Source organism: Qipengyuania oceanensis (assembly GCF_009827535.1).
GTDB lineage: Bacteria > Pseudomonadota > Alphaproteobacteria > Sphingomonadales > Sphingomonadaceae > Qipengyuania_C > Qipengyuania_C oceanensis.
Genome location: NZ_WTYN01000001.1, coordinates 1189826 through 1247496 on the forward strand (window position 1 = coordinate 1189826; position 57671 = coordinate 1247496).

At 64.6% G+C, this 57671-nt stretch carries 52 protein-coding genes (2 of these 52 running past the window's edge); 21 read left to right on the forward strand and 31 right to left on the reverse strand.

What is annotated here, in order from left to right:
• A protein-coding gene (locus GRI48_RS05765; protein WP_160672682.1) for an HNH endonuclease crosses the window boundary here: on the forward strand, positions 1-896 show its 3' portion. It extends 262 nt beyond the left edge of the window; 896 of the gene's 1158 nt are visible here — the last part of the coding sequence; its start codon lies beyond the left edge, outside the window; the stop codon is at positions 894-896.
• Positions 897-898: 2 nt separating this feature from the next.
• The gene (locus GRI48_RS05770; RefSeq protein WP_140928922.1) at positions 899-2107 is read left to right on the forward strand and encodes a DNA cytosine methyltransferase; all 1209 of its coding nucleotides are present in this window, start codon (positions 899-901) and stop codon (positions 2105-2107) included.
• Between the two features lie 175 nt (positions 2108-2282).
• Here GRI48_RS05770 and GRI48_RS05775 read toward each other — a convergent pair whose 3' ends face one another.
• From GRI48_RS05775 to GRI48_RS05840, 14 genes are all read right to left on the reverse strand, one after another.
• Complete coding sequence (locus GRI48_RS05775) at positions 2283-2612, reverse strand: hypothetical protein (RefSeq protein ID WP_160672685.1); 330 nt, start codon at positions 2610-2612, stop codon at positions 2283-2285.
• Complete coding sequence (locus tag GRI48_RS05780) at positions 2603-2977, reverse strand: hypothetical protein (RefSeq protein WP_160672688.1); 375 nt, start codon at positions 2975-2977, stop codon at positions 2603-2605. The genes GRI48_RS05775 and GRI48_RS05780 overlap by 10 nt, the downstream gene beginning before the upstream one ends.
• Entirely contained in the window at positions 2974-3375 is a 402-nt protein-coding gene (locus GRI48_RS05785; protein ID WP_160672691.1) for a hypothetical protein, read from the reverse strand. Before GRI48_RS05785 ends, GRI48_RS05780 begins: the two co-directional genes overlap by 4 nt.
• Complete coding sequence (locus tag GRI48_RS05790) at positions 3350-3796, reverse strand: hypothetical protein (protein WP_160672694.1); 447 nt, start codon at positions 3794-3796, stop codon at positions 3350-3352. The genes GRI48_RS05785 and GRI48_RS05790 overlap by 26 nt, the downstream gene beginning before the upstream one ends.
• On the reverse strand, positions 3783-4286 hold the full coding sequence (locus tag GRI48_RS05795; protein ID WP_160672697.1) for a hypothetical protein: 504 nt from the start codon (positions 4284-4286) through the stop codon (positions 3783-3785). The genes GRI48_RS05790 and GRI48_RS05795 overlap by 14 nt, the downstream gene beginning before the upstream one ends.
• A 537-nt stretch (positions 4287-4823) precedes the next feature.
• Positions 4824-7076, reverse strand: coding sequence for a virulence-associated E family protein (locus GRI48_RS05800; RefSeq protein ID WP_160672700.1), 2253 nt, complete (start codon positions 7074-7076; stop codon positions 4824-4826).
• 207 nt (positions 7077-7283) lie between these two features.
• Positions 7284-7526, reverse strand: coding sequence for a helix-turn-helix transcriptional regulator (locus GRI48_RS05805; RefSeq protein WP_160672703.1), 243 nt, complete (start codon positions 7524-7526; stop codon positions 7284-7286).
• Positions 7527-7654: 128 nt separating this feature from the next.
• On the reverse strand, positions 7655-8215 hold the full coding sequence (locus tag GRI48_RS05810) for a hypothetical protein (protein ID WP_160672706.1): 561 nt from the start codon (positions 8213-8215) through the stop codon (positions 7655-7657).
• Positions 8206-9525 carry a tyrosine-type recombinase/integrase gene (locus tag GRI48_RS05815; RefSeq protein WP_160672709.1) on the reverse strand — a complete coding sequence of 440 codons (1320 nt, stop codon included), beginning with the start codon at positions 9523-9525 and terminating at the stop codon, positions 8206-8208. Before GRI48_RS05815 ends, GRI48_RS05810 begins: the two co-directional genes overlap by 10 nt.
• Before the next feature lie 274 nt (positions 9526-9799).
• Positions 9800-10489, reverse strand: coding sequence for a hypothetical protein (locus tag GRI48_RS05820; protein WP_160672712.1), 690 nt, complete (start codon positions 10487-10489; stop codon positions 9800-9802).
• On the reverse strand, positions 10486-12966 hold the full coding sequence (locus GRI48_RS05825; protein ID WP_160672714.1) for an AMP-binding protein: 2481 nt from the start codon (positions 12964-12966) through the stop codon (positions 10486-10488). The genes GRI48_RS05820 and GRI48_RS05825 overlap by 4 nt, the downstream gene beginning before the upstream one ends.
• Positions 12963-14177: a hypothetical protein gene (locus GRI48_RS05830; RefSeq protein ID WP_160672716.1), complete on the reverse strand. Its 1215-nt coding sequence runs from the start codon at positions 14175-14177 to the stop codon at positions 12963-12965. Before GRI48_RS05830 ends, GRI48_RS05825 begins: the two co-directional genes overlap by 4 nt.
• Complete coding sequence (locus GRI48_RS05835; RefSeq protein ID WP_160672718.1) at positions 14164-15513, reverse strand: glycosyltransferase family 4 protein; 1350 nt, start codon at positions 15511-15513, stop codon at positions 14164-14166. The genes GRI48_RS05830 and GRI48_RS05835 overlap by 14 nt, the downstream gene beginning before the upstream one ends.
• The gene (locus tag GRI48_RS05840) at positions 15510-16838 is read right to left on the reverse strand and encodes a polysaccharide pyruvyl transferase family protein (RefSeq protein ID WP_160672719.1); all 1329 of its coding nucleotides are present in this window, start codon (positions 16836-16838) and stop codon (positions 15510-15512) included. The genes GRI48_RS05835 and GRI48_RS05840 overlap by 4 nt, the downstream gene beginning before the upstream one ends.
• 308 nt (positions 16839-17146) lie before the next feature.
• On the opposite strand from GRI48_RS05840, the gene GRI48_RS05845 reads away from it, so the two are divergent.
• Positions 17147-18019 (forward strand): glycoside hydrolase family 16 protein, encoded by an 873-nt coding sequence (locus tag GRI48_RS05845; RefSeq protein WP_202389189.1) that lies wholly within the window; start codon positions 17147-17149, stop codon positions 18017-18019.
• A gap of 48 nt (positions 18020-18067) precedes the next feature.
• Positions 18068-19303 carry a cell wall hydrolase gene (locus tag GRI48_RS05850; RefSeq protein ID WP_160672721.1) on the forward strand — a complete coding sequence of 412 codons (1236 nt, stop codon included), beginning with the start codon at positions 18068-18070 and terminating at the stop codon, positions 19301-19303.
• Between the two features lie 51 nt (positions 19304-19354).
• Here the strand turns inward: GRI48_RS05850 and GRI48_RS05855 are convergent, their stop codons facing one another.
• Positions 19355-20065 carry a response regulator transcription factor gene (locus GRI48_RS05855; RefSeq protein ID WP_160672723.1) on the reverse strand — a complete coding sequence of 237 codons (711 nt, stop codon included), beginning with the start codon at positions 20063-20065 and terminating at the stop codon, positions 19355-19357.
• Between the two features lie 196 nt (positions 20066-20261).
• A complete protein-coding gene (locus tag GRI48_RS05860; RefSeq protein WP_160672725.1) occupies positions 20262-20990 on the reverse strand; it encodes a polysaccharide biosynthesis/export family protein in 729 nt (242 codons plus the stop codon).
• A gap of 197 nt (positions 20991-21187) precedes the next feature.
• On the opposite strand from GRI48_RS05860, the gene GRI48_RS05865 reads away from it, so the two are divergent.
• On the forward strand, positions 21188-21973 hold the full coding sequence (locus GRI48_RS05865) for a sugar transferase (RefSeq protein ID WP_160672728.1): 786 nt from the start codon (positions 21188-21190) through the stop codon (positions 21971-21973).
• Positions 21974-21995: 22 nt separating this feature from the next.
• Here GRI48_RS05865 and GRI48_RS05870 read toward each other — a convergent pair whose 3' ends face one another.
• A complete protein-coding gene (locus GRI48_RS05870; protein WP_160672731.1) occupies positions 21996-22139 on the reverse strand; it encodes a hypothetical protein in 144 nt (47 codons plus the stop codon).
• 57 nt (positions 22140-22196) lie between these two features.
• On the opposite strand from GRI48_RS05870, the gene GRI48_RS05875 reads away from it, so the two are divergent.
• The 4 genes from GRI48_RS05875 to GRI48_RS05890 all read left to right on the forward strand — a co-directional run bounded on the left by GRI48_RS05875 (position 22197) and on the right by GRI48_RS05890 (position 28433).
• A complete protein-coding gene (locus GRI48_RS05875) occupies positions 22197-23648 on the forward strand; it encodes an outer membrane beta-barrel protein (protein ID WP_160672734.1) in 1452 nt (483 codons plus the stop codon).
• A 54-nt stretch (positions 23649-23702) separates the two neighbouring features.
• Complete coding sequence (locus GRI48_RS05880) at positions 23703-25835, forward strand: GumC family protein (RefSeq protein WP_160672737.1); 2133 nt, start codon at positions 23703-23705, stop codon at positions 25833-25835.
• A gap of 95 nt (positions 25836-25930) precedes the next feature.
• On the forward strand, positions 25931-26974 hold the full coding sequence (locus GRI48_RS05885; protein WP_160675450.1) for a glycosyltransferase: 1044 nt from the start codon (positions 25931-25933) through the stop codon (positions 26972-26974).
• A 10-nt stretch (positions 26975-26984) separates the two neighbouring features.
• Positions 26985-28433: an O-antigen ligase family protein gene (locus GRI48_RS05890; RefSeq protein WP_160672740.1), complete on the forward strand. Its 1449-nt coding sequence runs from the start codon at positions 26985-26987 to the stop codon at positions 28431-28433.
• A 42-nt stretch (positions 28434-28475) separates the two neighbouring features.
• Here GRI48_RS05890 and GRI48_RS05895 read toward each other — a convergent pair whose 3' ends face one another.
• The 4 genes from GRI48_RS05895 to GRI48_RS05910 form a co-directional block, all read right to left on the reverse strand.
• A complete protein-coding gene (locus tag GRI48_RS05895; protein ID WP_160672743.1) occupies positions 28476-29954 on the reverse strand; it encodes a lipopolysaccharide biosynthesis protein in 1479 nt (492 codons plus the stop codon).
• 79 nt (positions 29955-30033) lie between these two features.
• Complete coding sequence (locus tag GRI48_RS05900; protein WP_160672746.1) at positions 30034-30900, reverse strand: glycosyltransferase family 2 protein; 867 nt, start codon at positions 30898-30900, stop codon at positions 30034-30036.
• 179 nt (positions 30901-31079) lie between these two features.
• Positions 31080-31364, reverse strand: coding sequence for a hypothetical protein (locus GRI48_RS05905; RefSeq protein WP_160672749.1), 285 nt, complete (start codon positions 31362-31364; stop codon positions 31080-31082).
• Positions 31365-31561: 197 nt separating this feature from the next.
• Positions 31562-32059 (reverse strand): PilZ domain-containing protein, encoded by a 498-nt coding sequence (locus GRI48_RS05910; protein ID WP_160672752.1) that lies wholly within the window; start codon positions 32057-32059, stop codon positions 31562-31564.
• Between the two features lie 423 nt (positions 32060-32482).
• Between GRI48_RS05910 and GRI48_RS05915 the strand changes: the two genes are divergently transcribed.
• A complete protein-coding gene (locus tag GRI48_RS05915; protein WP_160672755.1) occupies positions 32483-33538 on the forward strand; it encodes a PAS domain-containing protein in 1056 nt (351 codons plus the stop codon).
• Between the two features lie 3 nt (positions 33539-33541).
• Here GRI48_RS05915 and galE read toward each other — a convergent pair whose 3' ends face one another.
• The gene (gene galE, locus GRI48_RS05920) at positions 33542-34597 is read right to left on the reverse strand and encodes a UDP-glucose 4-epimerase GalE (protein ID WP_160672758.1); all 1056 of its coding nucleotides are present in this window, start codon (positions 34595-34597) and stop codon (positions 33542-33544) included.
• A 275-nt stretch (positions 34598-34872) separates the two neighbouring features.
• Here galE and GRI48_RS05925 point away from each other — a divergent pair, with 275 nt between their 5' ends.
• On the forward strand, positions 34873-36255 hold the full coding sequence (locus GRI48_RS05925; RefSeq protein ID WP_160672761.1) for a flavin-containing monooxygenase: 1383 nt from the start codon (positions 34873-34875) through the stop codon (positions 36253-36255).
• A gap of 3 nt (positions 36256-36258) precedes the next feature.
• Complete coding sequence (locus GRI48_RS05930) at positions 36259-37503, forward strand: cytochrome P450 (protein WP_160672764.1); 1245 nt, start codon at positions 36259-36261, stop codon at positions 37501-37503.
• 6 nt (positions 37504-37509) lie between these two features.
• Here the strand turns inward: GRI48_RS05930 and GRI48_RS05935 are convergent, their stop codons facing one another.
• Both GRI48_RS05935 and GRI48_RS05940 read right to left on the reverse strand, forming a co-directional pair.
• Positions 37510-37995, reverse strand: coding sequence for an EF-hand domain-containing protein (locus GRI48_RS05935; protein WP_237451737.1), 486 nt, complete (start codon positions 37993-37995; stop codon positions 37510-37512).
• Positions 37996-38057: 62 nt separating this feature from the next.
• Complete coding sequence (locus GRI48_RS05940) at positions 38058-39881, reverse strand: DUF885 domain-containing protein (RefSeq protein ID WP_160672767.1); 1824 nt, start codon at positions 39879-39881, stop codon at positions 38058-38060.
• Positions 39882-40057: 176 nt separating this feature from the next.
• On the opposite strand from GRI48_RS05940, the gene GRI48_RS05945 reads away from it, so the two are divergent.
• Complete coding sequence (locus GRI48_RS05945) at positions 40058-42085, forward strand: S9 family peptidase (protein ID WP_237451738.1); 2028 nt, start codon at positions 40058-40060, stop codon at positions 42083-42085.
• A 69-nt stretch (positions 42086-42154) separates the two neighbouring features.
• Here GRI48_RS05945 and GRI48_RS05950 read toward each other — a convergent pair whose 3' ends face one another.
• Positions 42155-43036 (reverse strand): MipA/OmpV family protein, encoded by an 882-nt coding sequence (locus GRI48_RS05950; RefSeq protein ID WP_160672773.1) that lies wholly within the window; start codon positions 43034-43036, stop codon positions 42155-42157.
• A gap of 136 nt (positions 43037-43172) precedes the next feature.
• Here GRI48_RS05950 and crtY point away from each other — a divergent pair, with 136 nt between their 5' ends.
• The 6 genes from crtY to GRI48_RS05980 all read left to right on the forward strand — a co-directional run bounded on the left by crtY (position 43173) and on the right by GRI48_RS05980 (position 51047).
• Positions 43173-44351, forward strand: a complete 1179-nt coding sequence (gene crtY / locus GRI48_RS05955) for a lycopene beta-cyclase CrtY (protein ID WP_160672776.1) — start codon at positions 43173-43175, stop codon at positions 44349-44351.
• Positions 44348-45841, forward strand: coding sequence for a phytoene desaturase (locus GRI48_RS05960; protein ID WP_160672779.1), 1494 nt, complete (start codon positions 44348-44350; stop codon positions 45839-45841). The genes crtY and GRI48_RS05960 overlap by 4 nt, the downstream gene beginning before the upstream one ends.
• Positions 45838-46419 carry a TIGR00730 family Rossman fold protein gene (locus GRI48_RS05965; protein WP_160672782.1) on the forward strand — a complete coding sequence of 194 codons (582 nt, stop codon included), beginning with the start codon at positions 45838-45840 and terminating at the stop codon, positions 46417-46419. Before GRI48_RS05960 ends, GRI48_RS05965 begins: the two co-directional genes overlap by 4 nt.
• An 86-nt stretch (positions 46420-46505) precedes the next feature.
• Entirely contained in the window at positions 46506-47519 is a 1014-nt protein-coding gene (locus tag GRI48_RS05970; protein WP_474091849.1) for a phytoene/squalene synthase family protein, read from the forward strand.
• Between the two features lie 10 nt (positions 47520-47529).
• A complete protein-coding gene (locus GRI48_RS05975) occupies positions 47530-49437 on the forward strand; it encodes an acetyl/propionyl/methylcrotonyl-CoA carboxylase subunit alpha (RefSeq protein WP_160672785.1) in 1908 nt (635 codons plus the stop codon).
• Between the two features lie 56 nt (positions 49438-49493).
• Positions 49494-51047: an acyl-CoA carboxylase subunit beta gene (locus tag GRI48_RS05980; protein ID WP_160672788.1), complete on the forward strand. Its 1554-nt coding sequence runs from the start codon at positions 49494-49496 to the stop codon at positions 51045-51047.
• Here the strand turns inward: GRI48_RS05980 and GRI48_RS05985 are convergent.
• On the reverse strand, positions 51044-52324 hold the full coding sequence (locus tag GRI48_RS05985; RefSeq protein WP_237451739.1) for a multidrug effflux MFS transporter: 1281 nt from the start codon (positions 52322-52324) through the stop codon (positions 51044-51046). The two genes, GRI48_RS05980 and GRI48_RS05985, sit on opposite strands and share 4 nt — an antisense overlap.
• An 80-nt stretch (positions 52325-52404) precedes the next feature.
• On the opposite strand from GRI48_RS05985, the gene dinB reads away from it, so the two are divergent.
• Entirely contained in the window at positions 52405-53526 is a 1122-nt protein-coding gene (gene dinB, locus GRI48_RS05990; RefSeq protein WP_160672791.1) for a DNA polymerase IV, read from the forward strand.
• On the opposite strand, the gene GRI48_RS05995 is transcribed toward dinB, so the two are convergent.
• The 5 genes from GRI48_RS05995 to GRI48_RS06015 form a co-directional block, all read right to left on the reverse strand.
• The gene (locus GRI48_RS05995; RefSeq protein ID WP_160672794.1) at positions 53523-54002 is read right to left on the reverse strand and encodes an NUDIX domain-containing protein; all 480 of its coding nucleotides are present in this window, start codon (positions 54000-54002) and stop codon (positions 53523-53525) included. The genes dinB and GRI48_RS05995 overlap by 4 nt on opposite strands.
• Positions 53990-54613, reverse strand: coding sequence for a 6-phosphogluconolactonase (locus tag GRI48_RS06000; RefSeq protein ID WP_160672797.1), 624 nt, complete (start codon positions 54611-54613; stop codon positions 53990-53992). The genes GRI48_RS05995 and GRI48_RS06000 overlap by 13 nt, the downstream gene beginning before the upstream one ends.
• Before the next feature lie 71 nt (positions 54614-54684).
• Complete coding sequence (locus GRI48_RS06005; protein WP_160672800.1) at positions 54685-55146, reverse strand: Dps family protein; 462 nt, start codon at positions 55144-55146, stop codon at positions 54685-54687.
• A gap of 116 nt (positions 55147-55262) precedes the next feature.
• Positions 55263-55802, reverse strand: a complete 540-nt coding sequence (locus GRI48_RS06010; RefSeq protein WP_160672824.1) for a hypothetical protein — start codon at positions 55800-55802, stop codon at positions 55263-55265.
• Between the two features lie 7 nt (positions 55803-55809).
• Positions 55810-57141 carry an alkaline phosphatase PhoX gene (locus GRI48_RS06015; protein ID WP_160675462.1) on the reverse strand — a complete coding sequence of 444 codons (1332 nt, stop codon included), beginning with the start codon at positions 57139-57141 and terminating at the stop codon, positions 55810-55812.
• 101 nt (positions 57142-57242) lie between these two features.
• Between GRI48_RS06015 and GRI48_RS06020 the strand changes: the two genes are divergently transcribed.
• Positions 57243-57671, forward strand: the 5' portion of a protein-coding gene (locus GRI48_RS06020) for an SDR family oxidoreductase (RefSeq protein WP_160672827.1). The gene runs 366 nt beyond the window's last position; the window shows 429 of its 795 coding nt (coding positions 1-429); the start codon lies at positions 57243-57245; its stop codon lies off the right edge, out of view.

Sequence of the window (57671 nt, forward strand, 5' to 3'; positions counted from 1 at the left end):
ACGGTAAAGTCACAAGCGACGAATACTTCCACTTTCTTGCCGAGGCCACGACCGATCCCTCTCCTGCCTTACAGGGATGGGACGCAACGGCCGAGATGCGCTATCCCCTCTTGTTCAGCCTCAAGTACGTTTTGGCCCGAGCCGCCGTAGGCGAACAATCAACTGCCTTCGGGAAGATCATCGACGCGTATGCCGGGTCTGGCTTCGTCGGGGACGAGGACCAAACTGCGTTCCTAGGCATCATCGACAAGACTTACCCCGTCATCACGAACAAGCGACAGGCTATCGAGAGCCTGCGTCGGGTGCTCGCGCAAATATCCTATCTTAGCTCGACGGCGAACACGCTCACCGTCTCCCTCGAGAAAAGCGACGCACACGAGGTTTTCGACCAACTCGATCCGGTCGGAGGGCCGAGGGACCCGGATGGCAACAAAGAGATTGCGCGGCTAGCGGCCCTATTCCCGTCGGCAACCGCCGATCTACACCTCGACTATAGCAACACCGTCGTCAGCGATGCGGTCGAGGCTGGCTTCGCGGAAGGCAACCGGGTCGAGAGGACGCACCTCAAGATCGAACGCAACTCAAAGCTGCGCGATGCCTTCTTCGAAGCCTATCCCTCCGCCGTGTGCGATTTCTGCGAAAAAGACACTTCGGACGAATATCCGTGGGTAGAACGTGTGCTAGATATACATCACGTGTTGCCACTTTGTTCCGGAACGCGTACGACTAAAGAGGGGACCGCTCTAGACGACCTCGTGGCCAACTGCCCGACGTGTCACAGAGCTGTTCACCGATACTACGGGCGATGGCTCAAAGCCCAAGGCAAGAAGGACTTCTCCGATGCGGCAGAAGCCCGGGCGGTCTACGAGGAGGCAAAAGGGAAATATGTGGGGTAGCTATGCTGGCTAGAAAATTCGCTAAGGAGCTCGTCGCTCTGTCATACGCAGAACAGGAGCGCCTCATTGCCAGAGCCCTCAAGGAGGAGGTCGATCTTTACGATCTACTCGAGGCCGAAGGTCTCAGCCTTGACGATCTCACTTATTCGGACAGTCGCACCCGTACCTGGAGTGGCGGTGCTCCTGTCGATCTCCGGTCATTCGAGAAGGTCGGCAAGGGCATCCCCGTCGTCAGCTTCTTCACGGGCTGCGGCGGCATGGATTTGGGCCTCGAAGCGCTGGGCTTCGAGAACGTGGCCGCCTTCGAGCACAACGAGATATTCTGCCGGACGTTGCGCAAGAACCGGCCGCAGTGGAATGTGTTCGGGCCGCCGTTCCACGACGGGGACGTTTCGAAGGTCGAGGACGTAATCGCGACGCTCGAGCCGCTCATTCAGAAGCCGTTCGAAGGATTGTTTGTCGGCGGCCCGCCTTGCCAACCGTTCTCGATTGCTGCCAATCAGAGGTTCGCGAAATGGGGAGATAACTTCAAGCGGGTGGGGTTCGATCACGCGAAGAACGGCAACCTCCTCTTCGACTTCGTGGCGCTCATCAAGGAGTTTAGGCCAGCCGCATTCCTCATAGAGAACGTCCCGGGACTTAGGGATATTGACGGCGGGGAACAATTGTCGGTGGCAATCAAGCAACTCGAGGATGCTGGTTACGAGGTAGCGGAACCGTCTGTCTTCGAGGCTGCGGACTACGGGGTGCCGCAATATCGGCAACGGATGTTCGTTGTCGGGTCTCGTACTGGCGGCAAGTTCGTAATCCCCGAAGCCCAAGAGCACGTCGGATGCGGTAGCGTCCTCGATGTTTTGCCCGGCCACAACGTACCGAACCACGAAACCCGGAAGCACAAGGCGGGCTCTCTCCAGAGGTATATGGTACTCGGTTACGGACAACGGGACCAGCTCGGCCGGGTCGATAGGCTCGATCCGACGCGCCCGTCCAAGACTGTCATCGCTGGGGGCACCAACGGTGGCGGAAGGTCTCACCTCCACCACGAAATTCCACGCACGTTGTCTGTGCGGGAGTGCGCGCGCTTACAGACCTTCCCGGACGATTATGTCTTTGTTGGCCCAACCGCTCGCCAGTTCACTCAGGTCGGCAACGCCGTTCCTCCGGTCTTGGCAGCGACGGTAGGGACGGCATTGGTCAAGGCCTTCTTCTAGACCGCGTAGGGGCTTGCATCGCTCGCTCGATTGCCGCACGGACCGCACAGCCGATTATGCGGCCCCTCGCTCTCGAAGGGCTTGCGGCATCGGAGGCAAGGCCGGGTCTCGGTCGGCAAGGGCTCGCCATGCACGTCCCGGCGCTTGCGCCCCATATGGGTCAGGCCCGCGTTGCTCATTCCCGGGCCATCAACATAAAGCCGTAGGCGCGCGATTGCTCCCTCGTCATCAGGCGCTTCGCCTCCTTCGTCCCGGGAGCTCCGCGCATCACATCCACCCAAATCTGTCGGTTGCCTTCGATGCGGCACATCTGCCCAAAGAAGGCCCCGAGCTCGGACATGGACACGTCGAAGAGGCGCGCGAAGCGGCGGATCATCGGCACGGTGGGCCAGCCGGTCGGCTCGGTTGCCCGAGCGTGGACGAGCGTGGCCAGGTGTGCCGCTCGGGTCCGCTCATCGAAGAAGTACGGGTAGGCGTCCTCGAGCGCTTCGCGCGTCACGTCCATTGGTCGCTTGCCTCATAGACAGCATCGGTGCGGGCCTTGCGGAAAGCGATCTCGGCCGAGCGCTCGGCACAGGCGAGCTCGATCAGCACCGGGTCAGTGCCGGAGTGGTCGAGGAGGGCCTTGCCGGGGGTGCAGCCCTTCTCGAGGGCGATCTCCCCGGCGCGCACCATCATCGCGTCCGCGTACTCGGCCGCCTTGTACAGCGGGGCAGCCTCGCCAGCGGCAACCTCGGCTGCGTTCTTGCGGAGCGCGGCAGTGCCACTCTTCAGGATAACGGCGGTTGCGCCCTTCACGGCGGGCACGTCCACGGTCGAAATCTCGTTCACGGTCATGTCGCGGACGATCATCTTCTTGGGCAGGGTCATTGTGCGGGTTCCTTTTCAGCGGGGAGAGAGGACAGGTCATTATCGACCTGCCGGGCTATCAGGGTGGCGATGGTCTGGGCCTTCGCCCGGGACTGGCGGGGCTGGTTCAGGTGGCGGAGGAGGTCCGGCGCGGACAACTCGAGCTCGCCCAGCAGCGTACCCCGGAACTGGTGCATCAACCGGGAGGCGGAATGCGCTTCGGAGCCGTACCGCTCCCGATACGCAGCGAGGAATGCCCGGTCGGCATCGAAGAGGTCATTCATCGCCTCACCGGCGGCCGCGATTGCGGACGAGAAGCGCTCGGCTGCCTCGACCTTCTCCGCCGCGATCTCGCGCAGGCGGTTGGTGTGTCCGCCGTCCGGCTCCGGCGCGTCAGGCCGCTTGTTCCAAATTCCCATTGTCGTCTCCTTCCATTCCGGTGGTGGGGTTGCCCAAGGACGAGCGCAGCGATGCGATCACGTCGCGCGCCTCCTTCGGCTCGAAGCCTGCTTCCTCGAGCTCGGCCCTTCGGGCGCTCCAGAATTGTTCATCGAATGTGGGCCGCTCGGCCTCGTCCCGGGCCTTCATCAAGACCCAGCGGTCATAGGTGCTGGTGGGCTCCCGCTCGCCCCGAATCAGCCGGTCCTCATGCCACAGGACGGCCAATTCGGGGGTCGCAGGCGCAGCCTCGCCCATCTCGTACAGGACCGAGATGCGCAGGGCGCGGCGCTCGGCCGGGGTCATCAGGCGATAGCCCACGGCAAAGGCGAGGTCATCGAGTGCGGTGTCCCGGTCCGCCGGGGCGAGCTCGAGGCGCTTGCGGGCCTCATCCCGGGTCATGGTCGATCACTCGGGTTGCGGCGGGAAGCTGCGGACGAAGGTTGCTGGCCATCTGCAAGGCGACCTTCGCCACGGCATCGCCAAGCACTCCCGCATCGAGGCTGTGCGTTACCTGCTTGTTCACAGCGATGGCGTTGGTCTCGCGGTAGTGGGGCAGCATCGCCCGGGCTCGAAGCTCGAGCAGGCGGTCCGAATACTTGCGGACCGTGCCGACGATCTTTTCCTTGTGGCGGCCGCCGAAGATGGGCTCCTCCCAACCCTCTTGCGCGCGCCGGTAAATCTCCGCCTCGATGCTGGCCTCGGCCGCCTCGACCGCTTCCTGCCACTGTGCCGCAAACTCCGGGTCCCGTTCGCGCTCGTCCTTGAAGGTCTGCACCGCACCGTACCGGGAAGAGGCGCGCGGGCTGGCGGCCCGGGCAGCGCGCACGAGGATGCCGTGGCGGGACAGCTCGAGGAGGAAGAGGCGCTTGCGGCGGTCGGTCAGCTTCATGGCGAAACGATAGCTGGCGACCGTTGGCGAGCGAACGGCGGAGCATTGCGCAGAGATGGCTTCGCTACCCCCGGCGTACCCCCGCCCCGCGCTGGTGGCCGGACAGGCACAGGAAACTTGGCGCGGTGGCAATCGAGCTGGCCCTCTAAGAGGGCGGGGTCCGTCCGGCCCCCGGCGATCTCGCGCCCGCGCGCGCGTGGGGACAACGCAACAAACGGCGGACGGCGGGAGCCCAAGCACGCGCAGCACAAAGGCGTACCCTCCCCGTTCCCCCACCCCGTACCCCCCGGGGGGAACGCCTTCGCGCCAGCTTTTCCGCCGGTTTCGAGTACCGTACCCCCCGTTCCCCCTCTTTTCGACAAAAGGTAGAAAGAGGGGAGCGGGAGAGGGCTCCGCCTTGGGCCTGCGTAGGGGGTTATAGGGAAGTGGGGGGTACGCGGGGAACGGGGGGTACGCCTCCACCGAAAGCCCAAGTAAAGCTGGCGAAATGCCGTTCCCCCTCTCTCACAGGCGGGCGGGTACGCCGGGGGGAACGTCTCAGTACGGCAGCTCATCGTCGCCATCGTCCAGTTCGGGGCTGGCCGCATCATCGACGAAGTACCCAGCGGCCCCGAGCGAGACCTCCAGCGACCTTTCCCGCTGTCGCTTCGAGCCCTTCGCGTATGCTCCGACCGGCTTTCCGCCGAAGCGTAGCTTGGTCCGCTCCCAGCCCAGCTCTCGCATCGCGTCTCCCACGCGCCCGTTCTGGTCCTGCGTCCGTTGCGAGGGCGGCATCCCGAGGAGGTTCCAAACATCGGCCGCGCGCAGCTTCCCCGTCCGATCTCCTAACGCGGCGGCCAGTGTCTCGACATGGGGGTCCTCCACCTTCCGCGCTTCCTGTTCTACACCGGCCGCCGCGTACAGCGATGGATCCAGCCGGATGCTGGCTCCCTCCGCCTCACGCGCGGCGGCCTCGGCCCATATCTGGTCCCGGTCGCGCCGCAGCGCCTCGAGGTCGAAGCACCCCACGCGGACGGGCCAGAAGCGCCGGTTGCCGGTAAGGTCGCGCAGGTAGCGCTCGCTGTTGGTCGTGCCGATCACAACGAACTGGCGCGGCACGATCACCGGGAGCCGGGCGTAGGAGAGCCGGGCCGTATCGTCCTGCCGGGAGAGGAAGGCCTTCAGGTGCTCGACCTCGCCCTTGCGCATACCCTTCAGCTCGCCAGCTTCGATTATCCACTTGCCGGCGGTCTGCTCGATGGTCTTCTTGCCGTCCGCGTTAAGCGGGAGGTCGTCAGCGAATTGCTCGTCTCGGCCTGCCAGCACCCGGAGGGCGGAGGACTTATTGGTCCCTTGCTCGCTCTCGAGGATAAGCATCTCGTCGAACTTGCAACCCGGTTGCCGGACGCGCCGTACGGCAGCGATTAGCGGCAGAGCTCCGACAGCACGGGTATATTCGTTGTCCTCGGCCCCGCCGTAGGTCGAGAGCCATCGGTCGAGCCGGGGCGTTCCGTCCCACTCCAAACTATCAAGCTCGTCGCAAACCGGATGGAAGGGCGCGTTGCGCGCCGTGTCCATAATCACCTTCGTAAAGAACTCGATTTGCGGCCGGAAGCGGAAGCGCTCGTCGATCTCGAGCCACAGCCGGGTCAGTGCCGCATCGTCAAGGTGGGGTCCGTGGCCGTCGAGCCCGTCGATCACCGAGCGGTCCGCGAAGGTATCGTGGCGGAGCTCGACCCCGAGCTTGCGCAGCGCCAACCGGATATTGCCTTGGTGGTTGGCGTAAACCTTGCCGTCCTTGTCGGTGGCGAAGGTATCAGCAGAGGCGGCGGCCTCCTTCCTCGCCCGTTCGATCTGCCGGGCCGCGTATTCCAGCGACCGCTTTTGCGCCAACGTGTGCGCCGATATGCCGAAGCCGGGGTCCAGCAGCACGGCCGCTATTGTCTCGTTATCGCAACCGCCCTCGACCATCCCCCGGCAAACGGCGAAGGTGGCCTCGGAACGGGACTTGTACCTGTCCGGCTCGTCCGGGTCATCGCCTTGCACGATCAACATTCGGATGCGCGGCGTCACTTTCGCCGGGAGCTCGTCTAGGTTGGCGAGAGGGGGCGGTACGCGGTCGAGCTGTACCTTCGCCTGTCCGGTTGTCGGAGCGGCATCCTTGCGTGGCGCGGCGGTAAACTCGCCCAAGGGATAAACCCTCTTGTCGTCATACTCGAGAACGGTTGCGAGGCGGGGCTTCCGGCCATCGTCCCGCTTCTTCTTGTTGGGCCAGTTGACGGTGCCCGGAAGGCGCATCAGGCGGCAGCAATCGTGGGTTCCATCGACCTTTATCAGCGGACGTGCTTCGGGGTCCTCTTCCCTTTGCCGCTTGAGGTCGTCTTCGATCATCCGGGAGAGGTCCGCTTCGATTTGCCGGGTGTAGCATTCTGCCTCCTCGGCAGCGTCCTCGTTGCAGCCGATGTACAGGCCCGGCTCCTCGAGCCGGAAGAAGGCTTGGATGCCACCGCCGCTGTCGAGGGTTAGCGTGGGCTTGTGCTTGTAGCGCCCGAGAAGGGCGAGCGCTGCCTTTCTGGCTTCGGCCGCGTCCGCTCCATCGGCGGGGTCGATATCAACGTGGAGCCAATCGAGGTTCTCGATGTCTGTCTTCTTGGCCTTCGACGTGATGCGCTCCCGCGTCGGGTTCACGGTCCAGTACAGGTTACGCTCGGCAGCCGAGTGTTCCTCAAACCAGCCCAGCGCCTCCTCCGCCTCGCCCGGCGCTACCGTCTTGGTGTGCGTCGGTCCGCCGTCCGGTGGAATGGCAGTCATCGCCATCAATCCGTTCGGACGAACATCCGCTATAAATTTGAGGGTCTTGTCGAAGAGGGGCTTAAGCAGAGCGGTCTCGTCCTCAACGCTTCGCTCTTCGCCTCCGGTGGCGGAGACAGTAGGGTCATTCACGGAAAGTCTCCCTTTCCAAGCCAGGTGATGGTTAGGGCCGTCCGACTTGCGTCTTCAGGCCGGGCGGCCCGTCACTCAGGCGGCCTCAGCCTCGGCCAGTTTGCCCTCGAGCCAGCCCACGACTTCGGACCGGAGCCACACAACCCTGTTCGGGCCGATGCGCTTCTGCTTCGGGAACTCGCCCCGCTTCACGAGGTCATAGATCACGGATTGGGAGTAGGTGGTCAGCTCGACCACGCCCTTAATGTCGAGCACGATCTTGTCGGAGGTCCGACTCACACGCTCGACAGCAGCCTTAAATTCTTCGGTCTGGGCCATCGCCTTCGTCCTTCGATTGGGCCGCTTCCGGGCCGGTACGAAGGCTTCCTAACTGGCGGACACGCAGTGAGTCGGTCGGAACATACTCGGCCAAAAACTGCCGCTCTCGCCCCTACGGCAACGATGGCTCAACGGTACTCTGCGGGAACGTCTCGCAGCTTGCGCAATTGCGTCTCGACTTGCGTAATCGCCCGGCGAAGGCGCTGCGCCGGGTCCCGCGTCTCGCCCCCGGTCTCGGGGAAAAGGGCGAGGACGTGCTTCCCGATAAAATCGAGCATCGGGTGCATGGCGCGGCCCTCCTCTTCGGAGCGGTAGGCGTTGCCCCCGGTCTGGTTGCCGCGCGCTTCCCAAATCCCACGCAACTCCTTCACGGCCTCGTACAGCCCCGGGACCATCGGCGCGCGGCGATAGGCGATTAGCTCAAGCCGTTCGCGGATTGCCTCCTCGAAGGCACCGTACCGGATCACCTGTGCGTCGAGCTTGTGGCCGACATCGTCGAGGACGGTCTCGCGGACCTCCTCTGGCAGTGCCTCCCAGACGCGCAAGAGCTTCTCGAGACCCGGGGCAAGCTCCGCCCGGTCGCGTTCCTGCATGGCCGGAATTTCAGCGTCCATCAAAGTGCCGTGCGCGATTGCGGCGCGAACTCGTCCTGCCTCCTGCTCGGTCAGCGGCTCCGGCGTCAGCTCCACAGCTTGCCCCACTTCTCGAGGGCGGCCCGCTTTTCGGGCAAGTAGCTGTGGTGGTTATATACCCCGGCAATACCGGGTATCTTGTGGCCGAGGACCCGCTCGACGTGCTCCTCCCGAATGCCCAACCCGATCATATGCGTGGTCACCGAATGTCGCAGGTCGTGGATGCGCCACGGAGCCATAGGCGGGAGCTCCTCTCTCTCGGCCCTCTTGGCAATCTTCTTGTCGAGCGAGGTCTTGGCCTTCGAGAAACCGCTAATCGCGGCTCGGCCGCCGGAGCCGGAGAGGAGGAACTCGCCCTCATTCCACCGGGGCAGACCCTCCACAATCTTCCACGCCGGGGCGGAGAGCGGGACTGCGTGGGCAATACCGTTCTTCGCCTTGTCGGCCGGAAGCACATAGAGGCGATCCTTGTCCGGCCCCAACCAGCCACGCTCTAGCTGGGCAATCTCCGAGCGGCGCTGCCCAGTCAGGATTAGCAGGCGCACCCAATCACCGAAGGGGTAGCCCAACTCACCGGCGGCGTCCCAGACGCGCCGGAGCTCGTCCATCGACAGGCACCGCTTGCTCGCTTCGTACCGGAGGTCCTTGCGCTTTATCCCGGCCGCCGGACTAATATCGACCAAGCCTCGGTCGAGTGCCCAGCTAAACAGGCCCACGAGGTGCTTGCGGACCTCCCGGGCGATGCTAGTGCCTTTATCCATCACAATATCGTCGAGCAGCTCGACTACCTCTGTGCGGCGGATGCTCTCAATCAGCCGCCCCCGCCACTTGGGCTCCACGAGGTCTGTCAGCAATCGCTCGGCCGGACAGAGGCCAACCTTGCGCGGCTTCTTCCCCGTCTCCTCTGCCTCCTTCCGGGCGAGCTCCTCCCGCTCCTTCGCGCGCTGCCCGTCTCGGGTGCTTACCTTCACGTGCAATTCGACGTACCGCTCGAGGACAACCTCGAAGGTGCGCGTCTGGCGATGGTCAATCTCCTTCGCCCGGACAACCGCCGGGTCGATGCCCTTGTCTGCGGCCTCGAGGGCCTCCCGCGCCCTATCCCGGGCATCGCTCAGGGACACGGTCGGATAGACCCCGAGGTTCATCCGCTTCATCTTCCCGCGCGACCCGTCCGCGTGGGCGACACGGTACAGCATCGACCAGCTCTTCTTGCCGCTCTTGCCCACTCGAACACGAAGCTCCCGGACGAGGGCATCCGCGATCTCGAGGCGGCCGCCGGGCGGCGCGACCAGCTTCTCGAGCCTCTTGTCGGTAAGCCGTTCGCGGCCCCTCTGCTCCTCGACTTTCTCTTCCATCACCGTCGCCATACCACGTTTCTCCCTCCGGGGTAGCCTAGGGGTAGCGAAACACCCCGGCTTCGGCAGGTCCCTATCGGACCGCCTCGGAAGGTCGCTATCCTCAAGTGCCCGTAAAATCGAGGGTTTTTTCGTGAGACAGTAACCGGCCGGAAGGGGTAGCTTACCCTTCACACGGGTGGGGTCGCAAGTTCAATCCTTGCCGCGCCCACCATCTTTTCGATGACTTGGAAGAGATGGCATGCGCTTCGATCGCCCGGAGCCCAAGCGCCGGCGTTGCAGCCCGTCAGCGAAACACCTTCCAGACATGCGCGAAGATCAACGCCTCGCTCAGCATCTCTCCGCCGTCCTCGATGATGTCGAAAGCCTGGAAGCACCAATGAAATGCGAACGCTTCGCACACCGGCTCGTGCAGAAAATCGATCCCGACTGCGAATAAGGCCAACATCACAATGAGTGCCGCGAGGAGGAACAGTGACGGCCACTTCGCAACGGGCGTGAAGATCACGCCGGCGATCCCCCAGGGGAGCAGGAACAGCGCGATCGTTATCCAGATCACCAGCTCGCCGGCATCCTTGCTCTCCGGCCCCAGCCGCGAGACAAGATCGACCTCACGCGCGACCACCGCGCCGAGGTTTTCATGGATCATGAGGCTGTCGTCGAGCATCACGGTCGCCAGCACCACCGCGAATGTCAGGCACAGGACCACGCCTTCGCGCCTGTATGCCCGCCACATCATCAGCGCCGCACCCGCCATGAGGATATAGCCGAACCATTCGGCGAGGCTGCCATCATGGGCGATGTTCAATGCCGCGGGAATCTTTTCCAGCAGTGCGCCGCTGATCACATGCGCGGCGACGAAGCCCGCCTCGACTAGCAGGATGATCGCGAGAATCTTCTGATCGAACTGGCGCGGCAACCAGAGTTGCGACCGCCATCGAGCACCGACCCGAACGGCCGACGTATCCGCGATCACCTGACCGACCCCCTCGATACCGGCTCGGCGACCGGGCCGAAGCCGCTGCGTCTCGGCCGGCCTGGAGGCCGCAAGGCCTGCGGCGCTGCAGATCGCAGGAGACTGGCTCGCCTCATCGCCTCGTAGACCAGCAGGCAGCCGCCGAAGGCGAGAACGAAAGTCAGCAGGCTGAACGACCGCCCGAACAGCTTGTCGCTCACCAGCATGACGGACCATGCCAGCACGCCATTGAGGGCGAAGATCGTGAAAGTGGCCGAAGAAACGTACTGCACCGCCGGGCGCAGTAATCGCGGGACGCTGATCATCGGCACGAACAGCGTCGCGACGAGGCCCACCCCGATCCAGCCGGTCGTCCGCGAGACACCGCCATCGACCAGCGCGAAAGCGACTCCCAGGCCGAGCGCGAGCAGCTTGCGCGGCTGCGTGTCGGCGGCGTAGCAACACCAGCCGAGCCACAGAAGCGCGAGATAGCGTTGGGGCACGAGATTGCGCAGGTGATCCGTATTCCACGCGATCTGGGCAGCCCACCACACGAGGACTAGTGCAGCCGTGGTGCCGAAGGCGAAAGCCCATGGCGATCGCTTCGCCCATTGCCGCGCCGCCGGTATCGCGAACAGCAGGCCGGTCAGCACGAGGCACTGGACCAGAACCTGGACGAACCAGAACGGGAAGATCTGCGTCAGCCGCAACTCGGTGAGATTTGTGTAGAGGAGCAGCGTGTCGAGCTGGAATTCGCCCCTGTAGATCATGAAGACCGCAGCGAGCAGGAAGTATGGGATGACCAGGGTCCGGGCATAATTGGCCAGCGAGCCGAAGATCCTGCCCTCGCGCAAGGCCGGCGCCTTGAACCGGGCGAGATTGTAGCCGATCAGGAAGAACAGCAGGAAAGTCCCGCCTCTCACCAGGCTGATCCCCGAATGCGTGGCGACGACACAAGTGATCGCAAGCGCCCGCAAGACGATCCCCGTCTCCATCGTGGCTGGCGCACGCGTCGGGCCGTCGGCGAACTCGGCCAGTTTGCCGAGCGGCATGACATCCCAGTTTGCGGGCAGCGAACCGAGGCGGCTCTCGAGCGCAATCGACATCTCGACGTAGTTGAGGGAGTCGCCGCCGAGATCCTGGAAGCTGGCCTCGTCCGGCACGCTATCGCGGCGAAACGTCTGCGCGAAGAGCGAGCGGATGCCGTCGTCAGTTCTGGTCTCCCGCTCGCGCGAGTGTTCCTGAGGCGCGTAAAGCTCGCTCAGCTGGCGGCGCTGGACCTTGCCGGTTGCCGTCCTGGGAATCCGGTCGACGACTTGCAGTTTGAGCGAGGAGCCGGGCGAAATACCGCGGCGTGTCAGCATATCGCGCAACGCATCCTCGACCGCGTCCTGCTCGCCGGCCACTTCGTGCGACAGGGCCACGAAAATGCCATCGCCGCGCCGGTCGTCGGCGATGCGGGAGATCGCGATCCCGCCGTCCAGGGCGAGCGCCTGCATCACCTGCGTTTCTAGCAAGGCCGGGTCGAGCTTCACGCCGCCGGTGTTGATGACATCGTCTGCCCGGCCATCGTAAACCAGCATGCCTCGGTGGAAATGACCGTTATCGTTTGTGGTCAGCCAGCCTTCACCGTCGGTCATCGGTTCGATTTGCCCTGCGCGAAGAACGCCCATGGCCAGATTCGGGCCGCGGATCTGGATGCGGCCCTGCTCACCGATACGGATTTCCACCGCTCCGTAAGGCTGACCGACCGATTCCAGCGCTTCACCTTCGCAATCGCTGACGACGAGGAAGGTCGAGCGCGAGGCTTCGGTGAGGCCGTAGTGCTGGACGATGCGGGCATTGGGGAACAGCGCCTTCAACTGCTCCTTCTCGGAGCGGTTCATGTACTGGCTGCCGATTTCCAGCCAGCGGAGCGAGGCACCGTGACCCTGCAGGACACCGGGCTGCGCAATCAGCAGGCGCAGGAGGCTGGGCACCGCCGACAAGGCGTTGATCGATCCGGCAGCCAGCATGTCGCGGATTTGCAGCGGGTCGAACCCGTTTTGCGGAATGTAGAACCTGCCGCCTGCTGCAGCGACCGCGCGGCATCGGCCCAGGCCGAAGGAAAAGCCGACCGGCACGCCGACATATTCGCGGATGGTTTCGTCGACGCGCATGATGGCGTTGAGCCGCTCGACCGTATCGGCCAGCGCGGCATGGGAGATCACGATCGGCTTGGGCTCTCCTTCCGTGCCCGAGGTGAATACGATCTGGGCCGGCTCGTCTTCGCTTCGCAGGGCAAGACTGCCTTCGGACCAGCCGGCACCTGCTTCGGGCTCCAGGATCGGCCCGCGATTATAACCGGCGATCGAGGGAAGCGCGGCCTCATCGTCCAGCACCGCGAACAGCTGGCCCTTCGAGCAGGCCTCGAATACGGCGCGTACGAAGGCCGGCGAATTGCACTTGCGGATGCCGATGATGGTCGGGCGGTGCTCGCCGCCATCCGAGCCAGTCATGTCCACCGCTCCCGCACGTGGAAAAATCGGTGCTTGGCGCTCTTGAGGATCGGCCGGTTCACGACCTGGGAGGGAAATCTGCGGCGCAGGAATGTCTCGAAGGCTCCCAGCGGGCGATACACGTAGGACTTGCGCAGGATCGTCCGGAGGGCCTCCACGCTTTCCTGCCGATCGTTCGCCAGCGCGTCCTCGAGCAGTTCGTGGAAGACCGGAAATTCGTTCGGGTTGTGCAACCGGATGCGCGCGATCGCCCGCGCACTGTATTGCGACCAATCGAAGCTCGGCGCGTCCTCGGGCGCGACCCCGGAAAGGTCGAGCGCCATCATGGTCCTGAGGCACTTCTTGCAGCGGGAGCAATTGACGCGGCGTCCTTTCACGCCCGGCTCCTGGCCACACACGTCAAGCCCGGCGAGCAATGCGGGATCGCCGGCAAGATGCTGGATCTTTTCCAGTCGGCTGAACTGCGTTCCGAAATGATGGAATTGCAGCTCGTGCGACGACAGCAGGGGATCGGTCAGGGGGTGCGAGCCCCACGGGATCAGCTTGCCGTAAGTCTGCGACGATGAGAACGTGACGTGCTCCAGCCCGCCGGACAGCAGATGCGCGATCGAGCCGAGTGCCGGCCCGTGCGTGCGATAGGCCCAGGCGTCGGCGAATTCGGGAAAGGCGCGCAGGACATTCGTGCCGACGGGAAGCACTGGCTTGCCGTGCGCGAATTTCGGCTCATTCGCGAGCTGATCGACCAAATGGGTCTCGTCGTCCCAGTCGAATATCGCCTTGATGAGGATGTCCGTACGCTCGTCTTCGCTCGAGAGCGTGAAGGTCGAATCCACTCCTCCGGTATAGAACAGGCCCCGGTGCGAAGCGCTTGCATCGTCCTTCCCGCCCGTTTCGTCGAGGACCGGGACGTCGATCTCGATGCAGCGCGCTCCGGGATACCATTCGGCCCATTGCCGGATGAGGCAATCGAGATTGCGCTTGAGAACACGCGGTGCCGGGATGTCCTGCGAATAGCTCTCGCCGAAGATCGCTGCCGATGTTGCACCCAGCACCAGCCAGTGGTCGGCGCGATCCGACAACCAGTGCCGGTAGGCATGCGGCACGACGAAAAGGAAGCGCAGCTCCCGACCGTTCCGGCTCTGGAACCATGCCTGGTGGCGCTCGAACGGCCCGCGATATTCTCGCTCGATTTCGGTCCTAACAAGTCGCATTGCGCACTTCTCTCGCAGTTCGCCGCGCATCGTGCAGCCGCGCCGGCGAGGTTTGCGAACCCTGTTTGCCTCGGCAATCTCGTGCAGGCTCGTCGTACAGCGCGACCAGCCGCCGCTTCCCGCCTTCCAGAAGAGCCTGGTAACTTTCGATCAGGCGATCGATCCATGCATCCGCGGTCATCGCGATGCCGCGCGTTCCCTCGAAGGCATTGATGCTCATTCCCCGGACGAGCGCGTCCTTTTGCGCCCAGATGGAGAGTATCCTTGCGAACTCGTCGATGTCGGTCGGGTCGATCCCCCTTCCCGCACCGGCAGTTTCGATCTCGTCCAGCAACAGTGCGTTTTCGGAACAGAGCACCGGGAGGCCGCTCCACAGTGCTTCGACCGCCGTCAGGCCGAAGGGTTCGATCGCTATGCTGGGCATCAGCTGTACGCGCGCGCGCGAAGCATAGTGCCCGATTTCCGATGGGGGCTTCCAACCGACCCAGTCGTGCTCGGGATAGCTCTCGGCGAGTTCGGCAAGCAGCGATCCGGTCCCGACCGCGATCAACCTTACGCCGGCCTGTCGGCATGCCTCGGCCGCCTGGGCGATCCCCTTGGTCGGCTCGATGCGACCCACGAACAGGGCGGACGAGTTTTTCTCCGCTTCGACGCGCTCGCTGCAATAGGGCGAGACCGGGTTGGGCAGGACAGCCATGTCCGCATCCTCGATCCCGCCCATCGCGAGATAGCGGCGCATGCCTTCGTGGATCAGCAGGACAGGCGGAAACCGGTCGAACATCGGGCGCGTGCGGGCGAGCACCGAGTGACGTGCCACGCGCCAGCCCTTCTGCAGGCGATTGCGCCTGTCGCAGTCGCGCATCAGGCACCGCGTACCGAGCGGCTGGAGTTCGCAGCGCTGCTGCTGGCGGAAGTCGAACATCGCGCCGTTCGGGCACGTGACGAAGAAATCATGCGCGCTGAGCACCAGGCGGTCGGCTACCTTGCGTAAGGGTACGAAGATCGACGGCGAGAGAATCTGCGCCCAGCCGTGCAAATGGTAGACCATGCCCTCGTGGTCGTTCTGCGCGATCCAGGCGGCGAGCATGTCCCGCGCCGCCCGGTTGTACAGACCCCTGAGCACGCTGGACGAAAAGCCGGCCGCCACCAGCCTTTTCTGCTGCAGCGAGACCACTTCGATCCCCGCAGCGCCGAGGAGATCGCTGTCCGATCCGCCGGCGATAAAGGTCACCGCATGGCCGCGACGGGCAAAGGCCAGTGCGGATTCCACCGCGAGTTTCGATGCTCCGCCCATCGGCTCGGCGAGATCGTTGATGACGACAATGTGGGGTTTCATGCCGGCACCGCATGATCGATCGCAAGCACGGCGAGGTCGGCAATCGAAGCGCGACATTCCGCCTGCAGCACGTCGAGGTCCTCGCGCTGCGGTGGCTCGTTGATCGCGTTAAGCACGGCCTCGGCGACATCGCCTGGATCGTGCATCGCCGGATCGAGCAGGTATTGCGCGCGGCCAATGGTGTCGAAGAAACCCTGGAGCTTCGCATCCCAGGCCAGACCGACCGCCGGCAGCCCGTAGGAATGGGCGATGATGCACGCGTGAAGCCGATGCGCCACGACCGAGCGAAGCGAACCGATGAACCGGGCAAGATCGCGAGGCCTGGTGAAGCGCGGCGCACGCGTGACACCGGCATAAGGCATCAGCTGCTGGCAGAGTTCGTCGAGGAAACGCTCGTCCTCCTGGCTGCCGTTGGTGAACAGCACGAGTTCCTGGCCGGCGGCGCTCAGCCTTTCGACGAGCTGCTCCATCCATACAGCATCGCAACGATCGCTGCCGGGCGCGCCGTGCAGGCGCAGGACTTCGGGCGCGGTTACGCAGATACCGATGCGATCCCTAAAACCGCCTGCCACGTGGCGTCCGTAGACTTTTTCCGCGAGCAACCCGGGATCATAGGCAAGCTCGGGGCTGCTCGTGCCTGCCACGCGCGCGAAGGTCGCGTTCCAGTTGCCGATCGAGAGGCGATCGCGCAGGGTGATGGACAGCGGCTCGGCGTAGCCGATCGCCTCGCGCATCCGCTCGCCGCCGGCATTTGACCAATGCGCCCCGACACCCAGGCTCGCAAGGGCAACCGGCAGGCTCCGCTCCTTTGCCAGTCCCAGCGCCGCAGCGACCTTGATCGGGAAGTTCTGGTCGCGGTCCGCGAGCAAATTCCCGCCTCCCAGGATGACCATGCGCGCCGGCACCAGTTGCTCCCGCCATCGAGGCCGCAGCCTTAAACGCACCACTGCCCCCAGCATCATTGGCACGAGCAGTCGGCGAAAGGCGGGTGGCAGGGATTCGATCAGGCGGATCAGGCCCCGCCGGTTGCGGCCATTGCCCGCGTGGTGGTCGAGCCGGCCAGCAAGATCGATGGAATAGGGACGCAGTCGGGGATCGGCCTCGATCAGCGCGTGTTCGAGGCAGTCGGCGATGACCCCATCGCCGAGATTCGGACTGAACTTGACGTTGAAGACGGCCACGGGAATTTCTTCTGTCGCGGCATCGGGAGATGCTTCTCCCCCCTGCTCGTCGATGTCCCACCCGGTTTCGCTTGTGAAAGAGTGATCTATCACGCGATCCAATCTCTGGTCCCCTTCCTCGGCACGTCCGATTTGCACCGCCATGGCTCCCGGCTGGCCGGTGCCACGACAAGTTCCACCCTTCTCGGCGCGCTGACTGGCGGTTTTAGAAAGGCGGCGTCCATCGCGGGACTTTGCACCGGGCCCGACCCTGCGCGCGAGTGGACATACGGGTTAGTCGGTAGACCATCGGGTGTAGGAAGACGCGGCAGGGAAACCGAGCCTGTTCCGGATCTTCGGGTGAGCGGTCGTCACGGCGTGGCTGCGGGCTAGTCCATAAGGATGAGCGTAAAGGGGCCGGCGCACCAATCCGGTCAATTGCGGCGACCCGCCACCGTGCGTAGCTAGGCGCGATGAAAGCCGTCTTTCTGGTCGCCACCATGATGCTGGCCTCGAGCGCGCCGGAGCTGCCGACGCAAGGCGAGCAGATCGATATGCGCGCCTTCGATCTCGTATTCGCGGACGAGTTCGACGACCTGAGCGTCAATCCCTGGCTGCTGGAGAACAAGCGCTGGATCGCCCACACGCCGTGGAACGGCGATTTCGGCGATGCCCGGTTTCTAAATCCCGGTCCCGACGGCCCGTTCGCGATCGAGAACGGGAAGCTGGCGATCACCGCGCGCAAGACACGGCCGGACCGCTGGGGCTCCGGCCTGCTCGCAGCGGGCGACAAGACCGGAGCCGGCACGGGCGAGCGGTTCGGCTATTTCGAAGCCCGCATGAAGATGCCGCCCGGACCCGGTCTCTGGCCCGCATTCTGGCTCGTCAGCCTCAGGCCGACATCCGTCAAGTCACCCAAGATCGAGATCGACGTGGTGGAATATTACGGCCACCGCACGCACACCTACAGCCTCGCGATGCACGTTTGGAAGCTGCGCGAAGAAGACGGCAGCAACCGTTCGACAGGCGATCGCATCCCCGTGTCACCGGGCAGCCTGACGCAGAGATTCCACACCTACGGCGTCGAAGTGGACCCGAAATGGGTGACCTATTACCTCGACCGGCGCGAGGTAGCCCGCTTCCCGACCCCGGCGGAGCATCACGACCCGCTCCACCCGATCGTCAACCTGGCGATGGGCCCGGGATACCCGATCGACCGGACTCCGGACCCCTCGACACTCTATGTCGATTACGTCCGCATCTACTCCCGCGTAGCCCCGGCCGGCGACAGGGAGTGCGGGACACCGCAATCGAGCGAGCGGATGGAGATTGATGCAAAGGATTAGTCCTTCTGCCCAATGGCACACGCGTCTCGAGCCGTTCACCCTGCGGGCATGGATCAGGATCAGGCCGACTCGACGATCAGGCAGAAATTGCCCGCCTCGCTCCGCGCCGAGTTCCGACGCCTGAAGCACGACGGCTCGACGAGCATCGGAGCTTGGGGCCTGATAGTCGTCGCAGCATCGCTGATGGCGCTGGTCTGGACCTATGCGCGGGCCGAAGGCCACACCGCCGCGTCGGCCCGCGGCGATGGTTCCGCGGCCTTGAACGGCCAGCCATTCGCATTGCTGCCAGGCCATGCACGCCGAATGGCCAGCACGGGCGGCATCGACATTTCGCAAATCGCCTTCGTCGCACCTGCGGCAGCCGTCCCCCTGTTCTACAAAGGCCGCGGCGAGGACCGCGAGCGCGCGCTCGATTGCCTGAGCATGGCCGGATGGTACGAAGCCGGCAACGACCGGCCCGGCCAACGCGCCGTGATGCAGGTCGTGCTGAACCGTCTGCGCCATCCGGCATTCCCGAAAACGGTCTGCGGGGTGGTGTTCCAGGGTTCGCACCTCAGGACGGGCTGCCAGTTCACCTTTACCTGCGACGGATCGCGCGTCCGCCGCCAACCGTCCCGCCATGCGCTCGCCGAAGCGCGCAAGATCGCCGAAAAGGCGCTCGACGGTGGCATCGATGCCGCGGTCGGCGCGGCTACGCATTACCATGCCGATTTCGTGGTCCCGTGGTGGAGCCACAAGCTGCAACCCGTCAGCAAGGTCGGTGCACATATCTTCTATTCGTGGAAAGGCGCTTTTGGCCGCCTGCCCCAGGGCGTTCCTGTAACCTCGGGCGAGCCAAATATACCGGACTTCGACCCGTCGCGGCTGGCCGTGGCATCGACTGCCGAGGCGGCCATACCGGAAATATCCGGACGCGTGGCACTCGAAGCGAAAACGCTCACGCCCAACGTCGCGACAGCCAATGCGCCTGCAACATCGCTACCCAATTTCCTGATCGTCGACCCTTCAGGCGCAACCGGTCGATGGGCGGTCGAAGCGCTGGGGCGCTGCGGATCATCGCGCAATTGCCTGGTCGTCGCCTACGGTAATGGTCAACAGGCCGCCGGCTACACGTCCGATCAGCCTTCGCGCTCTCCCAGGCCCCTGTTCGTCTTCGTTCGGGATGCCAACTCGGGGATGGACCTGGCGCTATGGGATTGCGAGCGGTTCTCTCGCTTGAACACGGACCAGTGCCTGCCTCGCAATGCCGGGTCGCTGGACCGGCTGATGCGCCCCCGCAGCTGAGCCGGCTTCCTTCGAGCGGACGCAACGACGACGCGCCCGGCGCCACCGCTATCAGCCGGCGCGGGCGACCAGCGGCTGCGCAGAGGTGTCAGACTGGGAGGACTGGATCGGGTAGTAGCCACCGATGGTGCTGTGCGAATTGGCCCAGATGGCTGCCTGCGTCCGGTTGTTGACGTTGAGCTTGCGCAGGATTGCCTTCACATGGACCTTGACGGTCGCTTCGCAGACATCGAGCTCGCGCGCGATGACCTTGTTCGAATAGCCGGCCATGAGGCAGCACAGCACGTCGTTCTCGCGCGGCGACAGGTTGGCATCGTCCAGTTCGGTGGCGATTTCCGGGAGCGCCGGGATCGGCTTTGCCTGGTTCTCGAAGATCTCGAGAACGTCCTGCGGGAGAACCCGCTGCCCCGATATTGCAAGCCTGATCGCGGCGATCATCGGTGCCGCCTTCAGCGACTTGATGACGTAACCGCGCGCGCCTGCCCGGAAGCATTTGAGCATCGATGCGAGATCGAAGTCCGCCGACAGCAACACGACGACAGCCGACTCGAATTCGGCCTTTACGGTCTCCACCAGCCGCGCGTGTTCCGCGCTGTCGGGATCATCGAGCAGGAAGATGCTGTTCTTCGAGAGATTCTCGTACCGGACCTCCGCGATGCTGTCGAAACAGCCGCGCACGGTGAAGCCTTCGGAACTGAGGATGCGTGCGAAACCCTCGCGGGTAAATTCGCACGGACTGACGAGATTGATTTCCGGAACCATAGGACCCCCCACCGGTGCTGCAAGTATCGTCGTAGGCCGCATCCGGAGAAACCAGATACAGGAAACCTACAAGGATCAGTGCGACTCCGAATCCCTCTTCCGCTGTTAAGGATGCGTAATAACCAACATTGAATCAACAGCTATCTTTGACCATGTCTTGCTTTTGAGATTATCGTTGAGAGTCAATGGGATTCAATCAGAAGAACGATTCAAGTATGGTTACCGTATCGCCCGGTGCGATCTTTAGCGTGGACTCGCTGACCTTGACCTTTTTCGCGCCGGCCCAGTCGTGCCGTTGCAGTTCCACGGTGTTCTTGTTTGCCCTGGCGGTATAGCCGCCGGCCTTGGCCACCGCCTGCTGCAGGGTGAGATCGCCGTTGTAGGGGTATTCGCCCGGCTGGCTCACTTCGCCCAGGATGTAGAACGGGCGATATTCCATCACCTCGATCGACACGCGCGGATCGAGCACATAGCCGCCGGCCGACAGCTCCTGGGTGATCAGCCCCGCCAACTGGCCGGTCGACTTGCCGCTTGCCGGCACCGAGCCGATCAACGGCAAGGCAAGTTCGCCGCTTTCGCCGATCTCGAACTCGCCTGAGAGCGAGGCCTCGTCGAACACGACCACCTTAAGCCTGTCGCCCGAGCCGATCCGGTATCCCTCGACGATGTCGGAGTTCAGGCTGGCAACGCTGGCGACCGGCGCATCCGATCCGCCGCACGAGGCCAGCGACAATGCGACCGGCACGACAAGCGCCGCTAGAGCAAACTTCGCGCCGCTTCGGCTCAGGTGGTGGGCATGCATGTCACGATCCTTTCGAACGGTTGCCTGTGCATCGCCGTACCCCACGCGGTCGAGACGGCGCTGCGAAGTGGCGCGCGGCATCGCTACGCCAAACGCCATCATGGTAAACGACTGGCCGATCATGGAAAATCACCAAATGGGAGCAGAGCGCGCCCCTTAAGCTAGTATCGCGGTAACCACTTAGACTCAGGCCCACCTACATCGCATGCCCGGTTGTGATCCCGGCCGATTCGGGAAAGTCTTGCTGCTCGACGGACGGCGTCCATTTCTTGCGAAAACGCCGATTCCTTTCAGTTTTTCAGCAGTGAACCCCGGGAACGATGGCGGCCACCAACCTCGATAATGCGACGAACGACAACCCGCCGGTCCTGCCGCCGGCGCCTTTGGTCGCGAGCGCATTGTCCGCGCCGGAGGAAATGGTGCTGATCACGCCTGGCCATGTGGACGCGGGGTCATTCGTCTCCGTTGCTTCCGCCCCTGCAGTGATCAGCCAGCGCTTTTCACGAACCAGCCGCGTCATCGACATCGTCGGCGCCACTGCACTGCTATTATTCCTGCTGCCCTTCATGCTTGTGCTGGCCGTGGCGACATTCCTTTCGACCGCTGCCTCACCGATCTTCGCGCATACTCGCGTCGGCCGGAACGGACGCCCATTCGGATGCTACAAGTTCCGGACCATGTACCCGGACGCCGAGGAGCGTTTGCGCGATCTTCTCGCGAGCGACTCCCGCCTGCGGCGCGAATGGGAAGCCGAACACAAGCTGCGGAACGATCCGCGGGTGACGCGGCTCGGCCGGATCATGCGGGTGACAAGCCTCGACGAACTGCCGCAGCTGCTGAACGTCATCAAGGGGGAGATGAGCCTGGTCGGACCCCGGCCGATCGTGACCGAGGAACTGCCGCGTTACGGCAGGTATCGCACGAGCTACCTCGCGCTGAGACCGGGCCTTACTGGCCTGTGGCAGGTATCGGGGCGAAGCGGCACGACATACCGCCGCCGCGTTGCGACCGACCATGTCTATGCGCTCAACAAGTGCCTCACGCTCGACTTGCGGATCATTTTCGCGACCATCCCGGCCGTCCTCCGGCAGAGGGGCGCTTGCTGATGGTCTTGCCCGAACAGCTGTCTCAGACCAGCCAGAGGATCAGCACCCACAGTAGGATGGCGGCCGGAATCGCGAACACGAGCCCGCGCCCGAAACTGCGGACCGTTCTGCGAGGTTCGCGCCGGCCTGCCTTCGAGCGACCTTCACGATCCAGATTCATCGCCATGGAGCAATCACTATTGGCCATACGCCTTCTACTTTCGAGTGAGGATCCATACTCGATATGAGTAGCCTCCGCAATTCGGCCATCCGGGGCGGCAAGTCCAGCGCACCGCTCGCCAAGGGGGCGTGCGGCGCGCTGTCATCGAGTGCGCAGGCCGGGTGGACCGACCTCGGCGACTTGCTTGCGGTGATCCGCTATGCCCTGTTCAGCGAGGAAGAAGCCGGGCGCAGGCTGTCCGAAGTCATTCACCTGCCGGGCCCCGTTTCCGATCGGCCGGCGAAGTCGCGCCGGATGCGCCGCCTGGTCATCTTCCTTGCCATGCTCTCTTTCTCGCGCGTGGCGATGGCGCAGGAAGAACCGGTCACGACCCCGACGGACCTGTTCGACGAAGCCGAAGGACAGGGCGCACGCATCGCCCCCGGATTGCTTCTCAATGGCATTCTCGAGGCCGATCTGGTCCATGACAGCAACATCTACAATCGTCCGGACCCGGCGGTCGGCGACAATCTGGCAATCCTGTCCCCCTCGCTGATCCTGCGGACCGACCTGGCCCGGCACGCTGCAAGCCTGACCACGGGAGCAGAGATCCGCCGGCATTTCGACGAGACCCGCGAAGACTCCGAGCAGTACTGGCTGGATGGCCGCGCGCGGCTCGACCTCGGCAACCGGCTCGCCTTCACCTCGCGCGCAGTCCTTGCCGAGAGGATCGAGCGGCGCGGAACCGCCGGCGATGCCCTGCGGACGGATGAGCCGGTGGAATATCTCGAGAAACGCGCCAGCTTCGAACTCGCCCGCACGGGCGGCACGCTGGAATTGTCCGGCGGCGTCGAACTCGCCCGACGCGATTACGACGATGCGACACTCAACGGGAACCCGATCGACCAGTCCTATCGCGACGCCACCGTCGAAAGCGTGAGAATTCGCGCCAACTACCGCGTGAGCGAGAAAACGCAGATCTTCGGCCAGGTGCGTGCAAACCGCGTCGACTACGATGTCGACCCGGGCATCTCGCGCGATTCGGACGGCTACGGTGTGCTCGGCGGGGTCCGCTTCGCTCCCAGCGCCCTCACCGAAATCGAGGCGGGCGTCGGCTTCATCAGGCAATCCTACGATGCGAGCAATGTCAGTTCGAAATCGGGCGTGAACTACTACGTTCGAGCCAACTGGAGTCCTACGCCGCGCTTGCGCGTGATCGCCAATGGCGAGCGCACCTTCGATCCGAGCCCGCTGATCGGCGTGCCGGCCATCCTGCGCAGCGACTTCGACCTGCGGGTCCAGCGCTCGCTCGGCGATCGCCTGCTGGTCGAGGCGAACGCTCAATACGTGCAGGAGGACTTCGAGGGCATCGATCGCCAGGACGATCGCTTCGCCTTGCGCTTAGGCGTGCGGGCGCGCGTCGCACAGCACATCGGTGCCTCGGCCTTCGCCGGCTACCGCAAACGCAGCAGCAACCGTTCCGACCTCAGCTACGACGGTTTCACCGTCGGCCTCGGAGTGAGGTTCCTGCTGTGACCACGATACCCCAACCACTCGCGGCAACGCGCCAATCATCATCGGAGTAGTCGAATGAGTTCGCGCCAACTAATCCTGCCGGGAGGATCCTCCGCAACGCCCGCCTTGATGGGCGGTCGCGCGCTCGCGCCGTCCGATCGGCTGGACCTGAGCGAAAGTCTCGGGTTCTTCCGCCGTCGCTACAAGACGATCCTGGCTTGCGTTCTCCTGTGCCTGGCCCTTGCGGCAGCCTATTCGATGCTGGCGCCCAAGACATACAACGCCCGCTCGACTGTCATGCTGACGCCGCAAACCAGCCTGCTGGTCGACGGTAGCGGCGCGCAGGCCCAGCCGACCATGATGAGCGGAGAACTGGTCGATACCCAGATCGAGATCATCGGATCGCGGGACATGTCCGAAAAGGTCGCCCGATCGCTCGGCCTCGACGCGGGCATGGCTTCGGAAGAGAAGCGCGAACTGATCGACCGCCTGCGCGAAAATGTCGCTGCAGAACGCACAGGCGAAAGCTACGCGATCACGATCAGCGTCGATGCCGGGGATCCGCAGCAGGCAGCGATGCTGGCCAACGAGTACGCCCGCCAGTTCACCGGCTGGGAGGAAATGAGCGTGCGCGATCGCCACGATCAGGAACGCGAGGACGTCCGGCAGCGCCTCGCCGAACTGCGCGAGCAGGCCCAGGCGGACACCCAGGCGCTGCAGCAGTACCGGATCGCCAACAACCTCCTGACCACGACCGGCACGTCGCTGACCGAGCAGGAAATCTCCAACTACAATTTCGAAGTGACGAAGGCCCGCGCGGAAGCCGCCGAAGATCAGGCCCGCCTCAACACCGCGCTCGGCCAGCTACGCTCCGGTTCGGCCGGCGACGACGTGGGCGAAGCGCTCGAGTCCTCGGTCGTGGCATCGCTCAGGACACAGGAGGCCGAGGTCGCTCGCCAGGTCGCCAACATGTCGGGGCGCTATGGTGCGAACCACCCCGAACTCAGGCGAGCCCAGAACGAGCTGACCCAGATCCGCAGCCAGATCCAGGCGGAAATCGGGCGCGTGATTTCCAACCTGCGCGCCAAGCAGGCGGTATCCTCGCAGCGCCTCGCCTCGCTCAACTCCAGCCTCTCGTCGGCGCGGGGCAAGCTTTCGGAGAACAACGCGGCCATGGTCGGCCTGAGCGAACTCGAACGGTCTGCCGTCGCGTCGCAGGAAATCTACGAGACATACCTCAACCGGTTCAAGGCGCTCGTCGCGGCCGAAGGCACCGAAAAGCCCAATGCGCAAATCCTGACATTCGCGCAGGCCCCGCTCTCCCCCCGCTCGCCGGACCTCCAGCTGAACCTGGCGCTGGCACTGGTGATCGGCCTCGGCCTCGGCATCATCGTTGCCTACGCTCGCGAAGCGCTCTTCCAGGGGATCAACAGCGCGCATGACGTCGAAACGAAGCTGAACGAGAACTTCCTGGCCTCCATCCCCCTGCTCCAGTCGGTCGACCCCGGCAATCCGCATGCCGTCGCAGCGGTCAGGGACGATCCCAAGTCGATCTTCACGGAAAGTTTCCGCGCGCTCCATACCTCGATCTCGCAGGCGACACGGGGCAAGTCGCAGGTCATCGCGATCACCTCGGCCCTGCCCGGCGAAGGCAAAACGATCACCGCCTGCTGTCTCGCCCACGTCCTGGCCACGAGCGGTCGCCGCACGGTACTGATCGACTGCGACCTGCGTCGACGCGGTATCAGCCGACTGCTCGACCTGCGGGCTGAACAGAAAGGTCTGATCGAGATCCTGAGCGGCGAATCCCCGCTCGATGTCGAGCAATTGGTCGGTGACCGGGTGTTCTGCGTCATCCCGCTGAAAGGCAGCGACGACGAGCCGGAGCAATTGCTGACCGGGGACGCGTTCGTCCGGCTGCTCGACACGCTGCGCGAGCATTTCGACAATATCATTCTCGATCTGCCGCCGGTCCTGCCGATGGCGAGTACCCGCGTCCTGGCGAGCCGCGCAGATGCCGTCGTGCTGACCGCCCAGTGGCACAAGACGTCCTCTTTCGCGATCAAGGCTGCCCGCAAGCGCCTCCCGGACGACCAGGTCAACGTGGTCGGCGTGGCCCTGAACCAGGTCGATCTGCGCAAGAAGAACTTCTTCGATCGTACCGATTCGACCTATTACTACCGGCAATACGAAGAATATTACTCGTGACGGGAAAGGAGATCCCTCGCTCGGCGAGCGTGATCCGCAACTTGCGTCCGTTCTCCAGCCCGCGCACCGCGCTGGTGCATTACTGGCTGGTCTCGATGCGCGGTGGCGAACGGGTTCTCGAGCGCCTGCTCAAGCTCTACCCGGACGCCGACATCTTCACCCATGTGTGCGACCGCGAGAAGCTGTCGGCGGAACTGCGCGAGGCGCGGATCCGGACCACGTTCATCGCGAAGCTGCCCTTCGCGCAGCGCTTCTACCAGTATTACCTGCCGCTCATGCCGCTGGCGCTCGAAGAACTCGACCTGACGGGCTACGACCTCGTCATCAGCAGCGAATCCGGGCCGGCCAAGGGCGTCATCACCAGCCCGGATGCTAGCCACGTCTGCTACTGCCACTCCCCGATGCGGTACCTGTGGGACCACTATCACCACTATCGCTCGCGCGCGTCCGCGCCGGTGCGCGCGGTCATGTCGGCGACCTACCCCCGGCTGCGCCGCTGGGACCTCGCATCGAGCGCCCGGGTCGACAGGTTCGTCGCCAATTCCAGCTTCGTGCAGAGGCGCATCCGCAAGGTCTGGCGGCGCGAGGCGGACGTCATCCATCCTCCCGTGGAGGTCGATCTTTTCGCTCCCAGCGACGATCTGGCCGACTACTACCTGTGGGCGGGGCAGATGGTCCCGTACAAACGCCCCGATCTCGCCGTCGATGCCTTCACCGCCAACGGCAAGCCGTTGCTAATGGTCGGCACGGGATCGATGCTGGCCGACCTCAAGCGACGGGCCGGCCCCAATGTCCGTTTCGTCGACCGCCTGTCCTTCGCGGAATTGCGCAAGGCCTATGCAAGGGCGCGCGCTTTCCTGATGACGGCCGAAGAAGACTTCGGGATCACGCCGGTCGAAGCGATGGCGTCAGGCCGCCCGGTCGTCGCCTATGGCAGGGGCGGCGTGCTCGACAGCGTGATCGACGGCCAGACCGGCATATTGTTCGATCGGCAGGATGCCGACACGCTTGTCCAGGCAGTCGAGGCGCTCGAGCGCTTCCTGCCGGAATTCGATCCGGCCGCAAGCGTCAGGCGATCGCGGGATTTCTCACCGGAAATCTTCGATCGCAAGATGCGCGAAGCGGTCGCAGCAGGGTGAGCGAAGGGCGATGGAAATCACCATCATCGGCTTTATCGAGCTGGCGCTCGGAATAGCGATTCTCTTTTTCGGCGGGATGCGCAGCACCCTGGCCCTGCTGCTCGGTTCCCTGCTTCTGGGCGGTTCGGCAGCGCTCAAGCTGCCTTCGCTCGGAGGATCCTCGATCCCGCCAGCGCAGCTGGCCTTGCTGTTCGTCTACCTGCGCCTGTTGATGCCGGGCGGCGGCTATCTGTGGACCATCGCGGAATCCGTGCGCAACAATATCTGGCTGGTGTTCTTCGCGCTGTTCGCAATCGCGAGCTCCTATATCGCGCCGCGCATCTTTGCCGGGACGATGGACGTGTTCCCGATGAGCTACGGAGATGCGCGAAACCTGTTCGATACAGTACCGCTCGAGCCGACGTCGCAGAACGTGACCGCGGCGCTCTACATCGTCGGCAGTGCCCTCGCCGCGATCGCGACTTACAGCATCTGCCGCTTCGGCCAGGGATACCAGACGCTGGTAAGCGCGGGCATCGTGATGGCGTGGATCCATGTCACGCTCGGCTGGGCCGCCATTCCGGCCCGGGGAACGTCGGCCGACGCTGTCTTCGAATTTTTCCGCAACGGCCAGTACGCACAGATGGACAATGCGCTCGGCTCCTTCGTGCGCATCCGCGGCACCTTCCCCGAAGCCGCCGCCTATACCAAGCTGGCTTTCGCCCTGTTCGTCCTCAATGCCGAGCTCTGGTACCGTTCGATCCGCTCGCGCGCGACGGGCATGGCCGCGTGCGCACTGGCCGCGACGATGTTTTTCAGCACGTCTTCGACCGCTTATGTTGGGCTGTCGGTCTATTTCGTCGCCTGGTGGCTTCGCCTCATGCTGTTCCCGTTCGATGGAGCGGGCAGGAAGCTCAAGGCCATGCTCAATCTGTGCGGCACGCTCGCCGTCCTCGCGGCAGTGATGCTCGCCGTGGTCCCGGGCCTCGCCCAGCAGACCTACGACATGCTCGTCCACATGACCGTCGCCAAATCATCGTCGAGTTCGGGCCAGCAGCGGCTTTTCTGGGCGCTCCAGGGATGGGAGGCCTTCAAGCATTCCTACGGCCTCGGGGTGGGGCCGGGCAGCTTCCGCTCGTCGAGCAGCGCAACGGCCATGCTGGGTTCGGTCGGCATTATCGGCACCGCGGCCTTCCTCGCCTACGTCTACAGCTTCTTCCAGCCGCGGCGCCGCTCCAGCTACATGGAAACCGACGATCTGACCCATGACCTTGGCGGTGCATTCGCGAGCGCAGCGGTGCTTTCGCTGATCACCTCGATCGTGTCCTCTCCCCATGTCGACCCGGGGATGCATTTCGCGATCTTCGCCGGCGCCGCACTGGCCATGCGACCGCGCACACTCGCCAGTTACAGCGACGAGGCGGCGAGTTCCGCGCCAGTCATGACGCGCCCGTCATCGGGAATCGAAAAGCTCGCCTGACCAAGTTGGGGTCCCGCGCCACTTCGCGGGTGCTCGTGCCGTTCAGCCAGCGGGTCGGAAACGCGCAGGCGAGAACTGGCTGGCAATCTCGATCAGTTCTCGCACCGCCCCGGCCTTGCGACCCTGTGCGATCCAGATCGCGAGACTGGTACCGACATAGGCAATCGCGCCGATAGTCGTCAGCGACACGAAACGCAGCAGGTCTGCCGAGAAAGTCGAGTAGACAAGCGGTGTGAGCGACAGGACCGCGCCCGCCATGACCCCGAGCGCAAGCAGCGTCGGCAGATGCATCCGCAGTTGGTCGCGGACCGGCAGGCCGAGCAGCCTGCGGACATAGCCGACCGAGATCGTACCAAGGATGAGCTCGCACACCAGACCTGCGCAGGCCGCGCCCCACAGGCCGTAGAAATGCAATCCCGCGAGCACGAGCGGGATGCGCGCAATCAGCGTCCAGAACTGCTGCAGGAAGACGATACGGGTCGCGCCGAGGGCCATGGCGACCGGAGCGGTGCAGGACACGAACGAGCCGATCCCGGAGGTGATCGCGAATATCTGGACGAACCTCGGCGCATCGACCCATTGGTGGCCGAGCATGACCATCACCGCGGAATCGGCGACCAGCGCAAGGCCCAGCGCCAGCGGCGCGGAAATGGCAGCCATGGTCGATTGGGCCCTGACGAAAGCGCGCAACAATCTCGGCAAGTCGTCGGTCAGATTGGCGAGCCCGGGAAACAGGATTTCACGCAGGGGCTGGATCGTCTCGCGCGTCGGTATGATCGCGAGACTGTAGCTGATCGCGTAAAGGCCCATCTGCGCCTTGGGAACGAGAACGCTGATGACCAGCTGGTCGAACCGCCAGTTGGTCGTCTCGCACAACTGGTTGAGGAACATCCAGCCCGAGAATCCCCACAGATCGCGGAACCGCGAAAGCGTGACGCGCGGCCGGTAGGGGATGATGATGTAGCTGACGATCGATGCCAGGGCGACGCCGACGAGGTTGCCGATGATGATGGCCCAGAAGCTGCGGAAAATCAGCGCGAGCACCACGACGGTGACGAGGCCGGCACACTTGCACAGGTGATACACGGCCATCGGCGTGAACCGCATACCCTTTTGCGCCAGGACGATGTGCGGATTGTACAGGCCCATGACGGCGCCCGTGATGCCGATCACAACGAAGACCCGGTGCATCGACCAGTCGTCGTAAAGATAGGCGAGCGGCCATGCTGCGACCACGAAGAAGGTCGCGATGGCGAGACTGCGCAGCAACGCGATCGTCCAGGCGGTATCGATGTGTTCCTGGTCCACCGTCGGTCGCTGGACCAGCGCCTGGTAGATCGAGAACTGGGTCAGGGAGACGATGAAATAAAGGACCGCAGAAGCGATCGCGGCAATACCGAAATCGTGCGGCGTCAGCAGGCGGGCGAGCACCAGCAGGGCCCCGGCGTTGAAGGCGCTGGTAACCGCGCGGGCCCCACCGATCGACAGGGCACCACGCACGAGGCCGTGTCGCATGCTCATCGATCAGTGCCGCCCGACGGCGCAGTCGCGTTGAGACATCGGACCCGTCCGACCCGGCCAAGCACCCGCCACTTCGGGATCACATCGTGATGATCCGCCGCGGGTCGATCCGGCCACGCAGCAGGTCGAGGAAAGCTATGGCATTCCCGCGCAGCCGCCCGCGCCGGTCGATCTCGGGTTCCGGGCGGAAGCTGCGAATGATGTTGGCGGCGAGGTTGCCGAGCAAGAGGCGCCAACCCTGGTAAAGCCGCATCGTGCCCTTGCGCTGCAGGTAGAGGACGTTCGCCACCTGCGAATATCCCAGCCGCAACCCGGATGTCCGGCCGCGGCGCGTGCCGAGATGGATTCCGGTCAGCGAGGCAGAGCGCAGCAGTTTGCCTTTCGCCATCAGCTGGGCGGAGAAATCGACGTCTTCCTGCCAGCCGTAGAAAGGGAGATTCGTATCGAAGCGAAGCTGTGCGCAGGCCGAGGCCCTGAAACCCATGTTGCAGCCATAAAGCCAAGTGCATGCCCGGTCGTCCTGCGTCTCTCGCGTCTGGTGGGAGAGCAGCGCCGCCCGCGCATCAGGCGCTGCGATCGCCCCGGTCTGGGCTCCGTCGGCGAGGAGCACTCCCGTAACGCCGACCAGGTCGTCGTCGCTTTCGAAGAGCCGCTCCATGTTGGCCAAATAAGTCTCTTCGGCGAAGAAATCGTCGTCGAAGAACATGATCGCGCCCGCCTTCTCGCAGGCGAAGTCGAGGCCGGCGTTACGCTGGTTGCACAGGCCCTTCGCCGCGATCATCTCCACGACCGGAAAGGGCACCGACAGGCCCGTAGGCAGATCGGCCTCTGCCGCACCCACGATGATTACGCGATCGGGCAGGCGCTTTTGATGGCGCAACCAATCGACCGTCTCGCCGACGATCTCGGCACGATCGGTTGTCGCTATGATGACGTCGATATGCATGCGCATGACCCGTTAGCTGCAGAGAATAAGTCGAACCGGGCCGGCCACCTGCGAAATGCGGCCAATCCCTTGAAATGAAGCTAGTTTGAGGGCCGCTTGCTGCAAAGCGGCATTAGGGGTCAGTCCTAAAGGGGTAGATGAACGGCGCCCGGGAGCCGGAACGCTGGCTCGACGTGCCTCTAGTGCAGGTTCCGGTTCTGATCGAGCGAGTCGGCCAGCTCGCGCAGCAGGTCGGGCAATTGCCGGTGCGCTCCGAACATCGAATACATGTTCAGGGTCGCCCCCAGCATGGCGAGCGCGATCGTCTGCCCCGCGAGCCCGTCTTTTCGCAAGTCCCCGTACTCGCGCAGGAACCGGTCGGATATCCTGGAAAACGAACGGTAATCGATGCCCGACGTATTGTCGGCCATCAATGCCTGGATACTCTCCCACAAGGCTTTCCTGATATCGCTTGGATCATCCATCGGATGAAGCACCCCTTCCACCGCGGCACTTTTCGCGCACGTGATACGACGGTCGGAAAAGGTCTTATCCGGTTCGGAGCCGGTGCATAGCCTGCTAGCCCGAGGTTTCCGCCCGGACGCAATAATGGGAATGCCAGCTAGCGTAATGAATTAGACCGGATGGGAAAAACACCCCATCGGATACTCGTGTCGAGAGATCAGTTTCGCTCGGTGATGATCGCCACGACATCCTGGTTTTCGTCGACGCGGAACCCTGAGATCCGGCGCCCGAACCCCTCGGCATCGAACTCGCTCACCCAGCGACCGATCTCGGCCGCATCCTGTCCGAGCACGATCTCGGTATGCTCGTATGCGCCGACCGTCTCGCCATCGAACCGCGGAGAGCGAAGGATGAACGCGCTCATCGCACCTTTCGACAGGGGCGCGTCGAACTGGCAGCCGAATTCCAGACCGTTCTGCCACTTCACCCGGGCACCGATGGGATCCTGGCCCGGAATTTCGATACGGATGTGGCTGTCCACCGGGCAAGGCATCGCAGAATGAAGCCGCAGTCCCGATCGCGACAGATCGAGAACTATCACCGGCGTGCCGCTGCTGTCGCCGCCGATCGACAGGATCGCGCCGCTTTGCCCGCGCGAATGGCCACGGCGATCAGCCGCGCTTCCAGCCTCGCGCATGTGAGCCAGTAGGATCATCCCGCCTCCGCCAATCGTGTTGCGAGGATACTCTCGATGATCGGACTGGAGGAATCGTTAACGCCGCCGCTCACCCGACCCGGAACACTGTCCGGCGCAAAACTGGCCGAACGGCCGGGAGAGCCGAAGCCGATCGAGCGATGATCTGCCCTGACACAGGTTTCGGACCTGTTCCGAAAATCGCCGTTGCACCGCATGCGATCCCCGCCCCTGCATGACCGATCCATCCTGGCGGGATAGCTGCGCAGCCGCGCAACGGTAATCGGTACGATCCCGTAATCCGGGGCGTACCCCGTTCGAGTAGTGGCCTTACGCCTTAAAGCGAATTGCTGTCGCTCGCCTGACAGGTAACACCCGTTCGCCAGACACATGCCGTCCGCTGGATCGCAGAGCTGGCAGCCAAGCAAGCGAGTGCGCCGGATAATGAACCGTGTTTCAAGCGACAGCAGGGCCCAATGGGTCAACAGCGATCCCCTGATCTGGATCGCAGTCGACAGTTTTCGTCACGAGACGACGCTCCCACGCACGAGGCGCAGTTCCGGCAGGACGCTCGCCGGTCAGAGCGCGCGCTTCGGAAAGGCCGACCAGGCATCGCCATCGGTAATCGTCGACAAGTGGCACGCGCTTGCCGGTGACCGGGCCATGCCGGCGCCCGAGCAGATCACCGATGCCTTCCTCGCCGACCTGTGGGACCGCAGCATAACCTTCGACCTCGTTTCGTGCGCCGACAGCGACGAACGCAAGCTCGAGGTGCGTTTCATCGGCAGGATCATCGCCCAGATGACCGGGCTCGACCAGGTCGACATCGATCGCGGCGAGGCGGCGGCGCTGCCGCTTCTCGTCGGATTGCAGACCAATTTTTCCGAGGTCTTCGAGCGCTGCGAACCAGCGAGTTTCGAAATCCAGAACAGGGAGACGACCGACACAGCAGAAACCTACCAATGCATCGTAATGCCTTTCGGGGAAAAACAGATAACAAGCATCGTCGCCGTCATCGCAGAGCCGGGGCGAAAGCCGGAAAAACTTGGAGAAGACGTCTTGGATCTCGACGCAAGCGCGATTGTCGCCAATCCGCCGATGGCGGATGACGCCGACATTTTGGAACTCGAACATTCTGCGATCAACAGATCGGCCAGGGAAGAAAAACCCCGTGCCGCAAAACCCGCTGCGGTGAATTCATCGCCCACGAACAGCAGCTCTTTGTCCTCGTTGCTGGACGAGGCCCGCAAATCGGCCAGTCTCGCACGCGAGGCCGAAGAGCAGAGCCGGCGCGCCGAACGCCAGGCCCTTTCCCGGACCTACGACATCGTGCTCGCTCTCATGGAATCTCCCGAGGAATTCGCTGCGCAATTGCTTTGCGGCGAGAGCGGCGAACCGTTCCTGTCGCCCGCAGCGCTCGACCTTCTGAGGCAGGCCCGAAAGGCGTCGGTCAGGCGGGAGGATCTCGGCAGGTTTCTCGAAGACCGCCAGACGGCCTGACGGCTAGGCTGGCTGTTCGTATTCCAGCTGTGCGGAGTCACCCGGCTCCGCGCGCCTGGTCTTCAGTTTCTCTTCCCACGCGAGCGCATCGGCCACGATCCTCTCCAGATCGTCGTGCCGCGGCTGCCAATCGGTCGTGCCGCGAATGCGCGAAGGGTCGGACACGAGCGAGGCGACATCGCCCGGACGCCGAGGCTCCTGCTGGCGCGGCAGGCTGCGGCCGACGACGCGGTCGACGGCGTCGAGCACTTCGAGCACCGAGAAGCCGCGCCCGTAACCCACGTTCATCGTCAGGCTGCGATCGGGCTCGGCCATCAGCGCGTCGAGCGCGGCCAGGTGCGCTGCCGCCAGATCGCTGACGTGGATGTAATCGCGCATCCCGGTCCCGTCGGGCGTCGGGTAATCATTGCCGAACACCGCGACATGATCGCGCTTGCCGGTAGCGCATTCGACCGCGACCTTGATGAGATGGGTCGCCCCCTCGCCCGACTGCCCGCTGCGTCCCTGCGGATCGGCTCCGGCGACGTTGAAATAGCGCAGGACCGCGTGGTTGATCGGATGGGCGGCGCTGGTGTCGGCCAGGATCCGCTCGGTCATCGCCTTGCTCATGCCATAGGGGTTGACCGGCTGCACCGGATCGTCCTCGGAAAGCGGCCGCACCTCGGGCTCGCCGTAAACCGTCGCCGTGCTGGAGAAGATGAAATGCGGCACGCCCGCCCCGACCGCGGCGGCGATCAGCCCGCGGCTCTTGGACGTGTTGTTGTCGTAATATTTGAGCGGGTCGGAAACCGATTCCGGCACGATGATCGATCCGGCGAAATGCATGATCGCACCGCGCCCCGCGCCCATCCCGCGCTCGGCGAATATCTTCGCGAGCAATCCGGCGTCCGCGACATCGCCCTGGTAGAAAGGCACATCGTCGGGGACGAGCCAGCGAAACCCGGTCGACAGATTGTCCAGCACGGCGACATCGCGCCCCGCATCGCGCAGGGCCAGCACGGCATGACTGCCGATATAGCCGGCACCGCCGGTGACGAGGACGCTCTGTTCTTGTTTCACGCTTTCATCTTTCTTCCGGCTTGTAGCTGGAACAGGATCGGCTTGTCGATCAGCCGCCCACCGGTCCGATGGGCAAGGGGTTCGCCAACCGGGGTCGGCGAATTCGTGTCGCGTCCGAAAGTCTACTCATCGAGCTTTCGTCAGGTGAAGACTTCAATCGGATTAATACCTTATCTGCAACCGGCGCGCTCGATCCACCGGTAAGCGCGGTGCGGTAAGGCGCATCCCTTTTTGCACGCTGGACTTGCGTTGCGATCCGCAACATATTTCTTCGCATGGAGAGAGACATCAGCGCCACTACCCTTCCTCGTGTCTGCATCATCGGTGCAGGTTGTTCGGGCTTCACCACCGCCAAGCGGCTGAAGGATCATGGCATCCCGTTCGACGTGTTCGAAGGCTCGGACGATATCGGCGGCAACTGGTATTACGGCAATCCCAACGGTCTGTCGTCCTGCTACCAGTCGCTTCACATCGACACTTCGAAATGGCGGCTCGCCTTCGAGGATTACCCCGTGCCTGCCGACTGGCCGGATTATCCGCATCACAGCCAGCTGCTGCAGTACTTCCACGATTACGTGGATCATTTCGGCTTGCGCGAGCACATCACCTTCAACACCCGCGTGGACAAGGCGCGGAGGCGCGAGGAAGGCGGCTGGGACGTCACCCTCTCGACCGGCGAAACCCGGCACTACGACGCGCTGTGCGTCGCCAACGGCCACCACTGGGACGCCCGCATCCCGGACTACCCGGGAGAATTTTCCGGCGAGCAGATCCACAGCCACCATTACCGCACGCCGTTCGAGCCGATCGACTGCGTCGGCAAGCGGGTCCTGGTGGTCGGAATGGGCAATTCGGCGATGGATATAGCGAGCGAACTTTCACAGCGTCCGATCGCGGAAAAGCTGTTCGTCTCGACCCGGCGCGGTGTCTGGGTCCTGCCGAAATACTACAACGGCGCGCCGCTCGACAAGAACCCGGCCCCCGCCTGGATGCCAAAAACGCTGCGGCAGAAACTGGGCGAGCGCTTCATCAAGAAGCTGGTCGGCAAGATGAGCGATTACGGCCTGCCAGATCCCGAGATCGGCCCGTTCGACAGCCACGCGACCGTTTCGGGCGAATTCCTGCTGCGTGCCGGATCGGGCGATATCACGATGAAGCCGGCGATCGAGCGGCTGGATGGCGACGGGGTCGTCTTTACCGATGGCAGCCGGGAGCAGCTCGACGCGATCGTCTGGGCGACCGGCTACGACATTTCCTTCCCCTTCTTCGACGAGCCGTCGTTCAAGGCCGATGCCGACAATTGCCCGCCGCCGCTCTACAAGCGGATGCTCAAGCCGGACGTGCCGGACCTGTTCTACATGGGGCTGGGTCAGCCCTTGCCGACGCTGGTCAATTTCGCCGAGCAGCAGTCCAAGCTGGTCGCGGCCTATCTTGCAGGCAAATATCTTCCGCCCGACGAGCAGACGATGCACGAGACGATCGTCGCCGACGAGAAGTACCACACCGGCCAGTTCTACGAGAGCCGCCGGCACACGATCCAGCTCGATTTCGATGCCTATGTGCGTGACCTGTTGAAGGAAATCGAGGCGGGAAGGAAACGCGCGGACAAGGCGGGCAATCCGCGCCCGGTTCCCGCGCGCCGGATGGAGGAAGCCTGAACCATGGCCACGATAGCAGCACCGGATATCGCCGAGCGCCCAATCACTCCGGTCGATGTCAGCGCCAACGCGCTTTACACCGAGAACCGCTGGCACGATCCCTTTGCCGAGCTACGCCGCACGATGCCATTGAGCTACCGGCCCGACAGCCCGTTCGGCGGTTACTGGTCGGCGGTCACCTACGACCTCGTCCAGCAGATCGAGATCGACCACGCGACATTCTCGTCGGCCTGGGACCGCGGCAATATCACCATTGCCGATGGCGTGGGGGAGGTCGAGTTTCCGAACTTCATCGCGCAGGACCCGCCGATCCACACCGCGCAGCGCAAGGTCATCGCGCCCGCATTCTCGCCGAGCCAGATGGGCGCGCGCGAGAAGCAGGTTGTCGAGCGCTGCCGAATGCTGCTCGACGCGCTGCCTCAGGGCGAAACCTTCGACTGGGTCGAACAGGTGTCGATCCCGATGACCATCGGAATGCTGCTGATCCTGTTCGACATGCCCTATGACGAATGGCGCGATATCAAGCGCTGGTCCGACTGGGCGAGCGGCGTTTCGGCGGACAACCTGACCGATGAATATCGCGCCGAGTTCATGGTGCAGATGGGCGCGATGCTAGCCCGGTTCGACCGCGAACTTGAAGACCGCCGCGCCAAGGAGCCGACCGACGATCTGCTCAGCCGGATGATCCATTCCGAGGCCATGGGCAACATGAGCCCGATGGAGCGGATCGCCAATATCGCGCTCCTGATCGTGGGCGGAAACGACACGACCCGCAATTCGATGAGCGGCATGGTCGAGGCGCTCGACAGGTTTCCCGACCAGCTCGACGTTCTGCATGGCGACCGTTCGCTGGTGCCCAATGCAGCGCAGGAGATCATCCGCTGGCAATCGCCGGTCACGCACATGCGGCGCACCGCAACCTGCGACACCGAGCTTGCCGGCCAGCGGATCCGCGAAGGCGAGAAGATCGTCATGTGGTACATCTCGGCCAACCGCGACGAAAATGTGTTCGAGGATGCCGACCGGTTCGACGTGACGCGCAAGAACGCGCGGCGGCACCTGGGCTTCGGCGCGGGCATCCATCGCTGCGTCGGAGCGCGGCTGGCCGAAATTCAGATCGGGACGCTCATCACCGAGATCGTCGAGCGCAACTGGCGGATCGTGCCGCAGGCTGAACCGACGCGGCTCGCCAGCCCGTTCCTCCACGGATTCACGCAGATGCCCGTGCGTATCGAAACCCGCGGCTAGCCCTCCCTAGCGGACCAAGCCTGCCGCCTGCATCTCGACGGGCGTGACGACGCCGTCGCGATCGGTGTCGATGCGGTCGAAATTCGCCTGCGTCGCGATGCGATACTCGACCAGGGTGATCGAACCGTCCTTGTCGGTGTCGAACTGCTGCATCAGCGGATCGGCGCTGACAGCGATCGCGTCGGGATTGGCAAGCGCGGCGAATTCCTGCGGGCTCAAGGCGCCGTTGCCGTCCTTGTCGAGCCCGACGAACACCACCTGGTTCTGGCGGATCGCTTCGGCTTGCGCGACTTCGCGCTGCGTCGCGACGATCTCCGCCGGAAGCACGACGCCGCTGCCGTCGCGATCGAGGCGCCGGAACTCGGCATCCATCTGGGCGACGAAATCCGCCCTGCCGATCGGCTGCTGGGCCGGTGCCTGGCCCGGTTGCTGCGCGAGAGCGGGGCTGGCGCTCGCCAATGCGGCGAACCCGAAAGCGAGGTGTTTCAGCATGACGTCGGGACCCTCCTTACGCGCAATTGCTGGCATGGGCGCGCTCGTCTGACAAGACGCGCCTACGACCCGCCGCCGCCACCCGCGATCCAGGTGTCGATTTTCTTCTCGAGGACCGTCAGCGGCAGCCCTCCGGTTCCCAGGACCTGCTCGTGGAAATCGCGGATGTCGAACCTGTCGCCGAGAGCCTGCTCGGCGCGCTTGCGCAGTTCCTGGATCTTGAGCGCGCCGATCTTGTACGCCAACGCCTGACCCGGCCATGCGATATAGCGATCGACCTCGTTCTCGACTTCGGTGCGGCTCATTTCGCTGTTGGCGAGCATGTAGTCGATCGCCTGCTGCCGGCTCCACCCCTTCGAATGGATCCCGGTGTCGACAACCAGCCGCATCGAACGGAAGTTCTCCGCGCTGAGCGTGCCGTAACGGTCCCACGGATCGTCGTAGAGGCCCATCTCGTAACCCAGCGTTTCGGCATAGAGCGCCCAGCCCTCGCTGAAGGCCGTGTAACCGCCGAACCGCAGGAAATCGGGCAATTCCGCGTTTTCGCGCTGCAGGCTGATCGCGAAGTGATGGCCGGGCACCGCCTCGTGCAGATAGAGCGTGACCTGGTCGGGCGTCCGCCGGCTCGGCAGGTCGTAGGCGTTGTAATAGAAGATGCCCGGGCGCGAGGCATCGGGCGCGCCGGCCTGGTACGATGCACCGGCCTGGTAGCGCTCGCGATATGGCTCGTAGGGACGGATCTCGAGCGGGGTCGCGGGCTGCTCGGCGAACAGGCGGCCGACCCGCGTATCGACGATCTTGCCGATCTCGCGGTAGCGATCGCCCAGCCCCTCGCGGCTGGTCGGCGCGAACCTTGGGTCGGTGCGGACGTATTCGAAGAACTCCTTGAGGGTGCCCTTGAAGCCGACCTCGGTCATGATGTCGCGCATCGCCGTGTGGATGCGCGCGACTTCCGACAGACCGAGGGCGTGCACGTCGGCGGGCTCGAGCGGCAGCGTGGTGCGCTCTTCGACTTCCTTGCGATAAAGCGCCGCGCCGCCCTTCATTCCCGAAAGCCCGTCCTGCTTGCGCGCTCTGGGTAGGTACTCGTCGCGCAGGAAAGTCAGCAGTCGGCGGTTGGCCGCGTAGATTTCGCTCTCGATAACGGCGGTGGTCTCGGCCGTCAGCCGCTGGCGGTCCGCCGCGCCGATCGAAGCGGGCATTTCGGAAAGCGGTGCGTAGAAAGGGGAATCCTCGACCGGGATCGCCAGCTGCGTTTCCAGCTGCGCGATCATGTTGGAAACGGTCAGCCGGCTTTCGACCACCCCGCTCGCCATTCCTTCGCGAAAGGCCGCGATGGCGCGGTCGATGTAGCGCGCATAATCGGCGTGCCTCTTGTTCGCGTTCTCGTAGTCCTCGACCGTCTTGAACGGGGTCGGACCCTGCAGGCCGGCGAAATTCGGATAGCTGCTGTGCAGTCCCAGGAAATGGTTGAGCGGCCGTACGCGGGTGAGCGCCAGCCAGCGCGTGTCGAGAGCTTCCAAAGCCTCTTCGCGATTGTACTTGAAGACGTCGTAGGCGATCTGGTCCGTCGCGCTGAGCTGCGCATAATCGATCGCGGCAAGCCGGGCGAGATCGTCGCGGGCGTTCGCCCGAAGCGCGTCGTAATATCCCGGCGTCAGGCTGTAGGTCAGCTTGTCCGCCTGCCGGAAGTCGCCCCGATAAATCGCCCCCATCGGCGAGAGCTGCAGCTCGGCTTCGTTTGAGTCGGCGAACAGCTGGTGCAGGCGGGTATGCGCGGTGGAATCCCGGCGTCCGACCTGTTCGGTTTCAGGCGGCGCGACAGCCGTCGTCGCGCAAGCGGAAAGTGCGATCGCCGACGTGGCGATCAGGAACGATTTGAACATGTTAGCGACCCTCGGAAGTTGTCCCGGTTGTCGCCCCCTTAGACCAACCGGCGACGAAAAACCAAGGGCTGCGTCCGCGTTGCCTGCGCCTTCCTGCCGCGGCCTTGCAGGAACCGCTTCAACCGTTATGGGGTTGCCGAACCGGTTTCAATTGGGAGTATTCGATGTATCGTTTGATGGCTTCGGCCGCTGTTCTTGCCACCATTACCGCGACGCCCGCCCTCGCCCGGCCGATGACGCCGGAAGACGTCGCCAAGATCGAAACCGTCGGCGGTATCGCCATCTCGCCCGACGGCAAACGGATCGCCTACACCACGGTTTCGCGGCCCGATGTCACGGCAGGCGAGGAAGATGGCGGGGCCCGCCAGCAGCTCAAGCTCGCGTGGGGCGCCAACCAGGCCCGCGATTTCCTGCCCGACGACATGAATGTCTCCGGCGTCCAGTTCTCGCCCGACGGCCGGACGATCTCGTTCCTGTACACCGCGGAAGACGAGAAGCGCGCCGTTTGGGGCATTCCCGTCGATGGCGGTGCCGAGCGCAAGCTCGCCCAGGTCGAGGACGCGAGCGTCGCCAGCTACGCCTGGTCCGCTGATGGCAGCAAGCTGTACCTGCTGGCCGCATCCGCGCCGGACGATACGCGCGACGCGGAAAGTGACGCCGGGTTCGACGCGATCGTCTACGAGGAAGAGCCGCGCCTCAACCGCATGTTCGTCGCACGCGTCGGTGCCGAGGTCGATGCCGCACCGGTTGCGGTCGCGATCCCCGGCTATGTCGACGAATTCAAGGTCACGCCCGACGGCCGGACCGCCATCGTCGGCAGTTCGCCGACCCCGCAGGTCGACGATACCTATACCAAGAAGCAGTTCCAGCTGGTCGACCTCGCTTCGGGCAAGGTCAGCCGCGTGATCGGCACGACCGGCAAGGTCGGCGATGCCGAGATCTCGCCCGACAGCAAGACGATGTCGCTCATCGCCGGCGTGGACCAGAACGATCCGGCGGCTACGACGCTGTACCTCGTCGATCTCGCGACCGGAAACTTGCGCGCACTCAACGAAGGTGCGGCAGAAGCGGCGAGTGACGCGGAATGGATGGCCGATGGCCGGCTGGCCGTTGCGGTGGACGTCGGCGCGCAGACGCGCCTGCGTATCTACAATCCCGACGGCAGCGTGGCGCAGGAAGTCGATCCGGGCGACCTGATCATCGCCGGGATCGAGGCCGCGGGCGGCACGCTTGCCGCGCGCGCCAGCTCGCCGTCGCACCCGCTCGAGCTGTTCACCTTCGACGGCACCGGCTTCACCCGCTGGACCAGCCACAATCCGTGGCTGTCGGAGATCGATTTCGGCAAGCAGCGCACCTACCGCTACACCGCCCGCGACGGGCAGGAAGTGGAAGGCGTGCTGATCGAGCCGGTCGGGGGTGCGAAGCGCGGCGGCGCGCCGTTGATCCTCGACGTGCATGGCGGCCCCGAAGCGCATGAATCGAACGGCTGGGTGACGAGCTACAGCAACCCCGGCCAGGTCGCCGCGGGCCAGGGCTACGCAGTGTTCCTGCCGAACTACCGCGGCTCGACCGGGTACGGCACGGCTTTCTCCAAGCAGCACCAGGGTCGCTACACCGATCCCGAATTCACCGACCTGGTCGATGCCAAGCGCGCCCTTGTGAACGACGGTATCGCTGACCCCAAGCGCACCGGCATCACCGGGGGCTCCTATGGCGGCTACGCCACCGGCTGGGCCGCGACCGCGCTGAGCGACGAATTTGCCGCGGGCGTGATGTTCGTCGGAATTTCCAACCAGATCAGCAAGTTCGGCACGACCGATATTCCGTGGGAGATGTACAATGTGCACTCGCGCGCATGGCCGTGGGACGACTGGCAGAAGATGCTCGAAGTCAGCCCGATCTACCACGTCGACAAGGCGGAAACCCCACTGCTGATCATGCACGGGGCGGAGGACACGCGCGTCTCGCCGAGCCAGAGCTACGAGCTTTATCGCAACATCAAGGTCAGGAAGCCCGAAACGCCGGTCCGGCTGGTGCTCTATCCGGGAGAAGGCCACGGCAACGCCGGTGCTGCTTCCCGCTACGACTATAACCTGCGGATGATGCGCTGGTTCGACACCTACCTCAAGACCGGTAATGCAAAGGCGCCGCTGCCCGCGTCCCGCCCGAAGCTGCCTGCCGCGGTTTCCGGCAAGGAGGACTGACGGCTCGATAGGCCTCGGCGGCAAGACAGGACGGGGTCGGCATCGCGCCGGCCCCGTTCCTTTATCGGCCTAGAAAACGTAGCCGATGCCGGTCGCGATCTTGAACTGGTTGCGGCTGCCGCGCAGATCCGTGAACGGCGTTTTCGCGCCGTCTCCCAACATCCGCGAATAGCCGACCTGCGTCCCGAGAATGAAACCGCGACGTTCCAGGTCGCCATTGAGCGCGTAACCGAACGACAGCTTCGCGCTCGCCTTGAACCAGCCGCCATCCGCCTCGTATTCCGGCAGACCGCTCGCCGCGCTCTGCTCCGGGTTGACCGAGTAGTAATAGCGGGTGAAGTCGCCGTCGCCGTAGAAGGCGCGCACCGCGAGCGAGGCGACCGTCCCGCGGCTGAGCGGCGTGCGATAGGAAATGCCCGGCGTCACCACCATGCCGCCGTGCGCGCCGGCCACGTCCTTGCGGACGTCCGCACCGATGCTGATCCGGTCATAGGCGTGAAAGACCTCCTTCACGACGAGCCGTGCGCCCGCTCCGAGTTCGACCGCCTTGTCGAGCTCGCCTGCGGCCTCGACCACCTCGTCGCCGACCTTCCCGGTGCGATCGCTGCGAAACTTGATCACCGGCCCGCCGTTGAGTTCCAGCCGGTCGCTGAGGTCGACTTCCAGCAGGTCGACCGAGAAGCCCGACGAGCGCGGCGATATCCGGATGCCCCCGATCTCGCCCGCGATCATCGGCAGAGGCTTGAGTTCGTAATCGTTGGATCCGTCGTAGGTGGCCTCGTAGATCGCGCCGATCCCGAGCGCCAGCCAGTTGTCGTCGAATACCGACTTCTCGGGCTCGGCCGACAGCGGGAGGCTCGCCACCGATATGACCTCCGCTTCCTGGGCGAAAGCAGGCGAGGCGCAGGCTGCGACCCACCCCGCTGCCAACGCGGTAAGATATCTTGTCATTATTGCTTTTCCCTAGGGAGGTTCCTGCCTCAACGTCGCTTCGGCGGCTGCGTTCCGCAGGCGCGGGCAAGGCGCATGTCGCGACCGGTCCGGTTGCGATTGCTCCGCGCGGCCCCGTCCCCTAGGGCAGCAGGCGATGAACGGGCGTGTTATCGATATTGCCATTGTCGGCGGCGGCCTTGCCGGCGGCCTCACCGCTCTCGCGGTCCATCGCGCCCGGCCCGATCTGCGGATCGCACTGGTCGAAAGCGGCGACATGCTGGGCGGCAACCACCGGTGGAGCTGGTTTTCCTCCGACATGAGCGACGAGGGTGCTGCGCTCCTCGCCGAATTCCCGAGTGCGGCATGGGACGGCTACGATGTGCGGTTTCCCGGCTACGAGCGGACGCTCGAGACGGGCTATAATTCGCTTTCTTCGGTCGATTTCGACAAGCGCCTGCGCGAACTTCTGCCCGAGGGATCCATCCTCGCCGGCCGGAAGGTCGCATCGCTCGGCGCACACGGCATCGTACTTGCCGATGGCGAACCGGTCGAGGCGCGCGCGGTCATCGATGCGCGCGGGATCACCCGGGCCGACGATCTGGAAGGCGGGTGGCAGGTGTTCATGGGCAGGCATATCCGGACAGTGCGCCCCCACGGGATCGATCGGCCTATCATCATGGATGCGACGGTCGAACAGCACGACGCCTATCGCTTCGTCTACACCCTGCCGCTCGGCCCCGACGAACTGTTCGTCGAAGACACCTATTACGCCGACAGCCCTCTGCTCGACCGCGCGGTTCTCTCGGCACGGATCGACGCCTATTGTGCCGAGCATGGCTGGACGGGCGATGAGATCGGCAGCGAGACGGGCGTCTTGCCGGTCATCACCGGCGGCGACTTCGACCGGTTTCGCGCCAGCCAGGCCATTCCCGGCGTCGCCACCATCGGCGCGCGCGGCGGCCTGACCCATCCGCTGACCAGCTACACATTGTCCTTCGCGGTCGAGACCGCCCTTGCCATCGCCGGCGATGCCGACCTGTCCGGGGACGAACTGGCCGCCACAATCGACCAGCGCGCCCGGACCCATTGGCGAGGTACGCAGTTTTATCGCAAACTCGGCCGCATGCTCTTCGGCGCGGCCAAACCCAAGGAACGATACAAGGTGTTTGCACGCTTCTACCGCATGCCCGAACCGCTCATCGAACGGTTCTATGCCGGGCGATCCAATACCCTCGACGAAGCCATGGTCCTGTCGGGCAAACCGCCCGTTCCGGTGCTCGCCGCGATGCGGGCCCTCGCCACGCGCGGCAATCCGCTGGTGATGCCGTCATGAGCGCCGAAGGCAGGAGCGCCTGCGTCATCGGCTCGGGCTTCGGCGGTCTGGCGCTTGCCATCCGCCTGCAATCGGCAGGCGTATCGACGACCATCGTCGAGGGCCGCGACAAGCCCGGCGGCCGTGCATATTACTGGGATCGCGAAGGCTTCACCTTCGATGCCGGGCCGACCGTGATCACCGATCCGCCCTGCCTCGAAGAGCTCTGGGCGATCAGCGGGCACGACATGGCCAAGGACGTCGAGCTGATGCCGGTCAGCCCGTTCTACCGGCTCAACTGGCCCGACGGTACCAATTTCGATTACTCGAACGACGAGGCGCACCTCCTGTCCGAGATCAACCGGGTCGCCCCCGGCGATGTCGGCGGATACAATGAATTTCTCGAGTATTCCGAGGGCGTGTGGCGCGAGGGCTATCTCAAGCTCGGCACCGTGCCGTTCCTCGATTTCGCCAGCATGGTGAAGGCCGCCCCCGCGCTCGCGAAGTACCAGGCGTGGCGCAGCGTCTATTCGATCGTCAGCAAATACGTGAAATCGGAAAAGCTGCGCGAGGCGCTGAGCTTCCACACGCTGCTGGTCGGCGGCAACCCGATGAAGACCAGCGCGATCTACGCCCTGATCCACAAGCTGGAAAAGGACGGCGGCGTATGGTGGGCGCGTGGCGGGACCAATCGCCTCGTCGCCGGCATGATCCGCCATTTCGAGCGGCTGGGCGGCACGCTCCGCCTCGCCGATCCGGTGGTGAAGGTTCACACTGTCGGTACCCGCGCGAGCGAGGTCGAGACCGCCAGCGGCTGGAAGCAGCGTTTCGATGCGGTCGCTTCCAATGCCGACATCGTGCACAGCTACAAGGACCTGCTGGCAGGCACCAAGCGGGGCACCAAGAACGCGGCGAGCCTTGCGAAGAAGAGCTTCAGCCCGTCGCTGTTCGTGGTCCATTTCGGGCTCGAGGGGAGCTGGCCCGGCATCCCGCACCACATGATCCTGTTCGGCCCGCGCTATAAGGGCCTGCTCGAGGACATCTACGACACGGGCGTGCTGCCGGCCGATTTCTCGATCTACCTGCACCATCCCACGGTCACCGACCCGAGCATGGCGCCCGCGGGCAAGAGCACGTTCTACGCGCTCGTGCCGGTCGCCCACATGGGGAAGCTGGCGGTCGACTGGGACCAGGTCGGCCCGATGCTGGAAAAGCGCATCCTCGACGAGATCGGGCGGCGGCTGATTCCGGACATCCACGACCGCATCGTCACCAAGTTCCATTACGCGCCGAGCGACTTCGCGACCGATCTCAATGCCCACATGGGCAGCGCTTTCAGTCTCGAGCCGGTGTTAACCCAGTCGGCATATTTCCGTGGCCATAACCGGGACGACGTGATCGAGAATTTCTACCTCGTGGGCGCGGGCACGCATCCGGGCGCCGGGATTCCCGGCGTGGTCGGCAGTGCCAAGGCTACAGCGGGGTTGATGCTGCAGGACCTGTCGGCGTGAAGCGCCTCGCGGTCTATTGCGGTTCCGCCACTCCGGCGGACGAGCGCTATATCAAGCTGGCCCGGCAGGTCGGCATGACGCTGGCCGCGCGCGGGATCGGCGTCGTGTATGGCGGCGGCAGGCTCGGGCTGATGGGTGCGGTCGCATCGGGCGCGCTGGAAGCGGGCGGCGAGGTCATCGGCGTCATTCCCGAAGCGCTCGCCAATTCCGAAGTCGCCAATACCGACTGCACCGAGCTGCGCACGGTGTCGGGCATGCACGAGCGCAAGCAGGCCTTCACCGACCTGTCCGACGGGTTCGTCACCATTCCCGGCGGGGTCGGAACGATGGACGAGCTGTGGGAAGCGGTGAGCTGGGCCCAGCTCGGATACCACACCAAGCCGGTCGGCCTGCTCAACGCTTTCGGCTTCTACGACGACCTGATCGCGTTCAACGCCAAGATGGCCGAGGTCGGCTTCGTGCGGCCCGCGCACCAAGGCATCATCATCGCCCGCGATCACCTGGCCGACCTGCTCGCGGCGATGGCGGATTACCAGCCGCATACGCCGATCTTCCGGATGAAAGCCGAGGATCTTTGAGCCCGCCCCGCGTCTTCGGGAAGGCCCGGCGGCCACGCCAGAAGCGCCTGAAGCGCGGCGAAAGGATGCTCGCCCCGTCGCGCATCATGCGCCCGACGATGGCAGTCGCGGGCGGAGGCCGGATGCGCGCGCCGCTGGTCGCCAAGGCGCGGGACATGATCGCCAGGGGCTCGACCAGTTTCACCGCGGCGAGCATGCTGTTCGCCCGCGGCACGCGCGAGCGGACCTGGCTGCTCTATGCCTGGTGCCGCCGTTGCGACGACATAGCCGACGGGCAGGAACTGGGCGGCGAGCTCAAGCCGCAGGCCAATACCGAGGATCTCGTCACCGGCATCCGCGTGCTCACCAGGCGGGCGCTGGAAGGCCAGCCCACGGCCGATATCGGCTTCGATTCCTTCGGGCAGGTCGCGAGCGAGGCAGGCCTGACGATGGAAGAGGCCGAAGAGGTCATCAAGGGCTTCGAACTCGACGGCGACGGGTGGCGGCCGCGCACCGAAAAGGACCTCATCCGCTATTGCTACCACGTGGCAGGCGCGGTCGGCGTGCTAATGGCGCGGGTGATGGGCGTGCCGCGCGATGCGGACGAAGTGCTCGACCGGGCATGCGACCTCGGCATCGCCTTCCAGCTCGCGAACATCGCGCGCGACCTCGACGAAGACGATGCGGGCGGGCGCTGCTACCTGCCGCAGGAGTGGCTGGCCGAGATCGACGTGCCGCCCGGCCAGCACATGAAGCCACCCTATCGCTTCGCCACTTCGGCACTTGCCGCAAGGCTGGTGCAGCGGATGGAGCAATACGAGGCGGCGGCCAAGCTGGGCGCCGCGCATCTCCATTTCCGGCAGCGCTGGGCAGTCCTTTCTGCCGCGCGCATCTACGGCGCGATCGGGCGCAAGGTGCGCGATCGGGGTCAGCTTGCGTGGAACAGCCGCGTGCATACGACCACGCCCGAAAAGATCTGGCACGTCGCCGCCGCCATGTGGGAAGCGGCGGTCAACAGGCCGATCATCCCGGAGCAGATGCCGCGCTATGGCCGCGCCGATTTCCTGACGCCGCCCGCGCCCCCGCTCGCCCCGCTGGACGAGGGCATCGCGGAACGCTAGCTCCGCCGGCATGATTTCCAAGCTCCTGATCGCCAATCGCGGCGAGATCGCCTGCCGCATCATCCGCACCGCGCGCCGCATGGGGATCGCCACCGTGGCGGTCTATTCCGATGCCGATGCCAAGGCGCTGCATGTGCGCCAGGCCGACGAGGCGGTGCATATCGGACCATCGCCGGCGGCCGAGAGCTACCTTGTGGGCGAGAAGATCATTGCAGCGGCGAAGCAGACCGGTGCCGATGCGATCCATCCGGGTTACGGCTTCCTTTCGGAGAACGCCGGGTTCGCGCAGGCCGTGATCGATGCGGGCCTCATTTGGGTTGGCCCAAAGCCTGCCAGCATCGAGGCCATGGGCCTGAAGGACGCCGCCAAGAAGCTGATGCGCGCGGCGGGCGTGCCGGTGACGCCGGGCTACGAGGGCGAGGACCAGTCGGTCGAGCGCCTGAAGCAGGAAGCCGACGCCATCGGCTACCCCGTATTGATCAAGGCGGTCGCGGGCGGCGGCGGCAAGGGGATGCGCAAGGTCGACGCGCCGGAGGACTTCGAGGCCGCGCTGGAATCCTGCCGGCGCGAGGCCAAGGCGAGCTTCTCCAATGACGAGGTCTTGCTCGAAAAGTGGATCACCTCGCCACGCCATATTGAGGTGCAGGTCTTTGGCGACAGCCACGGCAATGTCGTCCACCTCTTCGAACGCGACTGCTCGCTCCAGCGCCGCCACCAGAAGGTGATCGAGGAAGCCCCCGCACCCGGCATGGACGAGGCGACGCGGCAGGAAATCTGCGCCGCCGCCGTCCGCGCGGCAAAAGCGGTCGACTACGAAGGCGCGGGCACGATCGAATTCATCGCTGATGCCAGCGAAGGCCTGCGCGCCGACCGCATCTTCTTCATGGAGATGAATACGCGTTTGCAGGTCGAGCACCCGGTGACCGAGGAAATCACCGGGGTCGATCTGGTCGAGTGGCAGCTGCGCGTGGCGAGCGGGGAGCCGATCCCGCTGAAGCAGGAGGAGTTGTCGATCAACGGCCACGCGATCGAAGCGCGGCTCTATGCGGAAGACCCGGCGAAGGGGTTCTTGCCGAGCACGGGACGGCTTGACGAATTTTACATTCCGACGCTTCACGCGCGCGTCGAGACCGGTGTCGAAGAGGGCAGCTCCGTATCGCCATTTTACGACCCGATGATTGCGAAGGTCGTTGTTCACGCACCCTCGAGAAGGAGAGCCATTGCTGCCCTCCAAGAAGAACTCGATGGCACTCTAGTTCACCCGGTCAAGACAAACGCAGGCTTCCTTTGGCTCTGCTTGTCGGACAGCGCATTCCAAGACGCCGATCTCGACACGGGCCTGATCGAACGACGAGGCGAAGCGCTGATGCCGCCAGCCGATCCGTCCCTTGCGAACCTAGATGTAGCTGCGGCAGCCGAGGCTTTGAGTTGGGAATGGAGGGAGGATACAATCCCAGGGCACAAGGCGCGCGAACTTACTGGGCTTCGGTTGAACGGACCTGCTCGCCGTGACGTCCATTTTATCTTGCCCTCGGGTGAGTCAGCCTCAGGGCAAATCACTCGTAGAGCGCAAGAAGACGACCAATTCGAGGTGTGGACCCGCGACACGGGCGAGGGAATACTGATTGTCGAGCAGGGCCAAACCTATTTTCTCAGACGAAGGGTTGACGGCACCGGCCACGCCTCCGCCGCCGACGGAGCGATCCTCGCGCCGATGCCGGGCAAGGTCATCGCGGTCGATGTCGCCGAGGGCCAGGCGGTCACCGCCGGGCAGCGGCTCATGGTGCTCGAGGCGATGAAGATGGAGCACGCGCTCACGGCACCCTTCGACGGGACTGTGACCGAACTCAACGCCAGCGAAGGCGGGCAGGTGCAGGTCGAAGCCGTGCTGGCGGTTGTCGAGCCGAAAGAAGAATAGGGCTTCCCTTTCGCCGTATCCCTTGCGAGCGTGCCCGACGAGGAGAGAGGGCGCTCATGAGCTGGGAAAAGGAACTCGATGAACTCCGCCACCGCGAGGCGCTGGCCGAGCAGATGGGCGGGCCGGACAAGGTCGCGCGCCAGCACGGGCGCGGCAAGATGGATGCGCGCGCACGGCTCGCCGCGCTGGTCGATCCCGGCAGCTTCCGCGAGATCGGCAAGATCGCCGGCAAGGGCTCCTACGACGAGAACGGCGAACTGACCGGCGTCCTGCCCGCACCCTTCCTGTTCGGCAAGGCGACCATCAACGGGCGGCCGGTGGTCGCCACCGCGGACGACTTCACCATTCGCGGCGGCGCGGCGGATGCGGGGATCGGCCGCAAGATGGAGCAGGCCGAGAAGATGGCGCACGAGCTGCGCCTGCCCATCATCCGCATGATCGACGGCACGGGCGGCGGCGGCTCGGTCAAGACGCTGGAGATGATCGGCGCAACCTATATCCCGGCGGTCCACATGTGGGGCGAAGTGGTCGAAAATCTCGACCGCGTGCCCGTGGTGGCCCTGGCGCTCGGCCCGACAGCCGGGCTCGGCGCGGCACGGATCGTCGCCAGCCATTATTCGATCATGGTCAAGGGCCTCAGCCAGATCTTCGCCGCCGGTCCCGCGGTGGTCGACGGGCTGGGCGATGCGTGGAAGGACGGCGCGGCAAGCCACGAGGAAGCCAAGGAGAACCTGGGCGGAAGCGGCATACATACTCGCAACGGCGTGGTCGATGACGAGGTCGCTAGCGAGGCAGAGGCCTTTGCCCGTGCCCGCCATTTCCTCAGCTTCATGCCCGAGCACGTCGGCCAGTTGGCGCGGCGCGTCGAAACCGGCGACCCGGCCGATCGCCGCGAAGAAGCGCTTCTCGATCTCGTCCCGCGCGAAGACAAGCAGGTCTATTCGATGCGGCGCGCGATGGAGATGGTGTTCGACCGTGGAACGGTGTTTGAAATCGGCCGCATGTGGGGCCGCGCCTCCATCACTGCCCTCGCCCGTCTCGACGGCTGGCCGGTGATGGTGCTGGCCAACGACCCCTCCTACCTCGGCGGATCATGGGACGCGAAGACGAGCGAGAAGGTCGAACGCTTTGTCAAACTGGCAGACCTGTTTCGCCTGCCCATCGTCCACCTGGTCGACAATCCAGGTTTCATGATCGGGCGCGAGGCGGAGATGGCGGGCACTATCCGTTACGGCGTGCAGGCGATGAACGCGGTCTACAAGGCGACCGTCCCGCTTGCCTCGATCGTCATGCGGCGTGCCTACGGCATCGCGGGCAGCGCGATGAGCAACGCCGATACCTACCAGTACCGCTATTGCTGGCCGAGCGGCGACTGGGGCAGCCTGCCGATCGCGGGCGGGCTGGAGGTCGCCTACAAGTCCGAGATCGAGGCGGCCGACGATCCGGCGGCGGAACTGCAAGCGATCCGCGAGCGGCTGGACAAGGTGACCAGCCCGTTCCGCAGCGCCGAGCGCTTCAACGTCGAGGATATCATCGACCCGCGCGACACGAGGCCCTTGCTGTGCGAGTTCGCGGGTCTTGCCTGGCGAAGGCTGGCCGCCGGGGCTTAAAGCCCTTCGTGCATGGCGAGGTAGCGGCGCGCCTGCCCCGGTCGGCGGAACAGCTTGCCCCGCTCGCTGAACAGCACCAGCAGCAGACAGGCGAGGCTGCAGCCGAACAGCGCGAAGGCGATCGGCTTGGCCGTCCCGTCGTAGATCTGGCCGATGCCGATGCCGATCAGCGCGGCTCCGCCCATGCGGATGAAGCCCTGCGCCGAGCTGGCCGAGCCGGCAGTATGCTCGAACGGCTGCATCGCGATCGAGCCGAAGTTCGCGCCCATGAAGCCGAGCAGGCACAGATTGCCCGCCATCAGCGGCACAAACCAGGCGAGCGATCCGGGCTGGAACAGCGCCGCATAGACTTGCATCCCGGCGATCGCGATGAAGGTGCAAAGCGCCGTGTGGCTCACTCGCCGGGCGCCGAAGCGTTCGACGATGCGCGAATTCGCAAAGCTCGACACGGCGAGCGTCGATGCCGTCATGCCGAAGATCAGCGGGAAGTATTCGTCGGCATCGAAGTGCTCGCCGATCAGCTGCTGCGCGGAATTGATGTAGCCGAACAGCGCGCCGAAAGTGAGCGAGGATCCGATGACATAGCCCGATGCGGTGCGCGTGGTCAGCGTCAGCGGCAGGTTGTGGAACACGGTCTTGAGGTCGATCGGCTGCCGATCCATCGGGTCGAGCGTTTCGGGAAGCCGGCGGAAAGCCCACACCCAGACGACACTGGCGATGGCCGCCATGGCGATGAAGACCCAGGGCCAGGTCGCGAAGCCCAGCACCGCCTGCCCGAGGCTGGGCGCGAGCACCGGCACGACCATGAAAACGATGAAGATCGTGCTCATCAACCGGGCCATCGCATCGCCTTCGAACCGATCGCGGATGATCGCGGCGGGCAGCACGCCCAGCCCGGCGGTGGCGAATCCCTGCAGCGCGCGCAGCACCAGGAGCATGTCGAAACTGGGCGCGAAGGCACAGGCGATGGAGAAGCCGACATAGGCCGCGAAGCTGACCCACAACACGCGCCTGCGGCCGAAGCGGTCGGCGAAGCTGCCCGGAACGAGGCACCCGACGCCGGTCGCGAGCAGGTAGATGCCGACGACCAGCTGGCGCCGGTTGGGGTCGGTCACCCCGTAGCTTCCGGCAATTTCGTCGAGCGCGGGCAGCATCGCGTCGATCGCCAGCGCGCCCAGGCTCATCACTGCCGCCATCAGGGCGACGAACTCGCCCCGTCCGATGCTGCGTCGGCTGTCGTCGCTGGCGTGGATGCGGGTGATCATCGCGAGGCCCATGCCTGTTGCGCTGCAGCATGGGAAGCGTTTTCCCGTGCAACCTGCTTCAATTGCCAGTCGCGTGCGCTTATTCTCGGGTGATGGACGAACAGGCGACGGCGGAGGAGGAACAAGAGGGCGAAGCCGCCGGCCTGCGCAAGATAATCCACGTGGACATGGACGCGTTTTTCGCGAGCGTCGAACAGCGCGACAATCCGGAATTGCAAGGCAGGCCGGTAGCGGTCGGCGGGTCGAGCGGGCGCGGCGTCGTTGCCGCCGCAAGCTACGAAGCCAGAAAATTCGGCGTCAGGAGCGCCATGCCCTCGGTCACGGCCAAGCGGCTGTGCCCGGACCTCATCTTCGTCAAGAGCCGCTTCGACGCCTATCGCGAGGTCTCCCAGCAGATCCGCGCGATCTTCCGTCACCACACCGAACTGGTCGAACCCTTGAGCCTCGACGAAGCATATCTCGACGTGACCGAGGATCGGCTGGGGATCGGCTCGGCGACGCGCATAGCGCAGATGATCCGGCAGGAGATCAAGGCCAAGACCCGGCTGACCGCGAGCGCCGGGGTCAGCTACAACAAGTTCCTCGCCAAGCTCGCCAGCGACCAGAACAAGCCGGACGGAATCTGCGTCATCAGGCCCGGCCAGGGCGCCGATTTCGTCCAGTCGCTGCCAGTCAGGCGATTCCACGGTGTCGGTCCCAAGGGCGCGGAGAAGATGGCCAGGCTGGGGATCGAGACCGGCGCGGATCTCGCGGGAAAAGACATCGCGTTCCTGCGTGCGAACTTCGGGAGCTTTGCGGATTATCTCTATCGCGCGGCGCGCGGGATCGACCTGCGGCCCGTGCGCTCCAACCGTATCCGCAAGTCGGTCGGCGGGGAGCGGACGTTCTCGGAGGACATCTCGAGCGGACCGGCCTTGCGCGAAACGCTGGAGAACATCGTCGACATCGTGTGGGAGCGGATCGAGCGCGCCGAGGCAAAGGGGCGGACGGTCACGCTCAAGATGAAATACACCGATTTCCAGATCATGACCCGGGCGAAATCGCTGTCCGAGAACGTGCGCGACAAGGCGCATTTCGCCCAGATCGGTCGCGCGCTGCTGGAGGAATCGCTGCCACTGCCGTTGCCGATCAGGCTGATGGGGCTGACGCTGTCGAACCTCGAAGGGGTGGAAAAGAAGGTGGTGCGCGACGAGGCGCAGTTGCGCCTTCTCTAGGAGCCTGTCCGCATGTGCTCGCGCCAGAGTTCGAGCCGTGCGCGGGTCAGCTTGCTCAATGGCTCGGGCAGCGAATTGGCCGGAAAGAGCCGCGCTTCGGCAATCTCGCGTCCGTCGGCCTCGGGCATATCGGTGATCGTGCCGAGGTATACATGGGCCCGGTGGGGTGAGCCGGAGATCGTCTCGTTCAGCACGCCGATGCAACGCAGCCCCGTCACCTCGCAGCCGATTTCCTCGCGCGTTTCACGCCGCACGGCATCCTCCGGGCTTTCGCCACGGGCGAGCCCGCCCCCCGGCAAGCACCAGGATGGCGTGCCATAGCTGTGACGCACCAGCACGACCCGGCCTTCCAGGTCACGCAGAATGGTGGAGACTCCCTCGATCCGCGTGCCGCGCCAGATGCGCCAGCGATGGCGGACGCGATGCGCGATCCGCAAGGCGACCCGGTGGACCGGGCGCGGGATCAGGCGAAGCACGTGACGGGCTGGCTGGCGGCGGCTAGAAGACGCGCGACCGGCAAGTCGTGCTCGCCACGAACCGCGGCATCGAAAACGGCGCGCTTGTCTGCCCCTTCGCCGAGGGTGAAGAGGATCTCGTCGCTGTCGAGCAGCGACGGCATGGTCAGCGTGATCCGGTCGAACGGGGCTTCGGGCGGGAGCGGATCGGGCGTCAGCTGCCGCACCTGTGCCGGGTCATCGACCTGCGGATCGGTATTGGGAAACAGCGACGCGATATGCCCGTCCGCACCCATGCCGAGCCAGGCGAGCGCGAAATGCGGGATGGCCTCCATCACCGTCAGCGGCGCGACCTCGGCCCCGACGGGTTCGAAGATCGCGCGGATCCGTCCGCGATTGCTCGCCGGATGATCGAGCGGCACAACGCGGTCGTCGCCTGCAAAGATCACGATGCGCGACCAGGCGAGCTCGGCCTTCGCCAGCTCCTCCATGATCGGGAACGGCGTCGAACCTCCGGGCACGGTGATCGCCAACGGGCCCTCGCCCGCGGCCAGCGCCGAACGCAGGCGAGACTCGATCCAGTCTGCGATCGCGGATGATCCGGCGTCTTCGATGACAGTGACGTTGTCCATCGCCCTCCCATAACGAAAAAAGCCGCGGTCGCCTATCGCGCCGCGGCTCTCTTCCGGTGATGGGCGAAACGTTACTTGGCGGTCTGGTTGAGGAACCAGACGCGCTCCTCTGCCTGGTCGATCCAGTCGTCGACGAGGCCGTTCGTGGCATTGTCGTTCGCTTCTTCGGACGTCTGCTTCACCTGTTCGAGCCGTTCGAGCAACTTGCGATTGTCGTCCCGCAATTCGGCGACCATCGCATCCGGCGTCAGCGTCACGTCGTCCTGGTCCTTGATCGCGGTGATCTTGGCGACCGACCCGACCGAGGTCAGCGTGTATTCGTCGTTCTTGCGTACGCGTTCGCCGATCACGTCGACCAGCGAGATGATCTGCGCGGCCTGTTCGTCGAACAGCAGGTGCAGGTCGCGAAAGCGCGGACCCGCGATGTGCCAGTGGAAGTTCTTGGTCTTGATGTAGAGCGCCAGGTGATCGGCGAGCGCGCCGTTCAGCGCTTCGATCAGCGCGGTTTTCGAATTGTTGCCACTGTCGGCCATGTGTCGGCTCCTCTTCGTCTTCGTCGTTCGGGTGTTATCCCATCAACGGTCCGGCACGTCCCGGGTTGCATGAGGATTCGTCATCGAAATGAACGAGTAAGTCAAGCAATAGGCCGCTATTGAGCGAAAGCGCCGAAATAGAACGCTCCGGCTGCGAGGACCGTCGCAGCTCCATAGCGAGCGTTTACCCCGAATTTCTCCGCCCCGCCACGCAGGGCAAGCGCTGCCGCGACACCCGTTCCCATCGCCAGCCCCGCCGAGAGGCCGGTAAAATCCGATGCGATCAGGCCGAGTGCCAAGGCGAGCGATGCCACCCCGTCACGGATCGCGAAGGCGGCAGCGACGAGCCCGATGGCAAAGCCCGAACGGGTCGGCTCGGCAGGCTCGACCAGCGCGTAGGGTTTCAGCACGAGGAACACCGTCACCGCGAGCAGGCCTGCGGCTGCCGCTCGCGCGAGTTCGTGCCCCAGCACAGGAGTGATCGCAGCGCCGGCCAGCAGCAGCAAGCCGATGATCGCGAGCTGGCCGACGAAGGCCGGGACCAGCAGCGCGCTACGCACATCTGCCTTGCGCCCGAGCACATCAAGCAGGCGCGCCACGTTTCCCGAAAGTCCGGTAAAGAGCGCGGCTATCAGCCCGTATATTGCCAGCGCCACCCCTCGATCAGCCGAGGTGCTGCCAGGGTCCGGTAATCGCCAGCGTGGCTGCAGGGCTGTAGCTGTTGACGAACAGTACCCGCCCATCCGGAGAGAAGCAGGCCCCTGCCCACTCGGTCTGGCGGCGCAGCTTGGCCAGCGGATAAGCGCGCCCGTCCCGCGTCACGCCGCGAAGGTGGTTGTCGACCACCTCGGTGTACTGGTCCTCGCAAACAATCAGCTGGCCGTCCGGCGCGATCGTGAGATTGTCGCCGTAATTGAACTGGTCGGGATCGGTGCTCTCGTAGAACAGCGACACGGTCTCGCGCGATCCGTCGAACGCCGGGCGCAAGCGGAAGATCTGGCCGAGCTTGGCCGCACCGCCGCTGGTACAGGCGAAATAGAGTTCGCCATCGCCCATGTGGATCCCCTCGCCGCGGGCGAAGCGCGCGCACCCCTTGGCGGCACCACGCTGGCGCAGGTCGTCTTTGGGTGCCTCCACATCGTCCATGACGACCCATTCGACCGCGTATTCACGCTCGCGCGGCATGTTCGAACCATCCCAGTTGCGCGTATCGTCGAGGCCGACGATCCGCATCGCCTGCAGTTGCCCGCCCTCGGCCAGCCGCTTTCCGCTGTTGGGCACGAAGCGATACAGCAGCGAATCGTCGCGATCCTCGGTCAGGTAGATCAGGCCATTGCGCGGATCGACACAGGCCGCCTCGTGATTGAAGCGGCCCATGGCCTTCAGCGGCACCGCATCGATGAGACCCGTCGCCGTCGCCGGGACTTCGAATATCCAGCCGTGATTCTTGTCGAGGCCCTCGCCATAACGCTGGCCGGGTCCGGTCACCGCCTCCTCGCAGGTCAGCCAGCTTCCCCAAGGGGTAGTCCCGCCTGCGCAATTGCGAATCGTTCCGGCGAGCGAGCGGAATTGCTTCTCCACGGCGAGCGTGCGCGCATCGAGCACGATGTTGGTCGTGCCGCCCGGCAGAACCAGCCCGTCGCGCTTGCCGAAACCCTTGGGGAGCGGATCGCCGATGTCCTGCCCGGGCATGAGTTCGTGATTGCGGACCAGCACCAGCTTGCCGCCGCCGATGTCGAAGCAGCCCATGCCGTCGGCCGCATCGGGCACCGAACCGCCATCGTCCATCCGGTCGCCGAGCTTCGAGAGGATCCGGTACGAAAAGCCCTGCGGCAAGTCGATGAAGCCAGCAGGATCGGCAACGAGATCGCCATAGCCGGCCACGCGCGGACTGCCGGTACCGGCCGGGCCGCGCACGCTGCATCCGCTGGCGACCAGCGCCGCCATGGCGACGGCCGTCGAGCCGAGGAACTGCCTGCGATCCTGGATGGGCATTTTCACTACTGGTTTCTCCTGCGCGCGAATTTTGCTTGCTCCGGCCATAGTGACGCGGAATGGTCCCGGTAAACAACCGAAATGACAAATGGGAGATAGCGATGAAACTTGAACAGGGCATGGCGGCAGTCGTTACCGGCGGCGCATCGGGGCTCGGGCGGGCGAGTGCGCAGGCCTTGGCGGATCAGGGCCTGAAGGTCGCGATCTTCGACATCAACGATGAAGCCGGCGAGGAACACGCACAGGCCATCGGCGGAACCTTCCACCATGTCGACATCATGGACGAGCAATCGGTCGAGGACGGCTTCGTCGCCGCCCGGGCAGCCAACGGGCAGGAGCGCGTGACCGTCCACTGCGCGATGGCGAGCCAGCGCGGCAAGACCATCGGCTGGGACAAGGAATCGGGCGGCTACAAGCGCCTGCCGACCGAACATTACGAATTCGGCGCACGCGGCGTGCTGGTCGCCAGCTATCGCGTCGCCTCGATCTCGGCGCTCGGCATGGCGAATGCCGAACCGGTCAACGACGAT

Bases quoted from the DNA above. Each gene is read 5' to 3' on its own strand.
- GRI48_RS05825 (WP_160672714.1), bottom strand. From the start codon at position 12,966: ATGACTGGCTCGGATGGCGGCGAGCACCGCCCGACCATCATCGGCATC.
- GRI48_RS05830 (WP_160672716.1), bottom strand. From the start codon at position 14,177: ATGCGACTTGTTAGGACCGAAATCGAGCGAGAATATCGCGGGCCGTTC.
- GRI48_RS05795 (WP_160672697.1), bottom strand. From the start codon at position 4,286: ATGAAGCTGACCGACCGCCGCAAGCGCCTCTTCCTCCTCGAGCTGTCC.
- GRI48_RS05815 (WP_160672709.1), bottom strand. From the start codon at position 9,525: ATGGCGACGGTGATGGAAGAGAAAGTCGAGGAGCAGAGGGGCCGCGAA.
- GRI48_RS05945 (WP_237451738.1), top strand. From the start codon at position 40,058: ATGGCTTCGGCCGCTGTTCTTGCCACCATTACCGCGACGCCCGCCCTC.
- GRI48_RS05835 (WP_160672718.1), bottom strand. From the start codon at position 15,513: ATGAAACCCCACATTGTCGTCATCAACGATCTCGCCGAGCCGATGGGC.
- GRI48_RS05780 (WP_160672688.1), bottom strand. From the start codon at position 2,977: ATGACCCTGCCCAAGAAGATGATCGTCCGCGACATGACCGTGAACGAG.
- GRI48_RS05975 (WP_160672785.1), top strand. From the start codon at position 47,530: ATGATTTCCAAGCTCCTGATCGCCAATCGCGGCGAGATCGCCTGCCGC.
- GRI48_RS05895 (WP_160672743.1), bottom strand. From the start codon at position 29,954: ATGAGCATGCGACACGGCCTCGTGCGTGGTGCCCTGTCGATCGGTGGG.
- GRI48_RS05940 (WP_160672767.1), bottom strand. From the start codon at position 39,881: ATGTTCAAATCGTTCCTGATCGCCACGTCGGCGATCGCACTTTCCGCT.
- GRI48_RS05980 (WP_160672788.1), top strand. From the start codon at position 49,494: ATGAGCTGGGAAAAGGAACTCGATGAACTCCGCCACCGCGAGGCGCTG.
- GRI48_RS05865 (WP_160672728.1), top strand. From the start codon at position 21,188: ATGGCGGCCACCAACCTCGATAATGCGACGAACGACAACCCGCCGGTC.
- GRI48_RS05900 (WP_160672746.1), bottom strand. From the start codon at position 30,900: ATGCATATCGACGTCATCATAGCGACAACCGATCGTGCCGAGATCGTC.
- GRI48_RS05935 (WP_237451737.1), bottom strand. From the start codon at position 37,995: ATGCTGAAACACCTCGCTTTCGGGTTCGCCGCATTGGCGAGCGCCAGC.
- GRI48_RS05855 (WP_160672723.1), bottom strand. From the start codon at position 20,065: ATGGTTCCGGAAATCAATCTCGTCAGTCCGTGCGAATTTACCCGCGAG.
- GRI48_RS05890 (WP_160672740.1), top strand. From the start codon at position 26,985: ATGGAAATCACCATCATCGGCTTTATCGAGCTGGCGCTCGGAATAGCG.
- GRI48_RS05960 (WP_160672779.1), top strand. From the start codon at position 44,348: ATGAGCGCCGAAGGCAGGAGCGCCTGCGTCATCGGCTCGGGCTTCGGC.
- GRI48_RS06015 (WP_160675462.1), bottom strand. From the start codon at position 57,141: ATGCCCATCCAGGATCGCAGGCAGTTCCTCGGCTCGACGGCCGTCGCC.
- GRI48_RS05930 (WP_160672764.1), top strand. From the start codon at position 36,259: ATGGCCACGATAGCAGCACCGGATATCGCCGAGCGCCCAATCACTCCG.
- GRI48_RS05885 (WP_160675450.1), top strand. From the start codon at position 25,931: ATGCGCGGTGGCGAACGGGTTCTCGAGCGCCTGCTCAAGCTCTACCCG.
- GRI48_RS05770 (WP_140928922.1), top strand. From the start codon at position 899: ATGCTGGCTAGAAAATTCGCTAAGGAGCTCGTCGCTCTGTCATACGCA.
- GRI48_RS05910 (WP_160672752.1), bottom strand. From the start codon at position 32,059: ATGATCCTACTGGCTCACATGCGCGAGGCTGGAAGCGCGGCTGATCGC.
- GRI48_RS05840 (WP_160672719.1), bottom strand. From the start codon at position 16,838: ATGGCGGTGCAAATCGGACGTGCCGAGGAAGGGGACCAGAGATTGGAT.
- GRI48_RS05905 (WP_160672749.1), bottom strand. From the start codon at position 31,364: ATGGATGATCCAAGCGATATCAGGAAAGCCTTGTGGGAGAGTATCCAG.
- GRI48_RS05850 (WP_160672721.1), top strand. From the start codon at position 18,068: ATGGATCAGGATCAGGCCGACTCGACGATCAGGCAGAAATTGCCCGCC.
- GRI48_RS06005 (WP_160672800.1), bottom strand. From the start codon at position 55,146: ATGGCCGACAGTGGCAACAATTCGAAAACCGCGCTGATCGAAGCGCTG.
- GRI48_RS05950 (WP_160672773.1), bottom strand. From the start codon at position 43,036: ATGACAAGATATCTTACCGCGTTGGCAGCGGGGTGGGTCGCAGCCTGC.
- GRI48_RS05775 (WP_160672685.1), bottom strand. From the start codon at position 2,612: ATGGACGTGACGCGCGAAGCGCTCGAGGACGCCTACCCGTACTTCTTC.
- GRI48_RS05800 (WP_160672700.1), bottom strand. From the start codon at position 7,076: ATGACTGCCATTCCACCGGACGGCGGACCGACGCACACCAAGACGGTA.
- crtY (WP_160672776.1), top strand. From the start codon at position 43,173: ATGAACGGGCGTGTTATCGATATTGCCATTGTCGGCGGCGGCCTTGCC.
- GRI48_RS06000 (WP_160672797.1), bottom strand. From the start codon at position 54,613: ATGGACAACGTCACTGTCATCGAAGACGCCGGATCATCCGCGATCGCA.
- GRI48_RS05860 (WP_160672725.1), bottom strand. From the start codon at position 20,990: ATGATCGGCCAGTCGTTTACCATGATGGCGTTTGGCGTAGCGATGCCG.
- GRI48_RS05870 (WP_160672731.1), bottom strand. From the start codon at position 22,139: ATGGCGATGAATCTGGATCGTGAAGGTCGCTCGAAGGCAGGCCGGCGC.
- GRI48_RS05875 (WP_160672734.1), top strand. From the start codon at position 22,197: ATGAGTAGCCTCCGCAATTCGGCCATCCGGGGCGGCAAGTCCAGCGCA.
- GRI48_RS05915 (WP_160672755.1), top strand. From the start codon at position 32,483: ATGAACCGTGTTTCAAGCGACAGCAGGGCCCAATGGGTCAACAGCGAT.
- GRI48_RS05785 (WP_160672691.1), bottom strand. From the start codon at position 3,375: ATGGGAATTTGGAACAAGCGGCCTGACGCGCCGGAGCCGGACGGCGGA.
- GRI48_RS05925 (WP_160672761.1), top strand. From the start codon at position 34,873: ATGGAGAGAGACATCAGCGCCACTACCCTTCCTCGTGTCTGCATCATC.
- dinB (WP_160672791.1), top strand. From the start codon at position 52,405: ATGGACGAACAGGCGACGGCGGAGGAGGAACAAGAGGGCGAAGCCGCC.
- GRI48_RS05845 (WP_202389189.1), top strand. From the start codon at position 17,147: ATGAAAGCCGTCTTTCTGGTCGCCACCATGATGCTGGCCTCGAGCGCG.
- GRI48_RS05805 (WP_160672703.1), bottom strand. From the start codon at position 7,526: ATGGCCCAGACCGAAGAATTTAAGGCTGCTGTCGAGCGTGTGAGTCGG.
- GRI48_RS05790 (WP_160672694.1), bottom strand. From the start codon at position 3,796: ATGACCCGGGATGAGGCCCGCAAGCGCCTCGAGCTCGCCCCGGCGGAC.
- GRI48_RS05970 (WP_474091849.1), top strand. From the start codon at position 46,506: ATGCGCCCGACGATGGCAGTCGCGGGCGGAGGCCGGATGCGCGCGCCG.
- GRI48_RS05880 (WP_160672737.1), top strand. From the start codon at position 23,703: ATGAGTTCGCGCCAACTAATCCTGCCGGGAGGATCCTCCGCAACGCCC.
- GRI48_RS05985 (WP_237451739.1), bottom strand. From the start codon at position 52,324: ATGGGCCTCGCGATGATCACCCGCATCCACGCCAGCGACGACAGCCGA.